This is a genomic window from Microbulbifer yueqingensis (assembly GCF_900100355.1).
In the GTDB taxonomy this organism is placed as follows: Bacteria; Pseudomonadota; Gammaproteobacteria; order Pseudomonadales; family Cellvibrionaceae; genus Microbulbifer; species Microbulbifer yueqingensis.
The window spans coordinates 1-55,771 of record NZ_FNFH01000003.1; the positions used below are offsets into that span (position 1 = coordinate 1).

The window sequence follows — 55,771 nt, forward strand, 5'->3', positions numbered from 1 at the left end:
GTTATGCATCTGAGATCGAAAGCTAAGCTGGAGTAAGCATGAGGCGTCTTACACCATTAATTCATTTTATTATTGGACTAGGGGTTATCTTAATCTGGTATTTCTGGCCGCCATTCATCGGCTACGCACAGAAATTGTCCAATCATCTTTCGAAAATTTTCGGCGGTGAATTTCTGACATTTGTAGGCCCGTTCCAAATCATGTTTTTAGTGATGGGGCTTATTACAGGGTATTTATTCGGAAAGGCAGCTTTTGGTCTTGCTTTATTGCAAGTTTTACCTTCGTTTGTATTGTTTGGGTTGCTGAACTTCTCAGATGCTCCTTTTTACTTAAAACTACTTTACGGAGCTTCGCTTGTAGTCGCTTCATTGTTGGGTGCATATTTGGGCGGGGCGGTTCGTCCTAGAGGTCCAAAAAATGCATAACAAACGCAAGCAGGATGCTACGGCCCTTCGGGCCTCCGCGGGACGCCCAACGCTATGCACGTTTTGTGCGGGTCGCTGCGCTCCCAGTTTCGCACAAAACGTGCATAGCATTGGTCGCCCCTGTTGCGGGCGTTAGGAATCCAAATATGGCTGCGTATTCGTTTTTAGTACTGCCCATATTGTTAGCTTTAGGGGCTAGTATCCTTTTGCATAAGCTAAGAAATAGATCTTTGCTAATCACTTCAATCGGGTTTTGGATTATGGTTATCGGTGCACTCATTGATCTTTTCCTTCGTATTCACCTCAATACTTATACTAATCCCGCTGGCGTGTACTCAATGCCAAAGTATTTCGATATTTACAATAACCTAAGAGTGCTATTCGTAAACCTAGGTATATATATCGGCTCAATAGCATTCCTTGTCTTTTCGATCGGCGTTAGCAAAAATGGTACTGCAGGGTCCTAACAAGGTTGTTAAAAACCGTTCCGCTGCGCTCCACTGGACGCGGCATTCGCCGCGCCTTTTACAACGGCGTTAAGCGAGTATAAAAATGAACCAAAAGAAAATCGCAGAAAAAATCGTAAGGTATTCGGTGCTTGGTGCATCGACGTGGGTCTGTCTTCAGATAATTCTTACATTTGGTGTAGAAAAAAATCATTTTTCCAAATGTTCGCCGATATCTTGGGTGGCGGAACCGTTGGTGCTCTCGCTGGCTTAGCATTTTTCGTGGTGTTTGGAGCTATAGGGTGGGTATCGGGAGCAATCTATGGAGCGCTTGGCCTATTTTCGCTCATGGTGGGAGGCGCGCTAGGCGGTTTAGGGCTTGGTTCAGTAGTGCATATTTTCAGAAACCCGGACCAATACAACTTCAATTGGTGGGTAATTGTTCCAGGGATTGTTATTTCCTGTTTTCTAGTCCGGTATGTAACTCATAAGGTTATGGATCTTTACCATCAATATGGTCCTTCGATAGTAAACCACTTCCTAAAAAAGGGTGAGGAGCCAGACCCCGCTTAACAAAGCAATGCAGCCGACGTCTTACTTTGTGCACTTTTTGCACGGTCGCTGCGCTCCCATTTTCGTGCAAAAAGCACACAAAGTAAGCCGCGTCTGATTGCGGCGTTATATGCCTCCGAGGATCTGAGCAGTGTTGAAAAATGTTGTGATATCAATATTTCTACTAATTTCTAGCACTGCGATTGCTTGTGATGATCTACATATCCCTACAAAAATCGAGATACTTGGGCAGAATAAAGTACCAACTAAAGAAAATCCGATCATCTTACGAGTGATCGTGCCTAAAGAATATCAAGGTTGGGAGCTTTCTGGTGGCGCGTACATAAAAGGTGAAAGTCAAATACCATTTGCTAGTTTTACAGATGAAGATCCAAAGGTGGAAATTTTCGAACTTTTTGGAACATCGGAAATATTTTCTGGCAGTAAGCTAGCTTTAACTTACACACCTAAGCCAAGAAAGAATGAAAATGGTGAAGTCTTATATAGTTTGTGTGGCCACATTGAAGAAGTGGAGTGGGGCATATAACCAGGCCAGGCAGTACGCTCCGGCGCTGCGCGCCTCCGCAGGACGGCCTATGCAATGCGCTTCGCGCAAAAAGCGCTACGGCCGCCTCTGCTGGCAACGTTATGTGGAAAATCATTGGATCATGAAAACCACGATATTTTTGTTGATAGCGGCCCTGGCAAGTATTGACGCCAATGCTCAACATAGTTTGGCGCGTGAAATTCATAGAGTAGATTCAGAAAATGATATTTTAAGTGGAACCTATTCTCTTGAAGAACGTGAAAAACTATTTAATGCCAATAGCATTAAAGAAATTAAAGAAATTTTGAAAAGCCATGGGGATTTGGAGTATTTCTCAATTGCGGAAGCTGGAGAAATATATTTTGTAAGAAATAGCAGCTTTTGGAGTGGTGCAACTGGATCCTCTTATACAGGATTCTTGTTCGATGGAAATGATTCACACCTCATTGTACCGCCAAGTGAATCTCTTGGTGATATTATAGTATCTGTTCGATTAGAAAATAAAAATATTGTAATAATGAGTAAGTCGTACAACTCTGCCTTGCATCAGGAGGAAACCTGGAGGTGGATTATTAACGGAAATGAAATTAACTCCGAAAAAGTGAAGGGGTAGGATCCACATAACAAGCGCATGTTGATAGCCCACTGCGTGGGCTGGGACCTTCGTTCCGGTGCGCTTCACTCCGGCCCCAAATGCGGGCGTTATGTGTTCAATCAGAGGAAAATATGAATAAATTTTTAGATCGACATCTTTGGAAAATATCTCTGCCTTTGCTTCTTTTCCCGCTCGTAATGTCATTGACCGTTAGTTCCTTTGAGTTCTCGCTTACGTCTGAATTCGCAGATAACATTTTCTTTCTTCTAGCGATTGTCTATGGCGTAGTCACGTTTTCAATAATATTTTATGCGTTAGCTGTTTATGCGCCGAATCATTACCGAAGTTCAAGGAAAAAGGGAACTAAAAAACAGGGGCCTCTTGGCATCATGTTTGTGTCATTTATGTTGTCCGCGTTTTGTGGTTTCTATTTTTATCAATCCCAAATAACTCTGGTTGGTGCAATTTATTCTGATTTTGTTGGCGTAAAAGAAGTGAAGTTCGCTGAGCTTAAGCTCGTCCATAGAGTTGGAAAGAAAAAAGCACGGCTAGATTGTGCGTATAGATATGAAGGACCCGACTATTTAAGTAGAGTGTCTTCGGAATTTCCAGGTGATTTTCGCGTATGTGCCGGTAATGATATGCCGCCACAAAGCACAGTAAAGTATAAATTCGAGGTTTTAACTACTAATATCGGTTATCGAATAATTTCGGCAGAGCCCTGTAATGTTAGCAGTCCGGATGACCTTACTTGCGTCTAAATACACATAACAAACGCAAGCAGGATGCTACGGCCCTTCGGTCCTCCGCGGGACGCCCAACACTATGCACATTTTGTGCGGGTCGCTTCGCTCCCATTTTCGCACAAAACGTGCATAGTATTGGTCGCCCCTGTTGCGGGCGTTATGCAATAAAAATATGAAGATATCTGACGTAAAAAATAGAGATGTTTTTGAGGGGCTAGAGATTACCAATGAGGTGATTAAGCCTGTAGCTGAGAAGTGGGAAGATGGTTTAATTCGTAAGACAGATAATCTTCAACTAACGATTAAATCGGTGAGCAATAGAAAAATAAAAGACGTCATGGCATATCTATATTACTACGATAGCCAGGGGCAAGAATTAGGGCACGAGTTTGATATTACTGAATCGGACCCAGTGCTTCCAGATAGCACTTCTCGTGTTAGTTTTATGCTCATTCCGCCGAGCGGATTTTCATATGCAGAAATATCGATCAAAGCTCGCTTCGCTGAAAGGTATCAATTAATTTATACTATCGTTTGGCTGGGGATCGCAGCAGGGGCAGCGTATCTACTGTCGCTCTGGCCAAATGCATAACAAACAGCGGCAGAGCGACAGCCAACGCTACGCACCTTTTGTGTTACTCGCTGGCGCTCAAACATTAACACAAAAGCTGCTCCGCGCTGGCTGCGCCTGCGCTGGGCGTTAAAAGGATGAGGCTTTTGTGAAATCGCTCCTAAATATAGCTATTGCAGTCGCCCTCGGAATTATCCTGTTCGCTGGGACAATTTACTTTGGGCAATTCGGTCGAGGAGCTGCTCTTCTATTCAACATGGTATCCTACGGCATCATCTGCGCTGTTATTGCACGAACCAAGAACAGAAAAGGCTTTGGTTGGTTTTTCGTAGGTTTTTTTCTCGCGCTAGTGGGCGTTGCCTGGGCCCTCATGAAGGCACCCTTTTCGGCCCCTGCCGAGGAGGCTGTCTAATGTGGGGAGAGCAAACCTGTTTTAACAATCACATCAAGTACGCTCACTTCGTCCGACGCTCGCACCTCGCGCGGCTTATGTGAAGCGTTAAATTATGAAGCCAAAATTCATACTTATAACTAGCATTTTTATGCTCTCTGGCTGTGTAGCGACAGTAACCTGGGATGGATTTACTCCCTCAAAGAGCTACCAAATTACTTTTAAAGATCAAGATGAAAACCCTGTTTCCGGCGTAAGTGCTAGTTGCAGCGGAAATGGAGTATGGCCAAGTGAGAAAATTGCTCAAGAAATAAATGAAGCGTACAAAGAATCCGACCCAACTGGATTGCTAAAGTTATCGCATAGTGGGTACGAGGTGGGCGGCACCTATAATGAATTCGGTCCGCTCACCTGGGGTGGCAATGAGCACTGGAAGGTGTATTGCAAATTCATACATCGTGGTTCAATTATCAAGTCCGGGGAGTTGACCGAGTTCAATCAGCCAGTAGAAATCACGGTGCCAAAACTAATTTAACAAAGCAATGCAGCCGACGTCTTACTTTGTGCGCGTTTTGCACGGTCGCTGCGCTTCCATTTTTGTGCAAAAAACACACAAAGTAAGCCGCGTCTGATTGCGGCGTTATGTGCAACATAAAAAGGAAATAGGATGAATAAAATATTTTTTTATGTGGTTGTAGTTCTGTTGTCAGCTACGTCGTCGGCAAAAGAATCAGAATTTGATGCCAAAAAATTTGCAAATGAATACTTTCAGGCTTTTGTAGCCACTCAAAGGCCAAATGCTAAGCCAGAAGATATTGAAAATTATCTATCCTTACTAAAGGATGATGTAGGGAGTCAACATATACCATTTGATACTGATGACTCTCGAATGCCAGACGGTAAAGCCAGGATACGTAAAGGCATGACGTACTATTTAGCCTCCCGTGATAAGTACAAAGCTGAGCTTATCGATATAGTCTCATTTGGCAAGAGCGGCGTGGCACTCCGCTACAAGCAGGAAGCAAGCGGTGTACATCCTGACAGCGGTAAATACAACAGTTACAGCAACCAAAGGCTAGAGGTTTTAGAGCTAGAGGACGGCAAAGTTGCTGTCATACGTATTTACAACGTTGAGTAGACGGCACATAACAAGCGCAAGCAGTTTGTTCCGGCCTTTCGGTCCTCCGCGGGACGGCCTACGCTACGCTTCGGCCGCCCCTGTTGCGAACGTTATGAGGTCAACACGAGTGAGCGATGAGGATATAAAAACGGCTGTGTGTAAGGAGGCTCTTTCGATTCTCCTTGATGGCCGTGGCGCACTCGCTCCGGAGCTATATGATTCAATAGAGGCCCAGTTGAAATATCTTATAGATTATTTCGAAGGTCGGTCTGTCGAGAGAAGAAGGCTATTTGATCTCACTATTGGGCATTATGTCGTGCGGGAGATCGATCCAAGAGAAGCGAAGCTAATTGATGCGCTCAATAAAGCTTTTTATGTGGCCGTCCAGACCAGAAAGGGCTTGAAAATTGACCGTAAGCTCCTGGGATAAAACTCATAACAAGGCCAAGCACGCGATAAGCGCGTGCTTGGCAACGTTAGGTGATCACCATGCTATTTCGAGTTCTACTCATCTTATTGTCTACGGTCTCGTGGGGGGGGTGCAAAGCGGCGGAAGTACACCACTTCGTCCATGAAGAGACGGAGTCCGACCGGAAAAACTTGCAATGGTCAAAATCCGACCCAAAACTAGGTTCGGAGCTCACGGTAAACGAGCTACCATATTTTGTAGTAGATTTCCATAGATTCTGGCCTGGATATTCAGCCACAGCATACTTGTATGTGATTCAAAGGGATAAAGACCCGCTCAGACTCGAATCGATTGAGGTCAAATCTGAAGAAACTGGTGAAGTGCGTGAGGTGGCGATAGACATAAATACTTCACCGAAGAAATTGGAGAATGGTCTACATCTATTCCGTTATCGTATTCTGGATGCCGGTTCCTCGGGACAGTTCTCTGAAGCGCGTAGCCTTCAGGTGCGGCTAAATTGGATTGACCGTGCCGAGGCAAAAAGATCGACCGAATTTGAACTAGAAAAAAAAGTAAAGAGCGAAGTCGCGTGGCCAACGTAATAGCGCCTAACAATCGCAGGCACAGCGATGGCTTTTCGGCTGCGGCTTCGCCTTCGCTGCAAAACCACGCGTGCTGCGGGCGTTAAAGGCTCAGGGGCGTTTTCAGTGAACAAGGAAGATCTTTCCCCAGAGGACCAGGCCTACTACAAGCGTTTTGAGGTCAAGCCGCTGCGGGTATTGCTGTATTTTTTGGCAGTGATTTACTTGGTGTTTGTTTACTCGGTTGGTGGCTCACAGTTCAGCGGAGGTTTTTTCAGCTGCGCGGTTGGGACCTTTATTCTGATTCAGGGTGTCGATCTCTCACAAAGAAGACTGATCGTCATTGGAGGGATCCTGACAGCTGTGAGCAGCTTACAGACGATATCCTCGGCGTTTTCGTGACTACCGAGAGCTGACTGAAAAACCTTTAACAAATAGTTGTAGTACGTTTCGGGCCTTTCGGCCCTGCACCGGACGCTCATTTCGCTGCACAGCACCAGCGCCGCTAAACAAGAGAGTTGTATTTCTTAAACCTCAATCAAGGAAGATCATGAGAGTATCGATATTCCCTCTAGTCATTCTCTGCCTGTTCATGGGCTTTACCTTCTGGGTAATGACGGGCGCCGAGCAGTCGCTTCTGGCCTTTGGAGCTCAGCTGATATCTAGTCCGGATACCGCCCAGGTTGTTATAGATCTCTACATTCTCGCCGTGTTGGCTTGTGTTTGGATGTACCAAGACGCAAGAAGTCGCGGGAAAGGAGTGGGCTATGTCATACCATTTTTCCTACTGACAGCTGTATTTGTATCTGCAGGCCCGCTGCTATATTTGGTGCTGCGTGGTGGACGCGAGCCTGAAGCCGAAGCCAGCAAAGTATAATCCACCGCATCAGTCGCGGCCGATGACCGCCGGACGCCGCTGTCGTGGCGCCGCTGTGCTCAGCGTTATGCATCAAGGAGGCATTGAGAGTGATTTCACATTTGACATTAGGTACCAATAATCTCGATGCTTCGGTCAAATATTATGATCAGATTTTAGGGCTTCTTGACGCTAAGCAAGTGGCAAAAACAAGTGATGTTGTGTTTTATAAATTTCCAAACTCAGACACAAAGCTGGCTATTGCTAATCCTTATAATGGCGATTATGCAACATATGGCAATGGTACAATGGTTGCGCTGAAGGTCGCGAGTGAGGAAGCCGTGCGAGATGTTTATCAATTAGCCATAAGACTAAATTCCAAATGTGAAGGTCCTCCGGGTCCTAGAGGCAATGGAGCTTATTTTGCGGCGTATTTTCGTGATTTAGATGGAAATAAGCTAGTTGTCTTTCATAGAAATGACGATGAAAATCCATTACGAGCGTATTAAGAGCGAACGCAAAATACGTGGCTTATTTTAATTTTTATGAAGAAACTAAGTGCTATACCTGTAATGTTGGCCGCTGTTCTCAGTGTAATTCCTTGGGAATACTGCGTTGCAGGACGTGCAATGGGATTTCCATATCCTTTAGTGTTCCCATCACATGACGAAACTGGACTACTCATCTTCGAAATCAGCAAGCAGTCGCATAACATCATCATTAGCCCTTTTTCATTTTTGGGCAACTTAGCGGTTTCGGTAATAATTTGCGGTTCATTCATGGCTCTTTATTCTGTTTGGCAGAAATTAAAATGTAACAAGAAAAGGCAGCCGCGCGAATAAATGCGCCTCGGCTTTAGGCGTTAGGTGTAAGACTTATCCACCAACGAACAGTAGATATTCCGTATAGTTGTGAAGATCAACGTAGGGGAATCTAGTATGGGAGATTGATCGATGACTTTGCCAATATGGATGCTGCTCGGCTTCGCCGCGTGGACCGTGTTCCTGCTGCTGTTTACAGTCGGGGTGTATCGCTGGAGTCGTATCCTTACGGGACGGGTGCCCATTCGGGAATTCCGGGCCGATCAGGTTGAGGGGGATGACTGGTACCGCCGCTCGATGCGGGCCCACGCGAACTGTGTGGAAAACCTTCCTGTATTTGGCGCGATTGTGTTTTCCCTGTATGTGAGTGGGGCCGGAGGCTTTCTCGTTGACTGGATTTCGATAATCATTCTGGCCGCGCGCATTCTCCAGTCACTCGTACATGTGGGGTTTACCCAGACCAATTCCGTGGTGGCGGTGCGTTTTGCGTTCTTTTTTCTCCAGATTGTCGGTTTCGTGGCACTGATGGTTATGGTTATCCGCCATGCGGCGTCGGTATCCTGATGTATGGCAGCTTTCTCTACCGGGGAGACCTAGCGCGGCCGTCCAGGCAGAGGCGCCATAGACGCGGATTGTTATCTAGACTCTCTGGGGTTTGAAACAGTTATGAGTTAAGAGGGTCCTAGGGCAGGCCGGGGATGGCAGGATAGCAATATGGACGAAAGTTCCTCTCCAAGGGAGGGTTCGCGCCTGGTTCTGGCCCTGGCATACATCGCCTTGGCGGCCTGCGTGCTGGTGGTTCTCTCTGACGTGATCGGCTGGCTGGTGGTGGACCGTCACAACCCAATTACCGAGACGATCAGCACCCTGGCCATCGGGAAATATGCCTGGATCCAGGACCTCGGCCTGGACATCTTCGGAGTTGGACTGATTGCCGCCGCGATCGCGCTGCTGCGCTGGGATTTCGGCGGTTGGCGTCGATGGGTCTCAGCTGCACTGTTACTGTTGATCGCCGGCGTTATTTTTGTGATCTCTGAATACAACCAGTATCGCGGTTATGACGATTTTGGCGGCAAGGTGCACCGGGCATGTTCCTTTAGCCTTTATGCCCTGGTCTTCCTGTTGGCTATTTTCCTGGCGTTCGAGCTGCGAGAAATCGGCCGCAGGTATTTCCTGTTCAGCCTTAGCTTCGCCGGCCTGTGGCTGGTCGGCGGGCCCCTGTTTATGTTTCTGGTGCCGACCACTGTGGATGGGGCGGTGGAGCGACTGCTGGGGCTTGCCTTTGTCTCCTGGGTGGCAATGCTCGCCTGGCTGTTGCTGCTTATCGGCCGCGGCGGAGACGGTAGGTAAAAGCCGAGCGCCTGCGTCCTCCGCTCTCGCAGCAATGTTCAGCCGTGCGATTCCGCACTCGCTCCCGCTCCCGCCCGGCGCCACTTCAGCACTATCACCGTCAACGCCGGCAACATGGTCAGTGTCACCAGCGTCGCCCCGATAATTCCCCCCATCACAATCACGCCCACCCCCCGGTAGAGCTCCGTGCCCGCACCGGGCAGGAACACCAGCGGCGCCAGCCCGCAGACAGTGGTGATACTGGAAATGGCGATGGGCCGCAGCCGCGAACTCACGGCTTCTTCCACGGCGGCTACCGCTTCCATGCCGTCCTCGCGCACATTGTCGATTGCCCGGTGCACGATCAGGATGGGGTTGTTGACGACGGTGCCCATCAGGATCAGGAAGCCCAGCATCGAGATCATGTCGAAGGGCTGGTGGAAGCCCTCCAAGCCCATCCCCCGCAGGGTGGCGCCCACCAGGTTGAGCAGTGCCAGCCCGGCAATGCCGCCGGCGATGCCCAGCGGGATGGTGGTCATGATCAGCAGTGGATAGCCCCAATGGGAGAAGATGGCGACCATCAGCAGGTAGACGATCAGCAGGGCCACTACGTAGTTGCTGCCCAGCGCGGCACGGGTGGCATCCAGCTGGTCGGCGGCGCCGGAGATGGTCAGGCTCACGCCGGCGGGCACCTGGCCGGTGTCGCGCAGGTGTTGCACCAGCTGTGTCTTGACCCGCTCGACCCCGGTTTCCAGGGCCACCGAGCGCGGCGGGATGATATTCAGGGTCACCGTGCGGCGGCCGTCCACGCGGCGGACTGTGGCGGTGTCCACGGTCTCCCGCACTTCGGCCAGTTCCGACAGCGGCAGTACCTGGCCTATCGGGGTGTAGACGAACAGCTGCTCCAGGGTATCTACCGTGGCTGCCGGTCCCTCGCGGTTGTAGAGGTACATGTCGATCTTGTCGTCGTCCAGGAAGAACTCATTGACGAAGGCACCGTCGGTAAGCGCGGCCACGGTAAAGCCGATATCCACCGCGCTCATGCCCACCTCGGCGGCGCGGTCCCAGCGGGGGCGCACCTGCAGCAGGGGCTGCGACAGTGAGAGGCTGGAAGGGCGGGTCTGGATGCTTGGGTCTTCGAAAATTTCCTCGGCGCGGTCGTAGGCGGCGCGGGCCACCTGGTAGAGGTCCGCCAGGTTGGGCCCGGAGATATCCAGGTTGACGCTGCGGGTGCCGCCGTCATTGCTGCTGATAATTGAGCCGCGCGCGGCGAAGGCGCGCATGCCGGGATAGCTCTCGTACTTGCGTACGATGGCTGCCATCAGCTCGTCGATATGCGCCGGGTCCTTGCTCTCGGAGATAATGCGCAGGCTCTGGGGCGAGACGCGCAGGTTGAGGTACTTCATCGCCGGCACCTCGGTTTCGCCGCGCTCGAAGGCCTCCGGTTGGTCCTCCACGAATGGCAGGAAGTACGCCTGGATCTCGTCCGCAATGCGCTCCATGGTCTCGAGGTTGTAGCCCGGCGGGGCATTCATGGTGGCGAAGGTCTTGGCCTCCTCGCCCTCGGGCAGGTATTCGGCGGGTGGTGTGAGAAGCAGGGCAATGGCCAGGCTCAGTGCCACGGTGATGCCGATGCAGTAGAGGCGTCGCGCCGGAGTCGAAATCAGCCAGCTGATACGGTCCAGTACGCCATTACGCAGCCGGCTGTGGGCGATGGCCCCGCTGGTGGATCCCTTGAATTTCAGTCGCGCGCTGGCGGTGGGAATCACGGTGATGGCCACCAGCATCGACATCAGGATAGAGGCGGAAACCGCGATGGCAATATCGGAGTAGAGCTGTCCAGCTTCCTCGACGATAAACACCACCGGCAGGAATACCATTACCGTGGTGAGGGTGGATGCGAGCACCGCCGGCCACACCCGCTGCACCCCCGCGACGGCGGCCTGCAGGCGGTTGAGTCCGCGGCGGCGCTCCAGCTCGATGCTCTCCAGCACGACGATACTATTGTCGAGCGTCATGCCGATGGCAAAGGCCACCCCGGCGAGGGAAATCACATTGATGGTGCGCCCGGCCACCAGCAGGCCGATGAAGGCGGCGATGGTACAGATGGGAATGCCCACGACTCCCAGGGCGGTAGCACGTACGGAGCGCAGGAACAGGTACATGATGGCGGTGGCCAGCAGGGCACCGATGGCCAGGTTCTTCCACACATTAAGTATTGATGCCTGCACATAGACCACGTCATCGGCGGTCAGCTCCAGCACCATACCGGCGGGTTCCAGGATTTCAGCGTTGATGCGCTCGACCTCCCGCATCATGGCCCGCTTGATGGCGATGACGTTGGAACCACTCTCACGCCTCACTGCCAGGGTGATTACCGGTCGGCCGTTTACATAGGAGTTGCTGCGGATCTTGAAGTGGTCGAGCTGCACCCCGGCCACATCGCCGAGACGCACGATGCCGTCGCCGTCGCGCCGCAGTATCAGGCCGCGCAGCTCTTCGAGGTCATCGAAACGGCCCAAGGTGCGCAGCAGGTAGCGGCGCTTGCCGCTCTCCACCTCGCCACCCGAAATGTCCCGGTTGCGCTCGGCGATGGCCGCGCGCACGTCGCCCAGGGTCAGGTTGCGCTGGGTCAGCCGCTCGGGAAACAGGCGAATCTGTATCTGCCGCTCGGCGCCGCCCCACACGTCCACCTGGGCCACGCCGGGCACGCCGGACATGCGCGGACGTACATTGTCCTCGATATAGTCCCGCATCATGTCCATATCCAGCTTGCGGGGATTGCCGGGCAGTGGCGAGACACGGAAGTACATGAAGGAATTGGATGAGAAGGAGGTGGCGTAAACCTGGGGCTCGTCCACATTCTCCGGGTAGGAGGGCACCTGGGTAAGCGCGTTGTTGACCCGGATCAGGGTCTCGGTGATATCCACCCCGAACGGGAATTCCAGTTCGATTTCCGCCGAGCCCAGGTTGGCGGTGGAGCGCAGCTCCTGCAGGTAGGGAATATTGCGCAGGTATTCCTCCTGCTCGATGAGGATCTCCTTTTCGATGTCCTGCGGTGTCGTGCCGGCCCAGCGCGTGACGATGGTGACGGTGCGCACTTCCAGGTCGGGGATCATCTGCACCGGCACCCGTAGCGCGGCGACGATGCCGAGGATGGTGACAATCAGCACGCTGACCGTAACCAGGATACCGTTGCGGATAATGCCCTCGAACACGGCTTAGCCATCCCCCGCTGTAGCCGCCTGGCGCACCAGCACGCGCTGTCCCTCCTGCAGGCTCTCGTTGCCCCGGGTGATCACTACCTGTCCGGGACTGAGCCCGGAGCGAATCTCCACCAGGCCGTCGAACCCCAGCCCCGTTGTCACCAGTTTCTCGGTGACGCTGGCGGGCTTGTCCCAGCCGCCGAAGTCCGTAGCTACCCACACGGTAATGCGTCCATCCGGGTAGCGGGTGAGGGCGTCCCGGGGAATGGCCACCGCCTGGCGCTCGGTGCCCAGGCGCAGTTGCGCCGATACCGACATGCCGGGGATCAGCGCCGGCTGGCCCTCGTCAACGATCTCGGTGCGCAGAACGAAGGTGCGGGCGCCGCTGCCGCTCAGGGGCACCTTGCGCAGCATGGTGGCTCGATAGGTGCGATCGTCACCGGTGTCGAATGCCAGCCGCAGCGGCGTTTGCTCGCCGATGCGCGCGTAGTAGCGCTGCGGTACCTGCAGGTCCGCGTACAGGTGTTCCGTCGAGACCACCTCGAACAGCTCCGTGCCCGGTTCCACCCACTCGCCCACCTCCGCCAGCTTGCGGCTGACAATGCCGGTGAAGGGGGCGTTGACCTGGTGGCGACGCAGCAGCGCCGTCTGTCGGCGGGCCTCGATTTCAGCCGCACGCAGTTCCGCCTGCGCCACCTGGGCCTGGGAGGTCAGCGTCTCCACGTCGCTTTCGGCAATGTAGTTATCCCCCAGCAGCGCCTGCGCCTCGCCGAGCCGGCGGCGCGCATCCGCGAGCAGCGTGCGGCGACGTTCAACATCCGCCAGGGCGGCGTCGCGGGCGATGCTATTCAGTTCCCGGTCCAGTTCCAGCAGCGGCTCGCCGGACCGGATGCGGTGGCCGAGATCCGCGTGGACTTTGCTGACGAGGCCGGCAACTTCGGTGGAAATTAGCGCCAGGCGCGGCGGTGTGAGGGTGCCGTTGACCGGGATGGATTCAACAATGGGGCGCGAGCGGGCGGCAATGGCCTCGACGGCGATCGGCCCCGCCTCCTGGGCCTGGGCCATCCACATCGTGGCGATTCCCGCCAGGGCTGACAACAGAAGGTGGAAACTCTTGGCCCGACGGTGGCGCATAAGGCGAAGCACTCCCCCTCTTAGCTGTTATCGGGTCGGCGGACGGACCCCTAAGGATAGTCCACCGACCCAGGGGGCGGCTCAGGGCTGCTCAGGGCGGCGAGTGGTCCCGGGGACTCGTATCGGCGGAGGGGGAGGGGAATACCTGGTCGAGGGTGAAGGTCTCGACGGCCGCGCCGGGGGATAGCGCCACCTCAAGCATTTTTGTCGCCACCTGCTCGCCGCGGATGGGACGGTAGCGACGCAGGCCCGGCAGCCGGCACAGGGCCGGCAGGACCGCGGCCGCCAGCTGTTCGCCTACCCGCAAATGGTCACGCTCGCCCAGCAGCAGTGACGGCCGGAAGATGCTGACCCGTGGGAAACCCAGCTGTAGCACGCATTGCTCCAGCTCCCCTTTCATCTGCAGGTAGCCGCTGCGGCTGTCAGGGTTGGCGCCGCTCGAGGATACCAGCAGGTAGTGGGCCACGCCGTTTTTCGCTGCCAGTGCGGCTGCCTGTAGCTGGTAATCGAGGTCCACCCGGCGTTGCGCCTCCAATGAGCCCGCTTTCCTGCGGGTGGTGCCCAGGCAGGAAAACAGCAGGTCGCCGGTAAAGAGGTTCGCATGATCCCCAAGCCGCCCGAAGTCCACCACCTGATTGCGGACCTTGCCAGATTCGTGAGGAGCAGGGCGGCGGGTGAGGGTGGTCACGGACTCGATGGATTCGCTGCCGGCGAGATCGTCGACCAGGGCACTGCCCACCAGGCCGGTGGCGCCGATGACGATGGCGGTGGTCATGGGATATTCACCTCAGGGAACTCACGCCTCAAGCGTATATAACGGTGATCTCGCCCGCATCAGCGAGTTCAAAAATGGTAATGACGGTGACCAGGGTAAGCCACAAGGAGGAAGAAGAGCCGGCAAGTAAAGAGATGTAACTGGACAAGATGGAACTGGACAAGTTGAGTGGCCTCCCGGGTTAACGCGATCCAGCGAAAGTCGGTCGAGAATAACGCGCTTTTATTTCCTTTTTCCACCATGGTGGAGTGGAAGGCGCTCGAGCGACCCCGCTGCCGATCACGAATTACGTTTCATTAACACTACGCCAATGCCGCCGAGGATTGCAGCCGATGCCACTACCATGCGCAGATCCAGCGCTTCACCGAGGAACAGCACTCCTCCGGCGGCGGTGATCACGGGAACGCTTAGTTGCACCGTGGCCGCGGTGCTTGCCTTCAGTGCGGGCAGGGCGGCGTACCAGACGGCGTAGCCGATTCCCGAGGCCACGGCGCCGGAGAGAATGGCGGAGGCCGCGCCGACTAGGTCGAGGGAAATATGCTCGCGCAGGATCGCGCTCAGGGCCAGGGCGAGGGGAGCGGCCAGCATGAAATTCTCTGCGGTGACCCGGGTGGGATCGGTCTGGCCTATGCCCCGCAGCGAGTAGATGCCCCACGCCACGCCTGCGCCGAGCATCAGGATCGCCGCTACCGGCGGGGGAGTGGTGGCCCCCGGCAACAGCAGTACGGCGAGCCCGGTAACGGCGATGGTGGTGCCTGCGAACTGCATTCGCGTGAACCGCTCGCCAGTCCAGAGGGCGTGGCCGATCATCGTTACCTGCACCGCAGCGAATAGCAGCAATGCGCCAGTGGCGGCGTTCATACTCAGGTAAGCGAAGGAAAAAGCTGCGGCATAGGCGAAAAGCGCCACGGCTGAGATCCAGTCGCGCCTGCGTTTGTCGCCCACGGTGCTGGTGTCGATTTCGGGTTTGCGCAGGGACAGCAGCCACAGCACCAGCGCCCCTGAAACCAGGCGCAGGGTGGTAAAGCTCGCTGCGTCGATGTGGGTTTCCTTCAGTGCCAGGCGGCACAGGAGTGAGTTGCCGGCGAAGGCGATCATCGCGAGGGCGGTCAGGGCAAGAATTCGCAGGGACGGCATGGCCTAGCTTCCATGGGATTTGCTTCACCGCTGGCCGGATTTCCACTGGTCCTGGCCATTCGGTAACGGCCGGCGAAACTGGCGGCAGGGGAAAGTCTACCAGCTGTCGCCACCTCCCGCCTGCACGCCAGGCGCACCGGTTCCCGTCCAAGAGGACATCCCCAAGCTCGAAGGTGACGGTAGAGAGCCGGCGGGGATCGATTGATTCCCCGCAGGCAGCTCAGGGGGCGGCCGGGCCCGGGTTCTTGCGCAGCCAGCGCCGGTAGCGCCAGGCGTGCAACTGGGTGGAGAGAAAGTCCCGCACCAGGTTGAGGACGACATTGAGCCCAGGATCGGGGCGTCGGTTGCGGGCGATGCGCCGGATATGGGTACGAGCCGATGCCATGACGCCGAGGCTGCTCATGGCCTGGGTGCGCAGTCTGCGGGTGGGGTAATGCACTTCGGTCAGTTCGCCGTTGAGCATTTTCCGGGGCAGCAGGGGCTCCAGGCAAAACGGCTTGGCCATACCGATCACATCCACGGCACCAAACTTGAGCGCCTCTTCCATACCCCGGCGGGTGCGAAAACCTCCCGTCACCATCAGCGGCATGGGCGCCACTGCGCGGGCCTTCTCGGCGAACTCCAGGAAAAATCCCTCGCGCTGCGCCGTATGCCTGCCGGAGGTTGCCCCTCGGCCGTCCATCATCGCCGGCGACTCGTAATTGCCGCCGGATATTTCCAGCAGGTCGACCCTGAATTCCGCCAGCCGAGCGATCACCTGCAGGGCATCTTCCTCGGCGAAACCGCCGGACTGGAAGTCGGCGGAATTCAGCTTGACCGACAGCGCCTTGCCCCTGGGCAGGACCGCGCGCACGGCCGCCAGCACCTCGAACAGGAAACGGGCGCGATTGTCCGGTGAGCCACCCCAGCGGTCCTCGCGGCGATTGGTGAGCGGGGACAGGAACTGGCTGATCAGGTAGCCATGAGCCGCGTGCACCTGCACCCCGTCGAAACCTGCCTCGACCGCCAGCGATGCGGTGCGCGCGAAGCGCCGGACCTGCTCGCGGATCTCTTCATCGGACATGGGCCGGGGCGTATTGAACAGGCCGCGGCCGCCCGGCACTTCGACGCCCACGGCGGAGGGTGCCAGCGGGCGCTCACACAGGTATTTCGGGATCTGCCGTCCGGGGTGGTTGATCTGCATCAGGAAAAGGTTGCCGCCCTGGCGGCCGGCGCTGGCCCAGGCGCGGAACTGCTGCAGGTTCGATTCATCCTCCAGGAAGACCGCGCCGGGGTCCGTCATCGCCCGCCGGTCCACCATCACGTTGCCGGTTACCAGCAGGCCAGGGTTGCCCGAGCTCCAGTTATGGTAAAGGTTGATGTGGGCATCGGTGGGGGCGCCCAGCCTGCCCAGTTCCTCCTCCATGGCGGACTTGGCAAAGCGGTTGGGCAGCAAAAGCCCATTGGGCAGGGTGACGGGAGTGGCCAGCATCAATACCTCCTGAGTAAACACCAGCGGCGGGATCTTAGGGATGGCACCCGTAGGGGTCAATCAATTCCAGCCGGTCGGCCTCTGTCCGCAGAGGCGTATGTATCCGGTTTATGGTCACGCTTTGTTACACGCTGTGTTGGTAGACCGCGGCGATCCCGAATATGTCCCGTGGGGATAAGAAGACAAGTGTCGACGCTGTGCTGGGGCGAATCCTCAACGCGGGTATGCAGGACAGGAATTTCGGTTGGAGGCCGATACCCTTGTGGCCGCAGGGCTGTCGCTGGCGGGGGTGGGCGGGCCGGCACTGCAGGGGAAGTTTGATATGTTGGGGATCCGGGTGTATCGCGTTCGTGAACGGGGGGTCACTGGGTTGCGCATGCAGGCCCTGCATGGCCAGGCCGGGTGCGCCGGTGAACCCGGTTATTGGAGGAGGGAAAGCGCGCCACAGGCTGCTAAGCTTACCGGTAGATCCCGCGCTGGAGCCTGAACTGGAGGTGAGTGGCATGAGGCAGTGGTTCCTGGCTGCGGCTTTCCTGGTGCAGCCGGCTTACGCTACGCAGATTACGATCGGCCCGGAGCAGGGGGCATCCGGCAGCCCCTACCTGAGCTTCTGCCAGGAGCGTTTCTATGAGGAAGATGACGGGCTCTTGCGGTGCAACTGGGCGGTGAACTTCAATTTCGCCTGTTTCGTGTCCTTCCCGTCAAACAAGGTCATCCAGGCCGGGGCGAAGATCAGCGAGCCCGAGGTCGTGGGTGAGTGTGACAACGGTGAGAAAATCATAAAGCTGATGCATTACTAGCGCGACCCACACAGCGACCCCTGCCGTGGGGTCCCAGGTCATCCAATACCGCCAGCCGGGCGTATAACAACCAACGACATCAAGCGCTACACGGATGGCGGCGTATACACGTCGCTCTGTGAGCCGGTATTTTTCAGTCAATTCTCCCGGTCGCGGGAACCGGTGGCAGTCCCACCGGCTCCCGCGCGGGCTAACTAACTTGCGTGGAATCTGGAAAAGGTAAGATGAGTACTTCCGATCAACAGCAGACCCTCGAGCGGCTCGGTGAGCAGTTCCGGCGACTCCGCCTGGCCCGGAATATCCCCCAGGAGTCCCTGGCGTCGTCGTCGGGACTGGGGCTGAGCACGGTCAAGAGGCTCGAGAACGGCCGGGGTTGCAACCTTTCCGCAATGGTGCAGTTGCTGGGGGCCCTGGGGTACGGTGAGCGCCTGCATGAATTCCTCGCGCAGCTCGCCGACGAGGCGGCAGGGGAGAGTGACGAAATTGTGAGCGAGCGCCGCCGGGCCTCGGCGCCGCGCAGGGTTTCCGAGGAGTCAGAGGCCGGGTAGGGGCCCGGTGTCCGTAGAACGCAGATTTCCGTCCCCCCGGCGTCCGGCAGTGGGGGCGGATACGCACTTCTGATAGCATTGGCGACCGTTACCAAGACCAATTCCATAACAACGGAAATAATCGCTATGCAGTTTCGCGTTTTATGCCGTGGCGGCCTCCTGTCGCTCCGCGGTATGGCGGCCACCGTATGTGCCGCACTCCTGCTGGCAGGCTGTGGCGGCGACGATGCCGCCGGAAAAAAAGACGGGCCAGACTTTGCCCGGCTTGATGCCTTCCCCTCCACTTATTCCATCGAACAGTCCCGGCCGGTGCTGATTTCCGGCGCCACGCTGTTGACCGGTACCGGCGAAAAGCTGGAGAACACCGACCTGCTGCTCAAAGACGGCAAGATTGCCCGTATCGATGACGGTATCAAGGCGCCGCGCGATGCGCTGGTGGTGGACGGCAAGGGCAAGTGGGTGACCCCCGGCATCGTGGATGTCCACTCCCACCTGGGCAACTATCCGGCCCCGGCCATCGAGTCATCCCAGGACGGCAACGAGATGACCGCGCCGAACACCGCCGAGGTGTGGACCGAGCATTCAGTCTGGACCCAGGACCCCCAGTTTCCCCTGGCCCTGGCCGGCGGCGTGACCACGCTGCAGATCCTGCCCGGCTCCGCCAACCTGTTCGGTGGCCGCTCGGTGACCCTGAAGAACGTACCCGGCCGGCGGGTGCAGGACATGAAGTTCCCCGGTGCCCCCTACGGCCTGAAGATGGCCTGTGGTGAAAACCCCAAGCGCGTTTACGGTGGCAAGGGGCAGGCGCCCTCCACCCGTATGGGCAACGTGGCCGGTTACCGCAAGGCCTGGATTGCCGCGCAGGACTACAAGGAGAAGTGGGAGAAGTATGCTGCCGAGGGCGGCGAGGAGCCTGAGCGCAACCTGGAGCTGGAGACCCTGGCCGGTGTGCTCAACGGCGATATCCTGGTACATAACCACTGTTACCGGGGTGAGGAGATGGCCGTCATGATGGATATCTCCAGGGAATTCGGTTTCCAGATCTCCACCTTCCACCACGCCGTGGAGGCCTACAAGGTCGCCGACCTGCTGGCCAAGAACAACGTCTGCGCAGCCATGTGGGCTGACTGGTGGGGCTTCAAGCACGAGGCCTTCGACATGACCGAGGCGAATATCGCCATCGTCGACCAGGCGGGTGCCTGCGCCATGATCCACTCCGATTCGGCGGTTGGCATCCAGCATCTCAACGAGGAGACGGCCAAGGCGATGGTCTCGGCGCAGCGTGCCGGCTTCGATATCGGCCCGGAACACGCTGTCACCTGGATGACGCTCAACCCGGCGAAAGCCCTGGGTATCGCTGACCGCACCGGCAGCCTGGAAAAGGGCAAGATGGCCGACGTGGTGGTCTGGTCCGGCAATCCCTTCAGCGTCTATTCTCAGGCCGAGAAGGTGTTCATCGACGGTGAACTGATGTACGACCGCGACAATCCCGCGCGACAGCCGCGCAGTGATTTCGAGCTGGGTATTATCGAAGCAGAGGGAGAGCGGCTGTGATGAAAAGGTTCCTGATTCAACTGCTGTGCCTTGGTCTTTTCGCCGGGGCGGCACATGCAGAGACGCTGCTGATCAAGGGCGGCAAGGTATACACCCTGTCCGGCCAGGGCACCCTGGCCCAGGGCGACGTACTGGTGCGCGACGGCAAGGTAGAGGCCATCGCGCCGTCCATCAGCGAGCGTGCCGATCGCATTATCGACGCCCGCGGCAAGGTGGTGACGCCCGGGATGATCGCGCCCCTGTCTGAGCTCGGTCTCACTGAGGTCAGTGCCGCCAGCGCGACCAACGACTACGCCGTCAGTGGCGAGAGCATCGGCAGCGCCTTCGACCCGCGCCCGGCGTACAATCCCAAGTCCACGCTCATCCCCTACAACCGTGCCCACGGCGTGACGCGGGCGGTGGTATTCCCGTCCATCAGTACCTGGGGCGAGGGCGCAGGTGAGCTGCACCGTGTATTTGCCGGGCAGGGATTCGCCATTGCCCTGAACGGTAACTTCGACAGTGTGGTGGCAGAGCAGCTGGGACAGAAGGCCTACCTTGGCGAGCTGGGTAGCCAGCTGGCCGGCGGCAGCCGTGCCAACGCCTTTGCCCGAATCGAGACCGCGCTCGCTGAGGCCAGGGAGTACCTCAATAACCGCGACGCGATCCGGCGCGGCAACTGGCGGGAGCTGGGCCACTCGCTGGCCGACCTCGAGGCCCTGCAGCCGGTGATCCAGGGCCAGCAGCCGCTGGTAGTCACCGCGAATCGTGCCAGCGATATCCTCCAGGCACTGAAGCTGGCGGAGGAGTACAAGCTGCAGCTGATCATCCAGGGCGCGGCCGAAGGCTGGATGGTGGCTGACCAGCTGGCGGCAGCGAAGGTGCCCGTGGTGATCGACGCGGTGAACAACCTGCCGATCAGCTTCGAGAGCCTCGGTGCCCGCTTCGACAATGCTGCGCGTATGCACAAGGCCGGGGTGACCGTGGCGATCAGCGGCCCGGGTTACGGTTCCACGCACCTGGTTCACCTGGCGCGCCAGTCTGCCGGCAATGCGGTAGTTCACGGGCTGCCCTACGAGGAGGCACTGAAGGCGATTACCACCAATGTGGCGCGGATCTTCGGTATCGAGGGTGGGGTGCTCAGCCCCGGTGGCGTAGCGGATGTGGTTGTCTGGAGCGGTGACCCGCTGGAAGTCACCAGCTACCCGGAGCAGGTACTGATCGGCGGCGAGCCCCAGTCACTGGTGAATCGCTCCACGCGCCTGCGGGACCGGTACCTCAAGCCCGAGCAGGGCCATGAGATGGGTTACAAATTCTGAGCCGGCAGCGGCCGGCGTTCCCCGGCCGCTCGCCTTCCTGATTCCATATGGGTCGCTGGTATGCGGCCCGCACTTTTTAACCTGGAGTAATCGACCATGATGGTTCCCCTGACAGGGCTTTATGCCAGTATCTGTGCGCTGTTGATCCTGGCGCTGGCGTTTCGGGTGGTCCGCTTCCGCCGCGGAGAAAAGGTGGGGGTGGGCAGTGGCGGCAAGCACTATGCCGAGGTCCTGATCCGCGCGCACGCCAACGCGGTCGAGTATGTGCCGCTGGCGCTGGTGCTGATGCTGGTGGCAGAAATCAACGGTCTCTCGGCCTTCTGGCTGCACCTGCTGGGCGGGACGCTGGTGCTGGCACGCTTCCTCCACGCCTGGGGGCTGACGGCGGGCAGGGGAGGCTATCACTTCGGCCGTTTCTGGGGCACGACCCTGACGTGGACGGTGATCATTGCCTTTGCGTCGATCAATATTGTCGGGGCTTTCTGACCCCAAGACATTCCTCGAATCGGTCTGCAGGAGCGGTCCCTGGCCGTGATCCGCATGCCCCTTTAGTGATCGCGGCCATGGGCCGCTCCTACACAGGGGGCAAAGGCTGGGCGATGTGGATGCTCAGCTTTCGGGTTGGATCGCAATCAGTGCAAAAAAAAGCCCGGCAGATACCGGGCACAGTACAGGGATGGTTTGCGTGAATCCCCGGGGCGGGGATCCAGGCGGGGAACTTATTGATTGGCGGCCAGCTGGGTGACGCGATCGTCGGACTCGCCTTGTTCTCCGGAGCTCCCCTGGGCGCCCTCTTGGGTGCTCTCGTGAGCCTTCTCTTCCTCTGCTTCCAGCAGCATTTCCGGCTTGCCCTTGCAGGCTTTCGCCAGCACTTCGCGGCGCTTGGCCAGCAGCAGGCCAATTTCCTCGCTGGCCGCTTCGGAAATGCCATCAATATTCCGCTCGATCAGCGAGGTGATATTGGCGGCCAGCTCCAGCATCTTGTCGTGTTCTTCGGCATCTTTCTTGTTGTCGAACATTGCTCCGTCTCTATCGCATTTCCAAACAGCAACTACAGCCATGAGTGCCTCCGGTTATTGTTAAGTATTGATACTGTTTGCATGTACAGTAGCTGTATGAGTTTCCAGTGTCAACTGTAAAGTCGCCAGTTTGTTCCGGTCCTGGAAACCCGGTGGTGGCTAAGCGGTGACAATTGCGGTGAATTGATGACGGGCTGCGGTGTGCGGCAGTGCCGCTACCGGTGGCGGCTGCCATAATGGAATTGTTGTCGGGCGCCTTTCTCCCCCCCTTGAACAGGGCGCCCGTGAGTAAACCCGCAGTGTGAGATTGAGGCCCGCCACCAGGCGGGCTTTTTTTATGCGTGGTCCTGGCTAGATGGAAATCACCAGGCGCGCCGCCAGTGCCATCAGCAGGATGCCGAACACTTGTTGCAGGCGATGGGCCAGGTTGCCGCCCCTCCAGTTGCGGCGCCGCCCGGCGCAGACGACCAGGGTCACCACTGAATACCATACGGCATCGATGACGGCGGGGAGGGCAGCCATACCGAGCTTGGTGACGACCGCCTGCTGCTCGGCCACGAACTGGCTGAACAACGCGGTGAAGAACACAGCAACTTTCGGGTTGAAGAAAGCCACGCCGAAGCCCTGCAGGGCCGCGCGGCGGGTGCTGATTGGCTCAGTGGGCGTGGCCTTCCCGCCAGTGCCGGGCGCCTCGGCGCTCAGGGCTTTCCAGCCCAGGTAGAGAAGCATGGCGGCACCGCCCCATTGCAGCAGCCCGAACAGGAAGGGCGACTGGGTGATCAGCACCGCCAGGCCCAGGGCTGTCAGGCCGGCGTAGATGCCCACGCCGGCGCCGTGGGCCAGCGCCGCGGCCAACCCGGGGCGCACTCCTGAGGCGGCGGCCCGCAGGATGATCAGCAGGCTGGGCCCGGGCGACATGGCGCCGAGTGCGCAGATACCGGCGAGGGAAAGCCAGGCGAGCGTATCCATCAGAAGCCGCCTCCTTTTTCCAGCCAGGCCTGTTCGGCCGGCGTCGAGGCCCGCCCCAGGGCGGCGTTGCGGTGCGGGTAGCGGCCGAACTCCTCAATGACCTCGCGGTGGGCCAGGGCATACTGGTAGAAGTTCTCCGCCTGCGCGGCGCCCTCGGCTCCGTCCAGGTGGCTCTTGCGCAGCCGGTCGAAGAACTCCACTGAGCGCTGTTGCATCTCCAGGCTCTCATCATGTTCCAGGGGCATGCCCAGGAAGGCGCGCTGGTAAAGCCCCAGTTGCTCGTCGTCGCCACGCTCTATGACTTCCAGCGCCACCTTGCGGGCCAGGGCGTCGCCGGCGAAGGCCCGGCGGGTATCCCGGTAAATGTTGCGGGTGAACTGGTCACACAGCAGCACCAGCGCCAGCTCACCGGCGAGGCTGGTGCGCCAGCCTTCCAGCTCGCCGCCCAGCGCCGCCTCGACGAGGTGACCGAAGTTCTCCTCGATTTGCTGGTCCAGCTCCTCCTGGGCGCTGAACCACAGCTGGCGGTGGGCGTCGTCCACCGGGGCATTCAGGCGGTCGCTGCCAAACCAGAATCGCAATATGTCGGCGGGCTGGGTCATAGGGGGTTCCTGAATTTTTTTCTGCGCCGGTGCATCCAGACGGCCTCCGGGCGGCATCCTATGGCTGAATACGGAAATTATACGGAGGCTGACATGGTAACCCGTGAGACAGGAAGTGTGAAAAAGGTTAAATTCTACGTCGTGCTGGTGGCATTTCTTGGTGCCGCGCCAGCCATGGCGGCGGAAATCGACCTCCCTATCGCCAAGGTGCAGCAGGAGTTGAGCGAGAAAGCCGAACAGGCCGTTGCGCAGAAGCTCCGTGAGTGCAAGCAGGAGGTGCGCGAGGACGGGGACGTGCCCCGTTACCCGGTGCGGATCGCCGAGATGCACCACAGCATCGGCGGCCCGATCGTGGCAGGGATGAGTGCTGCCGCGCCCTGAGAGGCTACGTCGGCGCCCCCGGGCGCGACATCGACAGCTAGCGCAGAACACTAGAGAGAGAGCAATAAATGAGAGCGAGAAACCTGATATCCACGGCGGCCCTGGGCCTGGTGGCGGCGCTGGCCGCCGGCAGCGCCTGGGCCCAGGAAACCCCGGCAGAGGCCCCCGAGGCCCGCACTGAGCAGCCCCCGGCGCCCCCCGAACCGCCCACGCGGGAGTGGGAAGAGGAGGTCGAGGAAAAGGTCGAGAAACAGGTGCGCATCATCCGTGGAGAGGATGGCAAGCTGCGGATCAAGACCCGTGACGAGAACGGCCAGCGGTCCGAGGTCGAGGTGGACCTGGGCGAGGAATTCGGCGGGGCCCTGTCGCGCCGGATCTACGAGAAGCTGGAGAAGAAGGGCATCCTGGACGAATCGGGGCTGGTGGTCGAGGAGGCCATGGAGGGCGTGCCCGAAAACATCCGCATCGGCATTTCCCGGGAGGTTTCGCGGGATATTGCCAGGGACATGGGCACCCGTGACAGGCACCGCCATGCCCACCATGACGACGATGACGGTGACAACTTTGTCATTGCCGTGATTGCAATACTCTCGGTCTTCGGCACGCCGCTGCTGATCGTGTGGCTGGTGACCCGCAACAGCTACCGCAAGAAACAGCTGGTGATGGACAACATCAACCGCATGGTGGCCGAGGGACGCGATATTCCGCCAGAGTTGCTCGATGCCATGCAGGGCGAATCGCCCAGCAATGTGAAGGACAGGGGTTTCACCCTGATCGCGGTAGGCCTGGCGCTGTTCATCTGGCTCACGATTGCCAGTGGCGTCGGCGTGGGAAGCCTGGGCCTGATCCCGCTGTTTATCGGCATCGCCCGGTTTATCAACTGGAAGATGGAACACCAGGAAGGCAACCGGGCAGGCTAGGGACAGCGGTCTATGGACCTCAATGACAAGGATCTAATCCGGCGTGTCGTCGACGACGGGGACCAGCGGGCGTATGCCCAGCTGGTCCGGCGCTATCAGTCACAGCTGCGTTTCTCGCTCCGCCAGCTGTGCGATGGTGACCAGGCCCTGGCCGACGACATGGCGCAGGAGGCCTTTATCAAGGCCTACAAGGCGCTGCCGGCGTTCCGCGGGGATGCGCGATTCAGCACCTGGCTGTACCGCATCGCCTACAATCTCGTCATGAGTTACCGACGCAAGAACGCGCCGGAGGTTGACCAGGAGGCCGTGGACCGGGCCCAGGCCCAGGAGACGGTGGAAGAGGCCCAGCAGCTGGGAATGGCCCGGGACCTGGAGTCCGCCATGCAGGAACTCAGCGAGCCGCAGCGACAGGCCATTCACCTGTGCATGCACCGCGGCTTTTCACACGAGGAGGCGGCGAGTATCATGAAGCTGCCACTTGGTACGGTAAAGTCCCACGTTAACCGCGCGCGGGCCAAATTGCAGACGCTGCTACAGGCGTGGCGCGAGGAGGTGGTCAGTGGATAAGTTTGAACATAGTGCCCGCGAGGGCGTACAGGGGTTTGGAACCTTGAGTGAAGCCCAGTTACGCAACAGTGACCCGGATTTCGATGCCTGGCTGGGTCAGCAGCTGCAGTTCAGCGAGCCCTACCTGGACGACGACGGTTTCTGTGACCAGGTCATGGAGCGGCTGCCGGCCCCCACTGCGCGGTCAGAGCGCCGCGTGACCCGCACCCAGTACGCCGCGGTTGCAATGGCATCGACCATCGTGGCCTGGCAGTTTCCTTTCGGCGAAGTCCTGGCCGAGGCAGCGCGCCAGTCGATCAGCCTCTACAGCCTGGTGGGGATCGGTTTATTGTCTTCCCTGGCGGCCATGTTCGGCGGTATCGTCGCGGCGCGCCGCTAGTCCCAGCTTTCCCCGGGGCCTGTCCGGGCCCCGGCTTGCTCCCTCCTGCCTACTGGGTTGCGACCTGCGGCAGCGCCCGCTGGCGCAGTTGCCAGCGCCGTATTCCCACGATGATTCCCCCGGAGACATACATCACCAGCGAATAGACTGCCGCCGGCACGGCCATGGCTGGGGCCTGCAGCAGGGTGGTGGCCACCAGTATGGCCATGGTGGAGTTCTGGATGCCGATTTCAATGGTGATGGAGGTGGCCTGGTCGGCGTTCAGGTGCGCGAGACGGGCGGTGAGGTAGCCCGCCACCACCATAGAGCCGTTCAGCAGCAGGGTGGCCGGGCCGCTGCTGCGTAACTGGCCGATAAAGCCCTCGCCCTGCTGGGCGATGATCACCACAATCAGGAATACCAGGAACAGGGCACCGAATAGGTTGATCTTGGGCTCCAGCCACCGGGCCAGGCGCAGCGCATGCGCCCGCAGTAGCATGCCCAGGCCCACCGGCAGCAGGGTGATCAGCATCAGGATCTTGATCATGCGCTCCGCGGGTATCGCCACTGCTGACTGGGTATCGGTGAAGGCTGCCAGTGCCAGGGCGGCAATCAGCGGTATGGTGAAGATCGTCAGTACGCTGCTGATGGCCGTGAGGCTGATGGACAGCGCGAGGTCGGCCCGGGCGAGGTAGGCGACCAGGTTGGAGGTGGTTCCTCCGGGGCAGGCCGCCAGCAGCACCAGGCCCACGGCCAGCGCCGGCGTTGGCATCAACAGGAAGGCGATGGCAAAGCCCGCCAGGGGCAGCATCACCATCTGGCCGAAGGTGCCGAGGAAAGCGGCCCTGGGATAGCGCGCCACACGGGTGAAGTCGCCGGGTGTCAGTGCCAGCCCCATGCCAAACATGATGACAAACAGGCAGATGGGGAGGACAAGCTGGGAAAAGACGCTGCTGACCATGGGGGCAGGCTCCTGAGCCGGGCTGGTTCAGTTGAGCCTAGTCGATTCCGGGCCGCGCGAGCGACCGCTGCCCGGGAGCGCTGCCGCCGGATACCTCCGGCTTGATCCTGGCGGCAGGCAGGGGAAGCAATGCCCCCCCGTCGCTGCGCCTCAGCGGGCCAGCCGGATCTCGCCGCTCTTGCGCACCCGGATGGAGGGCGGGAAGGTGCGTTGCAGGCCGAGTTTGGCCTCCAGGGTGTAGGGCACTGTGTCACCGCGCATCGACATCAGTTCAGCGGCGGCCATGAAGGAACCCATCAGGTTGGCGGAGGCGTCTACCACGATATCGTCACCTCCATAGGCGGGAATCCGCGGCAGGTCGCTGGCGGTGCCCGTCACTACCTTGTGGCCCGCCAGTTCCAGCGTGTAGTAGAGCCCCGCCAGTGACAGGGGTACCGAATTGGGGTTGTCCACGCGCAGGCGGATGCGGAAACGCAGGTCGCCGCCCCGGCTACTGGGCAGGGGCTCCAGGCCAGTGACCTGGACCGAGGGCTCCTCGAAGTCCGGGGTGAGCACGGTGCAGCCCTGGAACAGGGCCGCCATCATCAGTAACACAAGAATCCGGTTGAAGTTCTGCAGGATCTGCACGCAAATTTCCTCTGTTGGTGTCCGCGGGGGACGGTGTTGCCATCGCCGGTCCGTGGAATAATCCGCGGATGCGAATAATAAGCTTGTGAGGCGACGAGTCCCATGAAGAAGTTTCTCATCCTGTTGACCCCCCTGGCGCTGCTTTTGTTCACAGGCTGGAACTGGCTGCTGTTACCGGCAGTGGAAAAGCATATGAACACCCGCACCGGGCAGCCCCTGCCACCGGTTTCTGCGCAGGCGCGCGAACTGCACGGTTCCCTGGTAGTGGGGGACCTGCATGCCGACAGCTTCCTGTGGGCGCGAAACCTGTCCGAGCACGCCGGCTATGGCCACGTGGACCTGCCGCGCGGGCGGGAAGGTAACCTGGCAATCCAGGTGTTTACCGCTGTTACCAAGGCACCGCGGGGCCTGAACTACACCAGCAATGCCAGCGATGCGCCGGACAATATCACCCTGCTGGCAGTCGCACAGGCCTGGCCACCGCGAACCTGGGGAAGCCTGTTCGAGCGTGCGCTGTATCACGCCGACAGGGTCCACGACCTGCAGGCTGAGGTGCCCGACCAGGTGCAGGTGGTGCGCAGCGCCGCCGATCTTCGCCGGGTCCTGAGGGGCAGGGAAGAGGGCAGTCGCCAGCTGGCGGCCATTCTCGGCATTGAGGGGGCACACCCGCTCGAGGGCAGGTTGCAGAATATCGCCCGCCTTTACGATGCAGGTTACCGCGTGATGGGCCTGCAACATTTCTTCGACAACGCGCTCGGCGGCTCCTTGCACGGTCACAGTGCGGCGGGCCTGACCGACTTTGGCCGGGCGGCGGTACGGGAAATGGCGGCCCGCTCGATAGTGATCGATGTGGCACATTCGTCCGAGGCGGTGGTGCGCGAGGTGCTGGCGCTGGTGGACCGGCCGTTGATCGTTTCCCACACCGGGCTCAAGGGGATGTGTGATTCACCCCGTAATATCAGCGATAGCCTGATGAAAGCGATTGCTGCCGGTGGGGGGCTGGTCGGTATCGGCTACTGGGACGGAGCCGTCTGCGATCCCAGCCCGGAAAATATTGTGCGTACCATTCGCTACGCGATCGAACTGCTGGGGGTGGCGCATGTCGCGCTGGGCTCCGATTACGACGGAACCGTAGAGGTCGCGTTTGATACCGGGGAGCTGGCGGTGCTCACGGCGGAAATGCTGCGCCAGGGCTTCAGTGAGTTCGAGATCCGCCGGGTGATGGGCGAAAACCTGCGGGACTTTTTCCTGGCGCAGCTCCCGGCGTCCTGAGCCCGGTAACGTGTCAGGGTGGAAAGGGTCGATACTGGCGCCTTTGCCTCGTTTCGCACCCCTGATGCGGCAGGAAACTCCCGGCCTTCAGCTATAAACAAGGGTGGTCGACGCAACTGGAGCTGCCTCCCCCGTGCTATCTGTCCTGTCCCAATTTCTACCGGCAGCGCCGTGGCGCCTCCCCTCCCTGGTACAGGACCAGGAAGGGAAGGGCAAGGAGGAGCCGGCGCTGGGCGAAAACCTGGAAGAAATAACCCCGGAAACCGTCTCGGAAGCAGCGGTGACGGTGGCTGATTCCCTGGACAAGGTCTGGGGCGATTTCCTCGATCACACGCCCTATCTGATCGCCAGTTTCATGGTCCTGTTCGTCACCTGGATTATTGTGCTGTGCGTGCGCCACTTTGGCGGGCGGATCTTCCGTCGCTTTGCCTCGCGCAAATCGCTCCAGGACCTGATGGTGCGCCTGCTCTCTATTGCCATCTGGTTAGTGGGACTGCTGTTCGCGGCCATGGTCCTGTTCCCCGGGTTGACTCCTGCCCGGGCGCTAGGCGCGGTGGGTTTACTGTCGGTGGCGATAGGCCTGGCCTTCAAGGATATCTTCGAGAATTTCTTTGCCGGCATCCTGATCCTGTGGCGCTTTCCGTTCGAGGAGGGAGATGTAATCGAATGCGAGGGCGTCTGTGGCCGGGTGGAAGCGGTGGAGGTGCGTAATACCGCCATCCGGCGCGTCACCGGCGAACTGGTTGTGGTGCCAAACCTGTTCCTGTTCCAGAACCCATGCGAGATTCTGACAGACCGCATCAAAAGGCGCGTAACCATTACCGCCAGCATTGCTTACGGCGAGGATATCAGCAGCGCTGTGGAGGTAATGGAAGAGGCAATGACCTCCTGCAAGACGGTGCGGCAGGACGATCCCATCCAGGTGTTTCCCGCCGGATTCGGCGAGAGCAGTATCGATATCGAGGTGACCTGGTGGACCGGCTCCACGCCTTTCGCCATCCGCCAGTCGACAGGGGAGGTGGTTACCGCAATCAAGAAGGCGCTGGACGAGGCCGGTATCGAGATTCCGTTCCCCTACCGGACGCTTACATTCAAGGAGCCTCTGCGCCTGCGGGAGGAAGTCGACTGACCCAGGTTGCCGGTTTCCCAGCGAGGCTCCCAGCTCTGGAGACGTTTACACGCGGTTATGCGAAAACTGATCAAGACCATTGTCGAGGACTACGGCTGGGTCCACCTGTCGCTCGGGCTATTGGGCAATGTGGGGTTCTTCGTGGGCAGCATTCTTTTCCTGCCACAACTGGAGCCCTACAAAGTTATCGGGGTCTGGTTGTTTATCGTCGGCTCCTTCCTGATGCTGATCGGTTCCCTGGGGCGGGCCCTGGTGGAGCTACTGGAAGACGACCAGTGAGAGGGCCCGCCGCCCGGGATTCGCAGCGGGCCCCAGGGGTCAGAGGGTGCTGTCCGGCTGGTTCTCCGGCCGCGCATCGATGAAAGCGGGAATCTCGTTGCAGGCCTGCATGATCCGGTGGATTGCCGGGTAGTCGGATATATCCATGCCGAAGCGGTCAGCGCTGTATATCTGCGGCATCAGGCAGCACTCGAACAGGCCGGGCTGCTCACCGGCGGCAAATGGGGCCGGCTCGAGTTGTTGCTCAAGCGCGCTGAAGCCCTCGTGTATCCAGTGCCGGATCCAGTCGGTTTTCTGCTCGTCCGAAAGCCCGTACTCCCCCTGCAGATAGCGCAACACACGGAGGTTCTGCAGCGGCTGGATATCGCTGGCAACGCTGTAGGCGAGCGCGCGGACGCGGGCACGCTGTAGTGGATCCGATGGCAGCAGCGCCGGCTCCGGGTGGGTTTCGTCCAGCCACTCCAGGATTGCCAGGGACTGTGTCAGCACCTGGTCGCCATCCACCAGTGCGGGCACCAGTCCCTGCGGGTTGAGTTTGCGGTAATGGTCCTCGCGCTGCTCACTCTTGAGCAGGTTTACCGCGTGATAGTCGTACTGCAGGCCTTTGAGGTTCAACCCGATACGCACGCGGTAGCTGGCTGAGGAGCGAAAATAACCGTGTAATTCCATAGACTGGGGTCCTTCGTCCGGCCCCGGAGCGATCGCTTCCGGGATATATTCTGAGTCGTTTGCCTGAGGCTATTTCAACATCTGTCACCTGCCCGTGCCAGTCGGCCTCCCGTTGGCGGCTGTCCCGCACCAGAGCATGGCCGTATAATGCCCGGCAGTTTTCCGGGGCGGGCGCCGTGGCCGCGGGGCATCATGGCCCGCATGGACAGGGAGTTGACGGCCGTTCCGGAGCCGCTACTTTATTCTGGCAGTAGCGGTTACAATTGAAACCAATATTGGTTACATTTGTAACCGCTATGAATATAACGAGTGGATCAGTTGTATGACAACCGAGAAGAGAGGGCCGGACGAAGCGGTGCGGGACGACCTGCAACTGGAGAGGTTCCTGCCTTACCGCCTTTCGGTGCTCTCAAACCGCGTGAGCAATGCCATCGCCCAGGCTTATGGCAGTCGCTTTGACCTGACGATTCCGGCCTGGCGGGTAATGGCCATACTGGGACGCTTCCCCGACCTGTCCGCAGCGGAGCTGGTGGAACAGACCGCGATGGACAAGGTGGCTATCAGTCGCGCCGTCTCGGTTTTGCAGCGCAACGACTACATCACGCGCAGCGAGGACCCGGCGGACCGTCGGCGCCAGGTCCTGAATCTCTCGCCGCTCGGGCGGGAAGTCTACGAACGCATCGTGCCGCTCGCCCAGCAGTACGAAAACGACCTGATGAGCTCGCTCACCCCGGAGGAGCGGGCCCAGCTCGACAGCATTATCGAAAAACTGATGGACCGCGCGCAGGACTGGGCCGAGCGTGGCCTGATCGACTGAGTCCACCCGTCTACCAAATTACACAGTTACACAGATAAGTACCCGAGGAGTACCCGCATGTTTGAACACCTGAGCAGCCTGCCGCCGGATCCGATCCTGGGATTACTGGCGAGTTACCGTGCCGACGAAAACCCCAACAAGATCGACCTGGGGGTGGGTGTCTACAAGGATGAGTCCGGGCACACCGCGGTACTCCAGGCTGTGAAGGAGGCCGAGACCCGCCTTTTGCAGAGTGAGGAAACCAAGGCGTATATCGGGCCGGCGGGCACCCCGGGCTTCAATGCCGCCATGCAGGAACTGGTGCTGGGTGCCGATCATCCCGCGCTGGTGGCGAACCGTGTCCGCTCTGCCCAGACGCCGGGCGGGTGTGGCGCGCTGCGGGTGCTGGCTGAATTGGTCAACCGTGCCAAGCCCGGTGCTACCGTGTGGGTGAGTGATCCCACCTGGGCCAACCATGTACCGCTGCTCGGCAACGCTGGCCTGCAGATCAAGAGCTATCCCTATTACGACCGGGCCACCAGCAGCCTGCAGTTCGATGCCATGGTGGAGACCCTGAAGAATGTGGGCGAGGGTGAAGTAGTCCTCCTGCACGCCTGCTGTCACAACCCGTGCGGTGCAGACCTGACGCGTGAACAGTGGCAGGTGATCGTGGAAATGGCGCAGACCCAGGGTTTCACACCGTTTATCGATATGGCCTACCAGGGATTCGGCGACAGCCTCGATGATGACGCCTGGGGACTGCGCCTGATGGCGGAATCGGTACCGGAAATGCTGGTGGCCGCTTCCTGTTCCAAGAATTTTGGCCTTTATCGTGAGCGCGTCGGCCTGGCCATGGTGATCTACAACGATTCCGTCGCCGCAGACAAGGCCCATACCCAGATGCTGAGTGCGATCCGCGGCAACTACTCCATGCCGCCGTCCCACGGCGCCGCGATCGTGGAGTCCATCCTGATGGACGCGGGTCTGCGCGCCAACTGGGAAGCCGAGCTGACCGAAATGCGCGAGCGTATCAACGGCCTGCGCGCGGGTGTGGTGGAAAGCCTTGCGGCGGCCGGCGCACCCGGTGATTTCAGTTTCATCCGTGAGCAGAAGGGCATGTTCTCCTTCCTCGGCATCACTCCCGAGCAGGTACAGCGCTTGCAGGACGAATATTCCATCTACATGGTGGACTCCAGCCGGATCAGTATCGCCGGCCTGAGCCAGGGCAATATGGAATACTTCTGCAAAGCCGTCGCCAGCGTGTTGTAATATCGGTGTCCGGGTGGCGCGGTGGGCGCCAGCCGGTTCACGATAGCGCGGCGCTTCCGGCGCCGCGGGAAAAGCCGTTTTGGAGAGAGGTTGGCAATGGAAGTGGAGGTAGGGTCGCAAGTGTCCCGGTCGGCAGATACAGCGTGGAGTCCGAATAGCTGGCGCAATTTTACCGCCCACCAGCAGCCCACCTACGAATCCGCGGAGGAGCTCGGCCTGGTGACCGGCCAGCTAGCCGGTTACCCGCCCCTGGTGTTCGCGGAAGAGGCGCGCGAACTGCGCCGCCAGCTGGCCCAGGTGGCCGAGGGCAGGGCATTCCTGCTGCAGGGCGGTGACTGTGCCGAATCCTTTGCCGACTTCAACGCCAACCGCATCCGCGACACCTTCAAGGTGCTGCTGCAGATGGCGGTGGTGCTTACCTTCGCCGGCAACCTGCCGGTGGTGAAAGTGGCACGCATGGCTGGCCAGTACGCCAAGCCGCGCTCCTCTGATACGGAGGTGATTGGGGGTGTCGAGTTGCCAAGCTATCGCGGCGACATCATCAACGGTATCGGGTTTTCTGCCGAGGCCCGGCGTCCGGATCCCCAGCGCATGCTTACCGCCTACAACCAGTCGGCGGCCACCCTCAACCTGTTGCGCGCCTTTGCCCAGGGTGGTCTCGCCGACCTGCACCAGGTGCACGGCTGGAACCTGAGCTTCCTGGAGAACAACCCGCAGCGTGAGAACTACGCGCAGCTCGCGGGGCGCCTGCAGGATGCGCTCGAGTTCATGGCTGTCTGCGGGGTGACCTCGGAGAACACGCCCGCGATCCGCGAAACGGTACTCTATACCTCCCACGAGGCGCTGTTGCTTGATTACGAGCAGGCGCTGACCCGCACGGACAGCCTGACCGGCAAGTGGTACGACTGTTCGGCCCACATGCTGTGGATTGGCGAGAGAACCCGCCAGCTGGACGGTGCGCACGTGGAGTTCCTGTCGGGAATCTGCAATCCCATCGGTGTCAAGGTTGGGCCGGGCATGCAGCCCGACGAGTTGCTGCGACTCATAGACCGCCTGAATCCGCTTAACGAGGCCGGTCGCCTCACCCTGATTACCCGCATGGGCGCCGATACCCTCGGCGACAAGCTGCCGGCACTGGTGCAGGCAGTGCAGAGGGAGGGGCGCAAGGTGGTGTGGAGCACCGACCCGATGCACGGGAACACCGTCAAGGCCAGCAGTGGCTACAAGACCCGGGACTTCGACAAGATCCTGCGCGAGATCCGCGACTTCTTCGCCGTTCACCGCGCGGAGGGCAGCCATCCGGGGGGGATCCACCTGGAGATGACCGGCCAGCACGTGACCGAATGCACTGGCGGCGCCTGGAAAATTTCCGAGGATGACCTGGCCACCTGCTACGAGACCCAGTGTGACCCGCGCCTGAACGCCGACCAGGTGCTGGAGCTGGCTTTCCGGATCTCGGACTGGCTGCGCACCGGCTAAGGCAAAGCACTTCCAGCCAGGTCAGGAGCAGAAGCCTTGTACCAACTCTTTATCGGCAACAAGAACTATTCCTCCTGGTCCCTGCGGCCGTGGCTGTTGTTGCGCCAGTTGCAAATCCCGTTCGAGGAGCAGCTGGTTCCGTTCGAAGCGGGCGGAAACTGGGACAGGTTCCGCCGGTTCTCCACGAGCGGCCGTGTCCCCTGCCTGGTGGACCGGGATGTCCGGGTCTGGGATTCGCTGGCTATCATCGAGTACCTCGCGGAAACCCATGGCCGGGTATGGCCGGCGTCGGCCGCCAGCAGGGCCTGGGCGCGGAGCGTTACCGCTGAAATGCACTCTGGCTTTGCCGCCTTGCGCGCTGAGTGTCCGATGAACTGTGGCGTGCAGCTTGAGATGCGACATGTATCCCCAGCCCTGGCGTGTGACCTGGCGCGCATCGATGAAATCTGGGGCGAGGGGCTTGATCGCTTCGGAGGCCCTTTCCTTGCAGGCCGGGAATTTACTGCGGTCGATGCATTTTTCGCCCCGGTGGCGGTGCGTGCGGCCGGTTACCGCCTGCCCCTGGACTCAGCCGCTCTGGTATACGCGGAGCACCTCCTGGCCCTGCCGGCAATGAAGGACTGGGTTGCGGAGGCATTGCGCGAACCCTGGCGCGATGAGGGCGAGGAGCGCCAGATGCTGGCGTCTGCTTTCGTTATCGAGGACCGACGGGCCCCACTGACCTGACCTTACCTGGCCTGGCCTGTATCCTTACTGGCTGCTTGCCTGGCAGTTCTATTTGCGAAGCCCCCCCTCACACCTCCCTGAAATTTCCCCCTGAGTACTCCCTGCCAATAAACGGTTACCGGCCCCTGGCACCCGGATCAGTGCGCTTGCCGGGATAATTATAGTACTTGTTAAGTCGTTATCATTAAGCCTGGCGCAAGCCGGGATTAACCCTTCGGGAAAACTGTCACCAGTGCCGGAGGACATCCTGAAGGTTGGCCCGCACGGGGGAGGGCGGGGCAACAGTTGACCGGTAGGTGGCATTTCGCGAAGAAATCCGGTTAAATCACCTGCCGGATAGCGTTTTTTTCCACCGTAAAGGGACCACGGTTCATGCGCGTACTCCACATTGCATACCAGCAGCTGCGCCGGTACGGCAAGACGAGGATCAGTTGGGCTCAAAAACTTACCGATGGCCTGATAAAGAACGATCATTTCGTCCAGACCTTCAGCGACCGGGATGTCGCCGCCTTTGAGGCACCGCTGGGTATTCGCGACCTGGGTAAGGCCAGGGCAAACCGTCGACTTCTCGAGATGGTGGAGGCCGTTGACCCGGATCTCGTTATCGCCGGTCACTGCGATATCATTACCAACGACACCCTCGCCGAGATTCGCAGGCGAAAGCCGTCCGTCACGATTGCCCATTGCAATAACGACCCCCTCTTTGTGCCGAGTAACGTGGAGCGTATCCGGCATCGTGCCCGGGTGGCGGATGCGGTGTTCGTCTCCACCGGGCGCCCGGAACTCCGCCAGTTTGAGGGGCTCGGGGCAAGGGTCTACCACATGCCCAATCCTGTGGACCCGGCAAAAGAGAGCATGAACAATGCCGCCCGGACCGACCTGGAAATCGACCTGCTCTTTTGCAGTAACAGCACGAACCTCACCCGGCGCCTGGAGCTGGTAGGAGGCTTGAAGGACTCGCTGCAGGGCGAGCTCAATTTCAAGACCTATGGCAGCTTCGGGGAGCCGCCGGTCTGGGGCCGCGACTACGACCGGGCGCTGGCCAGCACCCGGATGGGGCTCAACCTCAATCGCCAGGAGGGCTACTACTGGTATTCGTCTGCCCGCATGGCCCAGTTGGCGGGTAACGGCATCCTGCAGTTCACCCACAGCAGTCCGCGTTTCGACGAGCTGCTTCCTCCGGAGTCCATAGTGTACTTTGAAGACCAGGAAGACCTGGTGGGAAAAGTACGCGAATTCCATCACGATGATGCAAAGCGTCGTTCCTGGGCCGGACGGGCACGCGAGTTCTTCCATACGGAGATGAACTCCCGCCTATACGCCCAGTACATAGTCGAGGCCTCTCTGTTGACACCTTTCTCCCATGATTATGTCTGGGCCCGGGACATCGAGCTGGACGGAACATGTAAATGACCATCTCGCTGGCCTCTGAAAAGCCCTTCGCGCGCGGTGGCAACCGACTTTGCTATGTCCACCCTGACGACAGCTCACTGTGCATCAAAGTACGCCGTCCCGATTTCACCCTGGCAGATTGTCGCCGCAAGAAGGGTTTCCCCAAGAACCTGAAGCCCCTCTCCTCCTTCGATGACAATCTCGAGGAGTCGAGGGTAATGGCCGCTCTGGAGGCTCGATACGGTGAGCTTGTATTCCGCCATGTGAGCCGCTGCTTCGGTTTTGTCGACACGGACATGGGACGCGGACTGGTTTCAGAGCTGATCCGGGATGACAATGGAGCGATATCACAGACCCTGAAGAAGGTTATCTGGGATGAGGCACTAACAGACGACTGCCGGCAGGCGGTGGCGGCGCTCGGACGGTTTTGGCAGGCGAACCTGATCCCGTCAAGGCATCTGCTACTCCACAATATTGTCGTCCAGCGAAACAGGCAAAACCGGATCTACCGGCTGGTTGTTATTGACGGCCTCGGCAGCCCCGGACTGATACCCATGCACTTTTTCCCGGCTGCAGTGCAGCGGAAGAAAGTGGAAAAGAAAGTTGCCACCATGCACGGACGCATCGAGATGTTACTGGGCCAGCGGCATGAGGCCGAATTCCCCGGTTATCACGGGCTGCTGTTGCACGATGGCTCGTCTTCCCAATGATAAGGAAATCTCCATGGCAGTTAATAGGGAGCCGCTGCGCATCGCCCAGGCCCTGGCGGGCGCGTCTGAAGGCGGTGCCGAGAAATTTTTTACCCGGCTGGCAACCGGCCTCCAGCGGACCGGCGCCATTGCGCAGAAGGCGTTTATCCGTGGTCACCATCACCGGCTGGAATCCCTGAAGAATGGCGGTGTAACAGCAGAAGGCTTCCGTTTTGGTGGCCCGCTGCACCAGATAGATCACTTCCGCTTCCGTCGCGCCTTACGTGCCTTTCACCCGGACATAGTACTCACGTGGATGAGCCGTGCCAGCATACTGACGCCGCCTGGTGATTACACCCTGGTGAGCCGCCTGGGGCACTACTACAACCTGAAATACTATCGACATGCCGACTACTGGATCGGTATTTCAAAAGGGATTTGCGATCACCTGGTGCGAGGGGGGATGCCCGCGGAGCGGATATTCCACATCCCGAACTTTGCCGATGAGGCTGAGGTGTCGCCCCTTCCGCGGGACAGCTTCGATACACCCACTGATTGCCCCTTGCTGCTCGCTGCCGGACGCCTGCACAGGAATAAGGGCTTCGATACGCTATTGCGCGCCTTCAGCAGGGTTCCGGAGGGCATACTCTGGCTGGCCGGGTCCGGTCCGGAAGAAAAGGCCCTGAAGAGCTTGTGTGAAGAACTCGGGTTAACGGAGCGGGTGCGCTTTCTCGGATGGCGCGATGATGTGACTGCACTGATGAGTACCGTTGATATTTTCATCTGCCCCTCCCGACATGAGGGGCTGGGATCCGTTGTCGTGGAGGCCTGGGCTCATGGCTGCCCGATTATTGCGACGGCCTCGCAGGGACCGGCTGAGTTAATCGATTCGGGAGTGACCGGTATCGTGACCCCCATCGATGAGCCGGGGGCGTTGGCTGATGCAATCAACAAGCTGGTTATCGACGAGGCCGCAAGGTATCAGCTGGCAGAAGAGGCCCGGTCACACTATTGGAAGAAATTCAGCCGGGAAGTGATCGTCGAGCAGTACCTGCAGTTGTTCAGGCAGGTGGGGCGCGCAGCCTGAGCAGTCGGCGGCCTGAGGATATACAGGACAGGGCCTCCCGGGCGGGGCGCAGTCGCTGTACGAGCGGCCCTGAAGTCTCGCCGGTACCCGCCGTAACGGCGGACTGGGCCCGGTGCCACCGGTGTGCCCAGTGGTGAAGGTGGCAATTCTTGCGCTGGCGGGCGGCCGGTAGCCGGCGCAGTGGGTTTCCTGCAGTGGTAGATAAGGCACTTGTTAAGTCGTTATCATAAGGCAGGAATGAAACCAAAATCAGGCTTTCGCGCAATTGTTAACCAGTTGGAGGGGAGCTGTCCTGAAAAACTGTCGTTTTAGCGTGGGGTGCGGGGGATCGGGTGCTGGGGCGTGGCGGTGGGCGCCGGGATGCGGTTAAACTCGGGCGTTTGACGAAAGTATTCCAACAAAAGAGAGGAAACAGCCGATGCGTCAATCACTGATCGCGCTTTCCGTTGCCGCGGCGATTGCGGCCGCTGCAGGGTGCAGCAAGGAGGCCACCGAGGCCCCGACCGCTGAGCAGAATGCACAGGCCCAGGCCACTGCAGGTGCCGATGCCAAAAGTTCAATCGTAGCCAGCAATCCGCTGCTGGCGGAGTGGACTGGTCCCTACGGTGGTGTCCCGGCATTCGACAAGATGAAGGTCGAGGACCTGAAGCCTGCGATCGAATTCGCGATGGCCGAGAACCTGCGCGAAATCGACGCTATTGCTGCCAATCCCGAGCCGGCCACCTTTGAAAATACCATTGCAGAACTTGAGCGCAGTGGCGAAGAGCTGGATCGCGTATTTGCCTACTACGGGATCTGGGCGTCCAACATGTCCACTCCGGAGTTCCGCAAGGTTCAGGGTGAGCTTGCCCCGAAACTGGCTGATTTCCAGTCCAAGATTATCCAGAACGATGCCCTGTTCCAGCGTGTGAAAGCGGTCTACGATGCCCGTGAAAAATCCGACCTGGACGGTGAGCAAAAGCGGGTGGTGGAGCTGGTCTACAACCAGTTCGCCAACAATGGCGCCACCCTCGAAGGGAAAGCCAAGGAGCGCTACGCAGAGATCAACAAGCGCCTGGCCGAGCTGCATACGAAATTTGCCAACAACGTGCTGGCGGACGAGGAGGATTACACCCTGTTCCTCCGCAGCGACCAGCTCGCAGGCCTGCCTGAGTCCTTCGTGAAGGCCGCAGCGGCGCTGGCAGAAGAGAAGGGCGAGAAAGGCAATTACGCCATCACCAATACCCGCTCTTCCATGGATCCGTTCCTCACTTATTCCGAGAACCGCGAGCTTCGTGAGAAGGTCTGGCGTAACTATTACAACCGCGGCGACAACGGTGGCGAGCACGACAACAATGCCATCATCGCCGAGATCCTGAAACTGCGCGACGAACGCGTAGAGTTGCTCGGGTTCGAGAATTACGCCCAGTGGCGCCTGCAGGACCGTATGGCCAAGAACCCCGAGCGTGCCATGGAGCTGATGGAAGCGGTATGGCCGGCAGCGGTGGCCCGCGTAGAGGAAGAAGTCGCCGACATGCAGGCGCTGGCGGACGAGGAAGGTGCGGATATCACCATCAAGCCGTGGGACTATCGTTACTACGCCGAGAAGGTGCGCAAGGCGAAATACGACCTGAATTCCGACGAGGTCAAGCAGTACCTGCAGCTGGACAAGCTGCGCGAGGCAATGTTCTACGTCGCTGGTGAACTTTTCAATTTTGAGTTCAGCCCGGTGGAAGAGGGCAGCGTGCCGGTATTCCACGAGGACGTGAAAGTCTGGGAAGTTACCGACAAGACTTCCGGCGAGCACATTGGCCTGTGGTACCTGGATCCCTTCGCGCGGGCCGGCAAGCGCTCCGGGGCCTGGGCGACCATGTATCGCGACCACACCACCTTTGACGGCAAGACGAATGTCCTGTCTTCCAACAATTCCAACTTCATCAAGGGTGCCCCGGGTGAGCCGGTGCTGGTGAGCTGGGACGATGCGTCGACTTTCTTCCACGAGTTCGGTCACGCGCTGCATTTCCTTGCGTCCAACGTCACTTACCCGACACTGAACGGCGGCGTGCGCGACTATACCGAGTTCCAGTCGCAGCTGCTGGAGCGCTGGCTGTCCACCGACGCGGTGATCGACAATTACCTGGTCCATCACAAGACCGGCGAGCCGATCCCCGCCGAGCTGGTGGCCAAGATCAAGAAAGCCTCCAAGTTCAACCAGGGCTTTGCCACCACCGAGTACCTGGCGTCCGCACTGGTGGACATGAAGCTCCACACTGCGGACCCGGAGGGCATCGACCCCGACAAGTTCGAGCGTGAGACCCTGGAGAAGCTGGGCATGCCTGACGAGCTGGTGATGCGTCACCGCACTCCGCATTTCGGGCACATCTTCTCCGGTGAGGGCTATTCCGCAGGCTATTACGGCTATATGTGGGCTGACGTGCTGACTTCAGATGCCGCCGAAGCCTTCGCCGAGGCCGAGGGTGGCTTCTATGATCCGGTAGTGGCCGATAAGCTGGTCAAGCACCTGTTCGCACCGCGCAACGCCGTGGACCCGGCGGAGGCCTACCGCGCTTTCCGCGGCCGCGATGCGGAGATCGGTGCGTTGATGCGTGATCGCGGTTTCCCGGTGCCGGGTGAAAAAACCGAAAAGGAAAATACCACTATTGCAGTGAAAGACTGACGAGGTATTTATCCTGAGAAAAAGCCGTGGCGCGAGAGCGCCGCGGCTTTTTTATTTGGGGGGCTGTTTATTTGGTAGGAGCGGCCGCTGGCCGCGATTGGCTATGCCGGCACCTGGTGCATTGGTATCGCGGCCAGCGGCCGCTCCTACCTGTGAGGTAATCCTATCGTGCGCGGCGATACACCCGCTCGCCTTCCACCCAGGTTTCCTCCACCTTCACCTGCCAGATCTCCTGCGGGTCGATAGAGAAAATATCCCGCTCCAGCAGCACGAAGTCGGCATACTTGCCCGGTTCCAGGCTGCCGATGAACTGTTCCTGGTGGCTGGCGTAGGCTGCGTGCAGGGTGAAGGAGCGCAACGCCTCCTCCAGGCTCATGGCCTCTTCGCTTCTCCAGCCGCTGGCCGGATGTCCCTGTCGATCGCGACGAGTGACTGCGGCGTGGATGCCATATAGCGGGTTGACGGGCTCCACCGGGAAATCGGAGCCGGCGGCGATGCGGGTTCCCTGGTCGAGGAACTTCTGCCAGGCGTAAGCCCCTTCGAGCCTTTTTTCGCCGAGGCGGTCGCCGGCCATGTTTTTGTCACTGGTTGCGTGGATGGGTTGCATGGAAGCGACCAGGTTCAGCCTGGGAAAGCGTTTTATATCATCTACTGTCAGCACCTGGGCGTGCTCGACCCGGTGGCGGAAGGGGGTCTGGTCACGCTCTTTGTCCAGCGTTTCCAGGTGATCCAGGACGATGTGATTGGCGCGGTCGCCGATGGCATGCACGTTTACCTGGAAGCCATTGCCGGTGGCGAGCCTTAACAGTGCGAGAATCTCGCTTTCCGGGTACAGCAGCAGCCCGCTCTCGCCGGGGCGATCGTGATAGGGCTCGAGCAGGGCCGCGCCGCGGCTGCCCAGCGCCCCATCGGCCGACAGCTTGATGCTGCGCACGTAGAGCCTGTCCCGGGGTTCACCGATATGGCCGGCCTTGAGTAGCTTGTCCAGTTTGTCACTCTCGACGGAGATCATCGGGTACACGCGCAGCGGGATGCGGTTCTCGGCCGCCAGCTGGCGATAAGCCTCCAGTGTCTCGCGATCGATTCCGGCGTCGTGGATGCCGGTCAGCCCCAGTGAGAGCGAAAGCTCAAATGCCTTCGCCAGCGCTTCTTTTTTGTCCTGCAGGGATGGTGCCGGAATCGCCTTCTGCACCAGGGACATGGCGTTGTCTACCAGTACCCCGCTGGGCTCGCCGTTATCCAGCCGGTGGATCTCCCCTCCTGCAGGCGTCCTGGTATTGCGGTTAATACCCGCGAGCTCGAGTGCCGCGCTGTTTGCCCAGCCGGCGTGGCCATCGATGCGGCTGAGCCAGATGGGGTTGTCAATCTCCAGGGCGTCCAGTTGGGCGCGCGTGGGGAAGTCCTTGCCCGGCCACAATACCTGGTTCCAGCCGCGCCCGATCAGCCACTCGCCCGGTTCCAGTTGTGCCGAGAACTCCTCGATGGCGGCGAGGGTTTCCTCCAGCCCCAGGTCCCGTAGTTCCAGTCGTTGCTGCAGCAGGCCGAGTTCCTGCACATGCCCGTGAGCGTCGATCAGTCCGGGAACCAGTGTCCGGCCCCGGCCGTCGATTCTGTCAGCATCGGGGTACCGCTTTGCCAGTTCCCTGAAGTCGCCGGTAGCCAGGACCTTGCCCTCGTCGAACGCAAGTGCGCTGAAGCGTTGCAACTCTGTGGCGGTGGCCTGGTAACCACTGACATTGTGCACCAGGGTGGTGGCGCTGGCAGTGGAGGGACAAACCGCCAGGGCGAGGATGGCGGCAAGCGGCTTGAGCGGGGTGGGTAGGTGCATGATTGTTAGCCTTGTTTTTGACCTGCGGAAAGGGTTGTCCGATAGTAGCAATGGTCTGATTTGGCTGGCAATCGGGAGGAATCATGGCGCGCTGGTTCATTATTGCGGGGTGTGTCCTGCTGGCGCTCGGCGTGCTGATGCACTTTGTGCCCGGCCTGTTCAACTGGTTTGGCCGTCTGCCCGGTGATATCCGCATGGAGTCTGGACGCAGCAGGATCTACATTCCCATTACCTCCATGATCATTCTCAGTGTGGTACTGAGCCTCCTGGTTAACATTTTCCGGCGCTAAGAGGATCGCACCTCCTTGCCGCGGCGCGTCGCGTAACCCGGGCCAGGTGCTGATCGGGAAGTTGGCAGGACAGGAGAGTATGGGAGGGTGGACAGGTGGCAGTGAGGGTAGGCAAGCCGCCGGCGCCCCGGGGCGCGCCGGCATAGCAGTCGTTATTCGTTCTCCAGCAGTTGCTCCAGCGGCAGCTCGGTGCGGTAGCGTACCTGCTTCAGGGAGAAGCTGCTCTTGATATGGTCGATGCCGGGCAGCTCGGTCAGCTTCTTGTCCAGGAACTCCTGGTAGGCTTGCAGGTTGGGCACTACCACTCGCAGCAGGTAGTCGAAGTCGCCGGTCATCAGGTAGCACTCCATGACCTCCGGCCAGTTGCCGATAACGGACTCGAAATCCTGCAGCTCTTTCTTTACCTGGTGGTTGAGTGTGACCTGGATGAACACGCTCACCGGCAGGCCCACTTTCTGCGGCTCCAGCAGGGTTACAGCGCGCTTGATAAAGCCCTGTTCGTGCAGGTTCTTGACCCGGCGCGAGCAGGGGGAGGGGGACAGGCACACCTTTTCCGCCAGCTCGATGTTGGGGATGGTGGCGTCTTCCTGCAGTATTTCCAGGATCTTCTTGTCGATGGCATCCAGGGCGTAGGCCATAGTTTCGCAGTGTCTCTTTCCAGGCGGCGCCGGCCGTTGCCCCTGCTGTCGCAAGTGTCGGCAGGGCGCCTTAATTTGATGATTTGTTGCTGATACTCGGCAGTCTTTGGTGACTTGTGGCTGTATTATGCCGTAATCCTGCTCAATTTGGTATGACCTGCTTGCGCGCGCGGTGGTAATTTTGTGCGCAGAGCAATAATCATAAGCAGGTGTACCCATGGCAATGGTAGAGAGCGACCAGGAGCTGGGCTTCGATCGCGAGTATTCGCTCAGGGCGGCGTTTACGCGCGAGCAGGGCCGCGTATTTCTCACCGGCATCGACGCACTGGTGCGGTTGCCCCTCATGCAGAAGAAGCTGGACGAGCTCGCCGGGCACAATACGGCCGGTTTTATCTCCGGCTACCGCGGTTCGCCCCTGGGCGGCTACGACCAGGCGCTTTGGCGCCACAAGGCGCTGCTGGCAGAGCGCGACATCCACTTCGAGCCCGGCATCAATGAGGATCTCGGTGCTACCAACATCTGGGGCACCCAGCTACTGGACCATTACCGCGACCAGGCCACTCGCGACGGTGTCTTCTCTATCTGGTACGGCAAGGGCCACGGCGTGGATCGCAGTGCCGATGTGTTCCGCCAGGCCAACGTCCAGGGCACCTCCCGCCTGGGTGGCGTGCTGGCCCTGTGTGGCGACGACCACACAGCGGAATCCTCTATGTTCTCCCACAACACCGACCAGATATTCGAGTCGGTGATGATGCCCCTGCTGTTTCCGGCAACCATAGACGAATACCTGACCCTGGGCCTCGCGGGCATCGCGCTGTCCCGTTTTTCCGGGCTGTGGGTAGGCTTCAAGACCATTACCGAGACCGTTGAGAGCGGCGCCTCTATCCAGGTGCCGGACCTCCCCCGGTTTGTATTGCCCGAAGACTTTACCGTGCCGCCCCACGGCCTCAACTATGACCCGCACCTCAACTGGCCGGCCGAGCGCCTCGAATACGAGCGCCGCATGGTGGAGGAACGCCTGCCGGCGGCCCAGGCCTTTGCTTATGCCAACCGCCTGGACCGGACCGTCGTTGAGGCGCCGCGCAAGCGCTTTGGCATCGTTACTGTGGGCAAGGCCCACGGTGACCTGCTGGAGGCCTTGCGCCTCCTCAACCTGACAGAGGAAGACCTGCAGCGCGCGGGCATTTCCATCTACAAGGTGGCCATGAGCTGGCCGCTGGAGCCACGCGGCATGCGGGAATTCGCCACCGGCATGGAGCGGCTGCTGGTGGTGGAAGAGAAGCGCCCCCTGGTCGAGGACCAGCTGAAGAACCTGATGTACGGCTGGCCGGACGGCGAGCGCCCCCGGGTAGTGGGCAAGAAGGACCTGGCCGGCAACGACCTGCTGCCGGCGATATGGGGCTTCGGGCCGGACCAGGTGGCGAAGGCCATCGCCCGCTGGCTGGGGGATACCGAGCTGGCGGCGAAGCTGCTGCCAGCGGCGCAGAAGCTGGGCGCGGATACTCCGGCGAAAGCCACCGGCCTGCTGGCGCGCGAGCCGATTTTCTGTGCCGGCTGCCCCCACAACACCTCCACGAAGCTGCCCGAGGGCAGCCTGGGCAGTGCCGGTATCGGCTGCCATATCATGGCGCTCGGCAAGGGGCTGCGCACCGATACCTATTCCCACATGGGCGGCGAGGGGGCCCAGTGGGTAGGGTTGCACCGCTTCTCCAGCGCCGGCCATATATTCCAGAACATGGGCGACGGTACCTACAACCATTCGGGCCTGCTGGCGATCCGCCAGGCGGTGGCCAGCAAGGTCAATATCACCTACAAGATCCTGCTCAATGACGCGGTCGCCATGACCGGTGGCCAGCCAGCCGATGGGGAGGTCACTGCACCCACCCTGGCGGCACAGCTGCTGGCGGAGGGTGTCGGCGAGGTGGTGCTGGTGACGGAGAATATGGACTACTGGGGCGTGCACGGCGGTGAGCTGCCGCCCGGCCTGGAGGTGGTTCCGCGCGCCGAACTCGATGAAGTGCAGCGCCGCCTGCGCGAGGTGCAGGGCGTCACTGCGATCATCTACGAACAGGTCTGCGCCGCAGAGAAGCGTCGCCGGCGCAAGAAGAAGCAGATGCCGGATCCCAATACCCGCCTGCTGATCAACCACCGGGTCTGCGAGGGGTGCGGCGACTGCAGCGAGCAGTCGAGCTGTATTGCCGTGGAGCCGCTGGAGACCGCCTACGGCCGCAAGCGCCAGGTCAACCAGTCCAGTTGTAACAAGGACATGCGCTGCGCTGACGGTTTCTGCCCCAGCTTTGTCAGCGTCGAGGGTGGTGAGCTGAAGAAACCGCCAGTGCAGTCGCTGGCGGAGGCGCTGGATGCGGAGATTGCGCGCCTGCCGCAGGCGCCGCAGCCGCAACTGGAGCAGCCTCTCAGCATCCTGGTCGCGGGTATCGGCGGCAGCGGCGTGCTGACCGTGGCGGCGCTGCTCGGCATGGCCGCACACCTGGAGGAGAAGGGCAGTACCACACTGTACTTCACCGGCCTGTCCCAGAAGAACGGCGCGGTGGTGGCGCACGTCAAAGTGGCGGCGCAGCCGGAGGATATCACCACCGCGCGCATCCGCGACGGGGCTGCGGAACTGGTACTGGGCTGTGACATGGTTACCGCCGCGGGCCAGCGTACCAAGATGGCCCCGGGCAGGGTGCGGGCACTGGTAAACACCGCCGAGGTGCCGGTGGCGGCTTTCGTGCGCGATAACGAGCTGGCGTTCCCCGCAGACGCTACGCAGGAGAGTATCGAGTCGCTGTGTGCCGAATATTTCGCCTTCGACGCCAATCGGTATGCCCAGGCCCTGTTCGGGGACACCGTCTCCAGTAACCTGATGCTGATGGGCTACGCCTGCCAGAGAGGGCTGCTGCCCATTACCGACGCAGCGCTCGAGCGGGCGATCGAGCTGAATGGCGTGGCGGTGGAGAACAACCTGCGCGCCTTTCGCGCCGGGCGGTTGCTGGCGGCTGATGCTGCGGCCATCGACCGCCTGCTGATGCCGGTGCAGGTGGTGAAAATACAGGAGCCGGAAGAGAGCACCGAGCAACTGGTGGCGCGCCTGAAGGCGGAACTCACCGACTACCAGAGTGCTGCCTATGCCGGTTTCTTCGGCCGGGCTATTGAGCGCCTGCACCGGGCTGAGCAGTGCATGCCGAATTGCGACGGTCGCCTGACCCGGGCGGCTGCACTGAGCCTTTTCAAGGCCATGGCTTACAAGGACGAGTACGAGGTTGCGCGGCTATACAGCGGTGAGGATTTCCAGCGCCAGCTGCGCGAGACCTTTACCGGCGACTACCGCCTGCGCTTCCATATGGCCCCGCCGGTACTGGCCCGGCCCGATAGCGCGGGCAGGGTGCGCAAGATGGTCTTCGGTCCGTGGGTGGGCAAGCTGATGCCGCTACTGGCGAAGGGCAAGGTACTGCGGGGTACCGTATTCGATATCTTCGGCTACACCCGCGAACGCCGCCAGGAACGCCTGTGGGCGCGCCAGGTGGAACGGGCGGTGGTTACGGTAGCGCGGGAACTGCGGCCGGACAATTTTTCTGCGGCGCTGGAGCTACTGGGGCTGCCCCAGCAGGTGCGCGGTTACGGACATGTTCGCGAGCGCAAGTATGCCGCTGTCCGGGATCGCTGGGACCGTTTGCTGCAGGGATTCACGACGGGCGATCACGAGGCTCGTGGCGGTGCCACGGTCATGAGCCGTTCGCCTGCTGAGCAGGAAAAGGCCCCCTAGGCGACGCGTGCGCCGGTAATGGGCAGCGGTACGTAACCTTAAAAAAGCGGCAACCCGTTAACCGGGTTGCCGCTTTTCCGTTTCAGGGCCCGAAATCCTGGCGTCAGGCGGGCCGGAACGAGAGCAGTGGATTGACCAGCCAGCCCAGCGGGCCGGTGACCGATACCGGAGCCTCCACCACCGACAGGCACAGGCATTCCTGGTCCTGGGTGGCGATGGGACGGTGTACCTCGCCCGGCTCGCGCAACAGGAAGTCTCCCGGGGAATAAACCCCGTCCGCGTCGGAGAAGCTGCCGTACAGCACCAGGGTCACCTCGCGGCCGCGATGGTCGTGCTCGGCCACCTTGCCCCCACGGGAGATGCGGTGGAAGGCCACTTCGTACTGGTCCTGGCCGGTGTGCAGGCGCGACATCTTCAGTGCCGGGGATACGCGCCGCCACTTCAGCGGCCGGTTGCCACCGAGCAGCTTGCGGATCACCTGTGGCAGCCGCGCAAGGGCCGGGTCGCGGTCGTCGCGGGTGTTGCGCCTGCTCACCGGGGCGCCCTCACCAGCCGGAGAATCCGCGTGCTGTGGCTCCCCTTGCTGTGGCTCCTGGTCGATACGCTCCATCAGCTGCGCCAGGGCAGCGCCGGAAGTAGCCTGCGGAGCACTGTCTTCCAGCAGGCCGCCGCCGATCTCGTTCAGCTGTTCGCTGGCCCTGCGGCAGTGCGGGCACAGCTGCAGGTGGGCGGACACGGCCAGGCTCATTGCCCACGGCAGGCTGCCGGAGGCGTATTCAAGCAGCATATTGCTGTCGGGATGGTGTCTGATCATGGTGCACCCCGCTTGCTCAAAATGGTCTCAAGTTTCTTCAGTGCCAGGCGTACGCGGGACTTCACAGTACCCAGCGGTAGGCCCAGCTCTTCGGCAATTTCACTGTGTGACTTGCCTTCCATGTAGGCCTTTTCCAGTACATGGCTCTGTTCCGGGGGCAGACCGCGCAGCCCCTCGGCGATATCCCTCTGGCTGCGCTTGTGCTGCAGGACCACCAGCGGTTGGCTCTCGGGGGATTCGTCCCAGATGTCGTCCACTTCCACATCACAGCCATCGGCATCCTGGCGGCGACTGTTTCGTCGCAACATGTCTATGCGGCAATTGCGCATGATGGTGTAGATCCAGGTATTGGCGGACGCCCTGGCAGGATCAAAGCTGGTGGCCTTGCGCCAGACCCGGAACATTACCTCCTGGACCAGCTCGTCAGCCGCCTCGGCGGAAAACGCCTGGACGCTGCGGCTGTAGTGGAAGCCCTTGATCAGGGGCGCGTAATGATGAAACAGGCGCTCGAAGGCTGCCCGGTCGCGGTGGGTGCCCACCTGCACCAGCAGCCTGCTCCAGTCATCGTCGCGGGTCTGGGTCTGTTGCACAGCTTTCCCGTTGAAGTCTGTCCGTGTTACCTGGGCCATCATATCTGTCTTTCGATGATTGTCGATCCCCGGTTACGCATGCCGGCGACAGGCGGATCACCATTTATATGGGAATTTGTGTGTTTATGGGCTATCAGTCCGGTGATGATCCGATAATTCGTACCCGGCGTAACATTTCGCAAACCAGGAGGGGGGCAAAGTATGGGCGGTGTCATTGGCGAGCTGCAGTTGTTTTACCAGGACTTCCTGACCGTAGACGCGGGAAAGCTGGGGCAGATCTATGACCAATCGGTCGTTTTCTCTGACCCGATCCACCGCGTGGAAGGCCTGGATGCGTTGCAAGCTTATTTTGAGGCGGTGAGCCAGGGCCTGGCCAGCTGCCGCTTCGAGTTTGAAAACGCCGTCGAGGGGGCCGGCAGTGCCTGCCTTCCCTGGGTGATGCACTACGCCCACCGCGCACTGAACGGCGGGCAGCCGATGACGCTGCGAGGCTGCAGCCTGCTGCGTTTCGGGGAAAAGATTCACTACCACGAGGACTTCTACGATATGGGAGCGATGGTCTATGAACATGTTCCGCTGCTGGGAGCCGTGGTGCGCAGGATCAAGTCACGCATGGCCCCGGGAGCAGGCTAGTCACCGGTGAGACAGGAGATGCGCTCGTGAGTGTGATCGAAGGCAAGACCATTTGGGTTACCGGAGCCAGTTCCGGCATCGGCCAGGCGCTCGCACAGCGTCTGGCGGACCACAACAATTTCGTCATCATCAGCAGTCGCAGTCGCGAGTCACTGCTCGACGTACAGAAGGCATCACCCAAGCGAATCCGTGTACTGCCCTGCGATGTAAGTGACGACGGAGCCATGGACCAGGCGGGCCGGGAGCTCGCGGAACTCACCGACCAGCTGGACCTGGTGGTCGCCTGTGCGGGTACCTGCGAGTACGACAACGGGCTGCAGCTCGACAGCGCCAGTTACCGCCGTGTGTTCGACGCCAACTTCTTCGGTGTGGTCAATACACTGCGGCAGGCGCTGCCTTTGCTCGCCCGTAGCAAGGCCCCGGTATTTGCCGCCGTGGGCAGCCTGTCCTCGGTGGTGGGGTTCCCGCGCGCGGAGGCGTACGGGGCGTCGAAGGCCGCCCTGGGTTACTTTCTCGATGCGGTGCGTGCGGACCTGTCCCGTACCTGCCTCAAGGTCGTGCACATCCGGCCCGGTTTTATCGATACGCCGCTTACCGAGCGCAACGATTTTGACATGCCGTTCCTGATGACCCCGGAGGCGGCCGCCGAGCGCATTGAAAGGGGGTTGGCTCGCGGTCACTCCACAATCGATTTCCCGAAACGCCTGAGTTGGTCGTTGCGGTTTTTCGGCTTTTTCCGCTCGCTCTGGTTCCGGATCTCGGCACCGCGGATGACCAGGATACGGTCACTGGCATCACGACAGTGACATGGGAAGCCGGCCAAGGCAGCAGCCCATCCAGCGGCAGGATGTGGGGAGGCACTGACCGGCCCGGATATCTGCGAACTGTTTTATAAGCACTGCCCGGGTACTGGGCGTTAAAAGAATAAGGAATCCTTGATGCAAATTGCGATTGTCGGTAGCGGTATTTCCGGCCTGACCGCCGCCTATCTCCTGAACAGGAAGCACGAGATTACCCTGTTTGAGGCGAGCGACCGGCTGGGCGGCCACACGGCCACTATCGATGTCGAAGACGGGGAACGCGAGTTGCCGATCGATACCGGTTTCATCGTCTTCAATGACTGGACCTATCCGAACTTTATCAAGCTCATGGACCAGCTGGGAGTAGAGTCCCAGCCAACAGACATGGGTTTCAGTGTCTGCTCCGACCGTGAATCTTTCGAGTACGCCGGCAATAACCTGGACAGCCTCTTTGCCCAGCGCCGCAATATTTTCAGTCCGGGTCACTGGCGTATGCTGCGGGACATCGTGCGCTTCAACCGCGCCGCGGTTCGGGACTGGCGGGCGGGCAGGCTGGACGACGGCACGACACTGGGGGAATACCTGGACCGTAACGGCTATTCCCGCGAGTTTTCCGAGCGTTACCTGGTACCAATGGGATCGGCGATCTGGTCGGCAAGCATGTCGCAGATGCTCGACTTTTCCGTCAGTTTCTTTATCCGTTTCTTTTTCAATCACGGGCTGCTGAACATCTTCAACCGGCCCCAGTGGCGTGTCATCAAGGGCGGGTCGCGGGAATACATTGGTCCGATGGTGAAGGACTTTACCGGCCGCGTCCGGTTGTCCACGCCGGTGGAGAGGGTGGTACGGGGAGCGAACGGCGTCACCCTCGAGACTGCGGGGGGGGAAACACACCATTTCGACGCGCTAGTCTTCGCATGCCACTCGGACCAGGCGCTGGCATGCCTGGATGATCCATCGACGGCCGAGCGCGAACTGCTCGGTGCTATCCCTTATGCCGCCAATTCGGTGGTACTGCATACCGACACGCGCCTGCTGCCGGAGCGCCACCGCAGCTGGGCCAGCTGGAACTACCGCCTGCAGGACGATTCCACCCGGTTGCCGGTCCTCACCTACAATATGAACATCCTGCAGCGCCTGGATAGCGAGCGGACTTATTGTGTCACCCTGAATGCAGACGATAAGATCGATCCGGAGAAAGTCATCCGCCGCTTCGAGTACGCCCACCCGCAGTTCTCTGTAGCAGGCATGCAGGCCCAGCAACAGTGGGAGCAGATTAATGGTCACAACCACACCTGGTACTGCGGTGCATACTGGCACAACGGTTTTCACGAGGACGGCGTAAACAGTGCGCTGCGCGTGGCGGAAGCGTTCGGGGTGACGCTCTGATGGAGAGCGCTATATACAGTGGCTGGGTCCAGCATCGGCGCCGCGCTCCCCGTGAGCACCGCTTCCGTTACCAGGTATTCATGATCTACCTGGACCTGGCGGAGCTGGAACAGGTGCTGTCCATAAGTCCCCTATGGTCGCGGCATCCCTGGGCGCCTGCGCGTTTCCGGCGGGAGGACTTTTTTGGGGACCCTGCACTGGGCATCGATGAGGCTGTGCGCCGGCGTGTGGCGCAAGAGTGTGGGGAGAGACCCGATGGCCCGGTGCGCCTGTTAGCCAACTGGCGCTACTTTGGCTATAACATGAACCCCATAAGTACCTATTACTGTTTTGATCGCACTGGCAGCGAAGTGCGCTGGGTTTTGCTGGACGTGCACAACACCCCCTGGAACGAGCGGCACAGTTACGTGCTGGATTGCCGCGACGGCCCGGCAACGGTGCAAAAGGGCGAATTCCAGAAATCCTTTCACGTCTCCCCGTTCATGCCGATGGATCAGGGTTATCGCTGGCGCAGCGTTACCCCCGCCGATCGCCTGTCTGTTTCCCTGCAGAACCTGCAGGGCGGGGAGGTGGTCTTCGACGCGATCCTGAGCCTCCGGCGCGAGGAGATTTCTTCGCGCGCCCTGAACCGAATCCTGATCCGATATCCGCTGATGACCGTAAAAGTCATAACTGCTATCTATTGGCAGGCTTTCAGGTTGTGGCTCAAGCGCGTACCGATATTTACCCATCCGAATCGCAGCGTTCGGGCCGATGCAGGAGAAAAACGCCAATGAAATCTGTAGGAGCAGGCGCAGCCGGCCGCGTCGAGGTACAGGATCAGTCCGCATGGTTTACCCAGCTCGCGAGGCGACTGGTACTGGGCAAGCTGAAGAGCCTGGAGCGGGGCCACCTGGTGGTCGAGGACGGTGACGAAGTTTTCGAATTTGGCCAGCCGGAACGGGATGCCGATGTCTGTGCCCGTATCTGTGTCCATGACGACAGTACCTACACGCAGGTACTCTTCAACGGCACTATCGGTTCCGGCGAGGCCTATATGCAGGGCGCCTGGAGTTCCCCTAACCTGGTTGACGTGATCCGGCTGATGGTCAACAACATGGCGATGCTGGAGAACATGGATTCCCGCTGGAGTTTCCTGCAGAAAATGGCACTTCGCGTACTACATCGCCTGAATGCCAATACCCGCAGCGGTTCACGCAAGAATATCGCGGCCCACTACGACCTGGGCAATGACTTTTTCAAGTTGTTCCTTGACTCCACGATGCTCTATTCCTCGGCGATTTTCCCCGCCAGAGATGCCTCACTGGAGGCTGCGTCGCTGAACAAGCTGGAGACGATCTGCCGCAAGCTGCAGCTGAGCGAGACCGATCACCTGCTGGAGATCGGTACCGGTTGGGGTGGCATGGCCGTTTATGCAGCAAAGAATTATGGTTGCCGGGTGACGACCACCACCATTTCCCGGGAGCAGTATGAGCATGCCCGGGAATGGGTGGAGCGAGAGGGCCTGGAAGATAAGGTCACCCTGTTGCTGAAAGATTACCGCGACCTGGAAGGACAGTTCGACAAGCTGGTCTCGATCGAGATGATCGAGGCCGTGGGGCATGAGTACTATCGCGATTTCTTTTCCCGGTGCAGCCGGCTACTGAAGGAAGACGGGTTGATGGTGATGCAGGCCATCACCATCCAGGACCAGCGTTATGACCGCTACCGGAAAGAGGTGGACTTTATCCAGCGGTATATTTTCCCCGGTGGATGCCTGCCTTCCAACCGTGTGGTGGCGGATCATATTGCTGACAGTACCGATATGCAGATAGTCGGCCTGGAAGATATTACCTTCCACTATGCTCGCACCCTGAATGCCTGGCGCCAGGCATTCTTCGCGCGGCTCGACGAGGTGAAGCGCCAGGGATTTGACAGCCGTTTCATCCGTATGTGGGACTTCTACCTGTGTTATTGCGAGGGCGGTTTCCTCGAGCGAGTGATCAGCACGGCGCAGTTCATTTTCGCCAAGCCGCGCTGCAAGGCGCTGCCGGCCTAGCTTCTGGCGGGGCGGAGGGGATATGTGGCGCATCATCGTCAACGCCCTCCTTTTCGATATCGCCTGGCCGCTCTGTGTACTGGTAGACAGCGTAGCCGTAATTGTCGCGTTCACGCTGGCCAACCTGTTTATCCATCTGCGCATTGTAGCTGACAAGCCCAACGAGTGGCTCTGGGTGGGGACCATCTGGCTCTGCGGTGCGTCCATGGACACGCTCGTATTTTCCAGCGGCGTGCTCGTCAATGACGACGGCTCGCCATTTCCACCTGCGTGGCTCCTGCTGCTATGGGCCAACTTTGCCATGGCCCTGCGCTACAGCATGTTCTTCCTGCAGAAAAGCGCCTGGCTGGCGGTGGTGCTGGGGGGAGCCTTCGGCCCCTTCAGTTACTGGACCGGCGCCTGGCTGAACGGCACGGTGGAATTCAGCGAGCCGGTGATCCTGTCTGTCTCTGTCCTCGTAATACTATGGGCCCTGTTCCTGCCGTTCACGACCTGGCTGTCGCGCCGGCGTATTTTCAGCGAGGTTCAAGATGCTTAACCTGATCGGGGCACTGGCCCTGAATACCGCTGTCCACTGTGGATATGAGGGAGAGGTCCGCGCGATCGGACTGGCCCGGCAACCCGGCAGCGGCGAACTCGTCTACTGTGAGTATCACCTGCCTGCCAGGGGTCAGCGTAGCCGCGTGCTCTACTACAGCCCGGCGGGCCATCGCATAGCGGAAAAGAAACTGGAATCCCGGGGCGGAGGTTCCCCACACAATACTCCGCGGCCGCAGGTTCGGCAGCAGGACTACCGCCATGGCGAGGAGCGCCAGGTGCTGTGGAAGGGGAGTGTATGGCAGTTGCGCTACCGGCAGGCCGGTGGTGCCAGCTGGGAGAGTGCACGGCTTGAGGCCCACCAAGCCGACGTGGTCGACGCGGGCTTCGACGCTTTCGTGCGCCAGAACTGGAGCCGCCTGGCGGCCGGGGAGCCGGTGGAATTCAGCTTTGCCTCACCCTTACACGGTCGGGCGGTAACACTGCGCGCCCGCAAGGTTACATGTAAGAAGGGAGGGCAGGGTACTCTCTGCCTGCAGGTTGACCTGGCGCAACCGCTGCTGCGGCTGTTTGCCGGCAACCTGTACCTGGTCTACGGGGTTGGCAATCGACAGCTCCGGACCTTCGACGGCATTGTCAACCTGTTGGATAGCGAGGGTGAGAGCCAGCGGCTGCGGATAGATTACCACTACCCGTGAGCGAACTTCTGCGGTGATTGCCCGTGCTTCCCGGCGGTGTCGCCAGTGCCCGGTTCTTGCGAGCTCTACCTTTCTCCATTCTCACCATTTTCACCAGTAATCCTGCGACTTCCCGGTCGGCGAATTTTCTTGCGCCAACTGGCGCACCCTTCAACTTGCAGCTAAACCTAAAGGGAAAGAGGCGACACGTTTGGGCTGGCCGCGCCGTACGGTGACTGTACGCACGGCGGCGAGGGTCAACTCTTGAACCGAGGTAACGAGATGAAGTCTGCAATTCTTTCCGCTGTAGGAATCTACGCCGTTATGACGACCGGGTGTGTTACCCAGGAACAGGTACCGGGCGCGGGCGGCATCGTGATCGATACCTACGGCGTCAACATGCGCCAGTACCAGCTCGACCTGGCGGACTGCCGCGCTACGGCCAGCTACGCCAGGGCTGACGCCGGGCGCCGCGGGGTAACCCGGGCCGCGGGCGGTGCCCTGCTGGGCGGCGCGCTGGGGGCCATCGTGGGCGATTCCAGCAGCGCCGCGGCAGCCGGCGCCGGTGCCGGTGCGCTGCTTGGTGGCGTGTCGGGTGTGGGCAGTTCCTAC

General features: G+C 60.0%; 59 protein-coding genes (1 of these 59 cut by a window edge). 44 read left to right on the plus strand and 15 right to left on the minus strand.

Going from position 1 to position 55,771, the window contains the following annotated elements:
- The first annotated feature begins 38 nt into the window (after positions 1-38).
- From BLT26_RS16225 to BLT26_RS07255, 14 genes are all read left to right on the plus strand, one after another.
- Entirely contained in the window at positions 39-425 is a 387-nt protein-coding gene (locus BLT26_RS16225; protein WP_139169430.1) for a hypothetical protein, read from the plus strand.
- 1,149 nt (positions 426-1,574) lie between these two features.
- Complete coding sequence (locus BLT26_RS16230) at positions 1,575-1,970, plus strand: hypothetical protein (RefSeq protein WP_139169432.1); 396 nt, start codon at positions 1,575-1,577, stop codon at positions 1,968-1,970.
- Positions 1,971-2,091: 121 nt separating this feature from the next.
- Positions 2,092-2,583, plus strand: coding sequence for a hypothetical protein (locus tag BLT26_RS16235; RefSeq protein WP_139169434.1), 492 nt, complete (start codon positions 2,092-2,094; stop codon positions 2,581-2,583).
- Positions 2,584-2,696: 113 nt separating this feature from the next.
- Entirely contained in the window at positions 2,697-3,326 is a 630-nt protein-coding gene (locus BLT26_RS16240) for a hypothetical protein (RefSeq protein ID WP_139169437.1), read from the plus strand.
- A gap of 157 nt (positions 3,327-3,483) precedes the next feature.
- Positions 3,484-3,903: a hypothetical protein gene (locus tag BLT26_RS07215; RefSeq protein ID WP_091511196.1), complete on the plus strand. Its 420-nt coding sequence runs from the start codon at positions 3,484-3,486 to the stop codon at positions 3,901-3,903.
- Between the two features lie 485 nt (positions 3,904-4,388).
- On the plus strand, positions 4,389-4,808 hold the full coding sequence (locus tag BLT26_RS16245) for a hypothetical protein (protein WP_139169438.1): 420 nt from the start codon (positions 4,389-4,391) through the stop codon (positions 4,806-4,808).
- Between the two features lie 132 nt (positions 4,809-4,940).
- Positions 4,941-5,411, plus strand: a complete 471-nt coding sequence (locus tag BLT26_RS07225) for a nuclear transport factor 2 family protein (RefSeq protein ID WP_091511202.1) — start codon at positions 4,941-4,943, stop codon at positions 5,409-5,411.
- Between the two features lie 109 nt (positions 5,412-5,520).
- Positions 5,521-5,823, plus strand: a complete 303-nt coding sequence (locus tag BLT26_RS07230) for an immunity protein Tsi6 family protein (RefSeq protein ID WP_091511208.1) — start codon at positions 5,521-5,523, stop codon at positions 5,821-5,823.
- A 59-nt stretch (positions 5,824-5,882) separates the two neighbouring features.
- On the plus strand, positions 5,883-6,404 hold the full coding sequence (locus BLT26_RS16250; RefSeq protein ID WP_139169439.1) for a hypothetical protein: 522 nt from the start codon (positions 5,883-5,885) through the stop codon (positions 6,402-6,404).
- A gap of 105 nt (positions 6,405-6,509) precedes the next feature.
- On the plus strand, positions 6,510-6,785 hold the full coding sequence (locus BLT26_RS07235) for a hypothetical protein (protein WP_139169441.1): 276 nt from the start codon (positions 6,510-6,512) through the stop codon (positions 6,783-6,785).
- A gap of 148 nt (positions 6,786-6,933) precedes the next feature.
- Complete coding sequence (locus tag BLT26_RS07240; RefSeq protein WP_091511214.1) at positions 6,934-7,260, plus strand: DUF2834 domain-containing protein; 327 nt, start codon at positions 6,934-6,936, stop codon at positions 7,258-7,260.
- An 89-nt stretch (positions 7,261-7,349) separates the two neighbouring features.
- Positions 7,350-7,748, plus strand: a complete 399-nt coding sequence (locus tag BLT26_RS07245) for a VOC family protein (RefSeq protein WP_091511217.1) — start codon at positions 7,350-7,352, stop codon at positions 7,746-7,748.
- Between the two features lie 444 nt (positions 7,749-8,192).
- Positions 8,193-8,624 carry an MAPEG family protein gene (locus BLT26_RS07250; RefSeq protein ID WP_091511220.1) on the plus strand — a complete coding sequence of 144 codons (432 nt, stop codon included), beginning with the start codon at positions 8,193-8,195 and terminating at the stop codon, positions 8,622-8,624.
- 150 nt (positions 8,625-8,774) lie between these two features.
- Entirely contained in the window at positions 8,775-9,410 is a 636-nt protein-coding gene (locus BLT26_RS07255; protein WP_091511222.1) for a DUF998 domain-containing protein, read from the plus strand.
- Positions 9,411-9,448: 38 nt separating this feature from the next.
- Here the strand turns inward: BLT26_RS07255 and BLT26_RS07260 are convergent, their stop codons facing one another.
- The 5 genes from BLT26_RS07260 to BLT26_RS07280 all read right to left on the minus strand — a co-directional run bounded on the left by BLT26_RS07260 (position 9,449) and on the right by BLT26_RS07280 (position 17,112).
- Entirely contained in the window at positions 9,449-12,607 is a 3,159-nt protein-coding gene (locus BLT26_RS07260; protein WP_091511225.1) for an efflux RND transporter permease subunit, read from the minus strand.
- Between the two features lie 3 nt (positions 12,608-12,610).
- The gene (locus BLT26_RS07265; RefSeq protein ID WP_091511229.1) at positions 12,611-13,729 is read right to left on the minus strand and encodes an efflux RND transporter periplasmic adaptor subunit; all 1,119 of its coding nucleotides are present in this window, start codon (positions 13,727-13,729) and stop codon (positions 12,611-12,613) included.
- 91 nt (positions 13,730-13,820) lie between these two features.
- Positions 13,821-14,504: an NAD-dependent epimerase/dehydratase family protein gene (locus BLT26_RS07270; RefSeq protein ID WP_091511232.1), complete on the minus strand. Its 684-nt coding sequence runs from the start codon at positions 14,502-14,504 to the stop codon at positions 13,821-13,823.
- A 279-nt stretch (positions 14,505-14,783) separates the two neighbouring features.
- A complete protein-coding gene (locus BLT26_RS07275) occupies positions 14,784-15,641 on the minus strand; it encodes a DMT family transporter (RefSeq protein ID WP_091511236.1) in 858 nt (285 codons plus the stop codon).
- Between the two features lie 220 nt (positions 15,642-15,861).
- Positions 15,862-17,112 carry an NADH:flavin oxidoreductase/NADH oxidase family protein gene (locus BLT26_RS07280; RefSeq protein ID WP_091511239.1) on the minus strand — a complete coding sequence of 417 codons (1,251 nt, stop codon included), beginning with the start codon at positions 17,110-17,112 and terminating at the stop codon, positions 15,862-15,864.
- A 503-nt stretch (positions 17,113-17,615) separates the two neighbouring features.
- On the opposite strand from BLT26_RS07280, the gene BLT26_RS07290 reads away from it, so the two are divergent.
- The 5 genes from BLT26_RS07290 to BLT26_RS07310 all read left to right on the plus strand — a co-directional run bounded on the left by BLT26_RS07290 (position 17,616) and on the right by BLT26_RS07310 (position 21,798).
- Complete coding sequence (locus tag BLT26_RS07290; protein WP_091511248.1) at positions 17,616-17,912, plus strand: hypothetical protein; 297 nt, start codon at positions 17,616-17,618, stop codon at positions 17,910-17,912.
- Positions 17,913-18,136: 224 nt separating this feature from the next.
- On the plus strand, positions 18,137-18,460 hold the full coding sequence (locus BLT26_RS07295) for a helix-turn-helix domain-containing protein (RefSeq protein WP_091511251.1): 324 nt from the start codon (positions 18,137-18,139) through the stop codon (positions 18,458-18,460).
- A gap of 126 nt (positions 18,461-18,586) precedes the next feature.
- Complete coding sequence (locus BLT26_RS07300) at positions 18,587-20,014, plus strand: amidohydrolase (RefSeq protein ID WP_091511253.1); 1,428 nt, start codon at positions 18,587-18,589, stop codon at positions 20,012-20,014.
- Positions 20,014-21,312 carry an amidohydrolase family protein gene (locus BLT26_RS07305; protein WP_091511256.1) on the plus strand — a complete coding sequence of 433 codons (1,299 nt, stop codon included), beginning with the start codon at positions 20,014-20,016 and terminating at the stop codon, positions 21,310-21,312. Before BLT26_RS07300 ends, BLT26_RS07305 begins: the two co-directional genes overlap by 1 nt.
- A 96-nt stretch (positions 21,313-21,408) precedes the next feature.
- Positions 21,409-21,798 (plus strand): MAPEG family protein, encoded by a 390-nt coding sequence (locus BLT26_RS07310; protein ID WP_091511259.1) that lies wholly within the window; start codon positions 21,409-21,411, stop codon positions 21,796-21,798.
- Positions 21,799-22,031: 233 nt separating this feature from the next.
- Here the strand turns inward: BLT26_RS07310 and BLT26_RS07315 are convergent, their stop codons facing one another.
- The 3 genes from BLT26_RS07315 to BLT26_RS07325 form a co-directional block, all read right to left on the minus strand.
- Positions 22,032-22,373: a YebG family protein gene (locus BLT26_RS07315; RefSeq protein WP_091511263.1), complete on the minus strand. Its 342-nt coding sequence runs from the start codon at positions 22,371-22,373 to the stop codon at positions 22,032-22,034.
- 309 nt (positions 22,374-22,682) lie between these two features.
- A complete protein-coding gene (locus tag BLT26_RS07320; RefSeq protein ID WP_091511267.1) occupies positions 22,683-23,300 on the minus strand; it encodes a LysE family translocator in 618 nt (205 codons plus the stop codon).
- Positions 23,300-23,902, minus strand: coding sequence for a DUF924 family protein (locus tag BLT26_RS07325; protein ID WP_091511270.1), 603 nt, complete (start codon positions 23,900-23,902; stop codon positions 23,300-23,302). Before BLT26_RS07325 ends, BLT26_RS07320 begins: the two co-directional genes overlap by 1 nt.
- A 117-nt stretch (positions 23,903-24,019) precedes the next feature.
- On the opposite strand from BLT26_RS07325, the gene BLT26_RS07330 reads away from it, so the two are divergent.
- From BLT26_RS07330 to BLT26_RS07345, 4 genes are all read left to right on the plus strand, one after another.
- Positions 24,020-24,283: a hypothetical protein gene (locus BLT26_RS07330; protein ID WP_091511273.1), complete on the plus strand. Its 264-nt coding sequence runs from the start codon at positions 24,020-24,022 to the stop codon at positions 24,281-24,283.
- Between the two features lie 68 nt (positions 24,284-24,351).
- A complete protein-coding gene (locus tag BLT26_RS07335) occupies positions 24,352-25,203 on the plus strand; it encodes a DUF6249 domain-containing protein (protein WP_091511277.1) in 852 nt (283 codons plus the stop codon).
- A gap of 12 nt (positions 25,204-25,215) precedes the next feature.
- Positions 25,216-25,770: a sigma-70 family RNA polymerase sigma factor gene (locus BLT26_RS07340; RefSeq protein ID WP_091511280.1), complete on the plus strand. Its 555-nt coding sequence runs from the start codon at positions 25,216-25,218 to the stop codon at positions 25,768-25,770.
- Complete coding sequence (locus BLT26_RS07345) at positions 25,763-26,149, plus strand: hypothetical protein (protein WP_091511286.1); 387 nt, start codon at positions 25,763-25,765, stop codon at positions 26,147-26,149. The genes BLT26_RS07340 and BLT26_RS07345 overlap by 8 nt, the downstream gene beginning before the upstream one ends.
- A 49-nt stretch (positions 26,150-26,198) precedes the next feature.
- Here BLT26_RS07345 and BLT26_RS07350 read toward each other — a convergent pair whose 3' ends face one another.
- Both BLT26_RS07350 and BLT26_RS07355 read right to left on the minus strand, forming a co-directional pair.
- A complete protein-coding gene (locus BLT26_RS07350) occupies positions 26,199-27,089 on the minus strand; it encodes a bile acid:sodium symporter family protein (RefSeq protein ID WP_091511291.1) in 891 nt (296 codons plus the stop codon).
- Between the two features lie 150 nt (positions 27,090-27,239).
- Positions 27,240-27,716: an LEA/WHy family protein gene (locus BLT26_RS07355; RefSeq protein ID WP_091511294.1), complete on the minus strand. Its 477-nt coding sequence runs from the start codon at positions 27,714-27,716 to the stop codon at positions 27,240-27,242.
- A 102-nt stretch (positions 27,717-27,818) separates the two neighbouring features.
- Between BLT26_RS07355 and BLT26_RS07360 the strand changes: the two genes are divergently transcribed.
- The 3 genes from BLT26_RS07360 (at position 27,819) to BLT26_RS07370 (ending at position 30,396) form a co-directional block, all read left to right on the plus strand.
- Positions 27,819-28,988: a dipeptidase gene (locus BLT26_RS07360; protein ID WP_175453057.1), complete on the plus strand. Its 1,170-nt coding sequence runs from the start codon at positions 27,819-27,821 to the stop codon at positions 28,986-28,988.
- Between the two features lie 133 nt (positions 28,989-29,121).
- Positions 29,122-30,117 (plus strand): mechanosensitive ion channel family protein, encoded by a 996-nt coding sequence (locus BLT26_RS07365; RefSeq protein WP_217631400.1) that lies wholly within the window; start codon positions 29,122-29,124, stop codon positions 30,115-30,117.
- A gap of 57 nt (positions 30,118-30,174) precedes the next feature.
- Positions 30,175-30,396 (plus strand): YrhK family protein, encoded by a 222-nt coding sequence (locus BLT26_RS07370; RefSeq protein ID WP_091511297.1) that lies wholly within the window; start codon positions 30,175-30,177, stop codon positions 30,394-30,396.
- A 39-nt stretch (positions 30,397-30,435) separates the two neighbouring features.
- Here BLT26_RS07370 and maiA read toward each other — a convergent pair whose 3' ends face one another.
- Positions 30,436-31,065 (minus strand): maleylacetoacetate isomerase, encoded by a 630-nt coding sequence (maiA, locus tag BLT26_RS07375; RefSeq protein ID WP_091511299.1) that lies wholly within the window; start codon positions 31,063-31,065, stop codon positions 30,436-30,438.
- 322 nt (positions 31,066-31,387) lie between these two features.
- On the opposite strand from maiA, the gene BLT26_RS07380 reads away from it, so the two are divergent.
- The 8 genes from BLT26_RS07380 to BLT26_RS07415 all read left to right on the plus strand — a co-directional run bounded on the left by BLT26_RS07380 (position 31,388) and on the right by BLT26_RS07415 (position 41,159).
- Positions 31,388-31,882: a MarR family winged helix-turn-helix transcriptional regulator gene (locus tag BLT26_RS07380; RefSeq protein WP_091511302.1), complete on the plus strand. Its 495-nt coding sequence runs from the start codon at positions 31,388-31,390 to the stop codon at positions 31,880-31,882.
- 57 nt (positions 31,883-31,939) lie between these two features.
- Entirely contained in the window at positions 31,940-33,130 is a 1,191-nt protein-coding gene (locus BLT26_RS07385) for an amino acid aminotransferase (RefSeq protein WP_091511305.1), read from the plus strand.
- 96 nt (positions 33,131-33,226) lie between these two features.
- Positions 33,227-34,609, plus strand: coding sequence for a class II 3-deoxy-7-phosphoheptulonate synthase (locus tag BLT26_RS07390; protein WP_091511308.1), 1,383 nt, complete (start codon positions 33,227-33,229; stop codon positions 34,607-34,609).
- A 36-nt stretch (positions 34,610-34,645) separates the two neighbouring features.
- Complete coding sequence (locus BLT26_RS07395; RefSeq protein ID WP_091511311.1) at positions 34,646-35,335, plus strand: glutathione S-transferase family protein; 690 nt, start codon at positions 34,646-34,648, stop codon at positions 35,333-35,335.
- A gap of 372 nt (positions 35,336-35,707) precedes the next feature.
- The gene (locus tag BLT26_RS07400) at positions 35,708-36,748 is read left to right on the plus strand and encodes a glycosyltransferase family protein (RefSeq protein ID WP_091511314.1); all 1,041 of its coding nucleotides are present in this window, start codon (positions 35,708-35,710) and stop codon (positions 36,746-36,748) included.
- Positions 36,745-37,437, plus strand: coding sequence for a YrbL family protein (locus BLT26_RS07405; protein WP_091511317.1), 693 nt, complete (start codon positions 36,745-36,747; stop codon positions 37,435-37,437). Before BLT26_RS07400 ends, BLT26_RS07405 begins: the two co-directional genes overlap by 4 nt.
- A gap of 13 nt (positions 37,438-37,450) precedes the next feature.
- Positions 37,451-38,503 carry a glycosyltransferase gene (locus tag BLT26_RS07410; RefSeq protein ID WP_091511322.1) on the plus strand — a complete coding sequence of 351 codons (1,053 nt, stop codon included), beginning with the start codon at positions 37,451-37,453 and terminating at the stop codon, positions 38,501-38,503.
- Positions 38,504-38,921: 418 nt separating this feature from the next.
- A complete protein-coding gene (locus BLT26_RS07415; protein WP_091511326.1) occupies positions 38,922-41,159 on the plus strand; it encodes a M3 family metallopeptidase in 2,238 nt (745 codons plus the stop codon).
- A gap of 163 nt (positions 41,160-41,322) precedes the next feature.
- Here BLT26_RS07415 and BLT26_RS07420 read toward each other — a convergent pair whose 3' ends face one another.
- Positions 41,323-42,987, minus strand: coding sequence for an amidohydrolase (locus BLT26_RS07420; RefSeq protein WP_091511330.1), 1,665 nt, complete (start codon positions 42,985-42,987; stop codon positions 41,323-41,325).
- Between the two features lie 83 nt (positions 42,988-43,070).
- Between BLT26_RS07420 and BLT26_RS07425 the strand changes: the two genes are divergently transcribed.
- Positions 43,071-43,277 carry a DUF2905 domain-containing protein gene (locus tag BLT26_RS07425; protein WP_091511333.1) on the plus strand — a complete coding sequence of 69 codons (207 nt, stop codon included), beginning with the start codon at positions 43,071-43,073 and terminating at the stop codon, positions 43,275-43,277.
- A gap of 152 nt (positions 43,278-43,429) precedes the next feature.
- Here the strand turns inward: BLT26_RS07425 and BLT26_RS07430 are convergent, their stop codons facing one another.
- Positions 43,430-43,915, minus strand: a complete 486-nt coding sequence (locus BLT26_RS07430; protein WP_091511335.1) for an Lrp/AsnC family transcriptional regulator — start codon at positions 43,913-43,915, stop codon at positions 43,430-43,432.
- Positions 43,916-44,132: 217 nt separating this feature from the next.
- Between BLT26_RS07430 and BLT26_RS07435 the strand changes: the two genes are divergently transcribed.
- Positions 44,133-47,681 (plus strand): indolepyruvate ferredoxin oxidoreductase family protein, encoded by a 3,549-nt coding sequence (locus BLT26_RS07435; RefSeq protein WP_091511338.1) that lies wholly within the window; start codon positions 44,133-44,135, stop codon positions 47,679-47,681.
- 103 nt (positions 47,682-47,784) lie between these two features.
- Here BLT26_RS07435 and BLT26_RS07440 read toward each other — a convergent pair whose 3' ends face one another.
- Both BLT26_RS07440 and BLT26_RS07445 read right to left on the minus strand, forming a co-directional pair.
- Positions 47,785-48,495: a ChrR family anti-sigma-E factor gene (locus tag BLT26_RS07440; protein WP_091511342.1), complete on the minus strand. Its 711-nt coding sequence runs from the start codon at positions 48,493-48,495 to the stop codon at positions 47,785-47,787.
- Positions 48,492-49,085 carry a sigma-70 family RNA polymerase sigma factor gene (locus BLT26_RS07445; RefSeq protein WP_245720637.1) on the minus strand — a complete coding sequence of 198 codons (594 nt, stop codon included), beginning with the start codon at positions 49,083-49,085 and terminating at the stop codon, positions 48,492-48,494. Before BLT26_RS07445 ends, BLT26_RS07440 begins: the two co-directional genes overlap by 4 nt.
- Positions 49,086-49,286: 201 nt before the next feature.
- Here BLT26_RS07445 and BLT26_RS07450 point away from each other — a divergent pair, with 201 nt between their 5' ends.
- The 8 genes from BLT26_RS07450 to BLT26_RS07485 all read left to right on the plus strand — a co-directional run.
- Entirely contained in the window at positions 49,287-49,718 is a 432-nt protein-coding gene (locus BLT26_RS07450; RefSeq protein ID WP_091511345.1) for a nuclear transport factor 2 family protein, read from the plus strand.
- Positions 49,719-49,744: 26 nt separating this feature from the next.
- A complete protein-coding gene (locus tag BLT26_RS07455) occupies positions 49,745-50,524 on the plus strand; it encodes an SDR family NAD(P)-dependent oxidoreductase (RefSeq protein WP_091511348.1) in 780 nt (259 codons plus the stop codon).
- Positions 50,525-50,656: 132 nt separating this feature from the next.
- Positions 50,657-51,907, plus strand: coding sequence for an NAD(P)/FAD-dependent oxidoreductase (locus tag BLT26_RS07460; RefSeq protein WP_091511351.1), 1,251 nt, complete (start codon positions 50,657-50,659; stop codon positions 51,905-51,907).
- Positions 51,907-52,683 carry a DUF1365 domain-containing protein gene (locus BLT26_RS07465; protein ID WP_091511355.1) on the plus strand — a complete coding sequence of 259 codons (777 nt, stop codon included), beginning with the start codon at positions 51,907-51,909 and terminating at the stop codon, positions 52,681-52,683. The genes BLT26_RS07460 and BLT26_RS07465 overlap by 1 nt, the downstream gene beginning before the upstream one ends.
- Complete coding sequence (locus tag BLT26_RS07470; protein ID WP_091511358.1) at positions 52,680-53,945, plus strand: SAM-dependent methyltransferase; 1,266 nt, start codon at positions 52,680-52,682, stop codon at positions 53,943-53,945. The genes BLT26_RS07465 and BLT26_RS07470 overlap by 4 nt, the downstream gene beginning before the upstream one ends.
- A 22-nt stretch (positions 53,946-53,967) precedes the next feature.
- Positions 53,968-54,483 carry a DUF2878 domain-containing protein gene (locus tag BLT26_RS07475; RefSeq protein WP_091511361.1) on the plus strand — a complete coding sequence of 172 codons (516 nt, stop codon included), beginning with the start codon at positions 53,968-53,970 and terminating at the stop codon, positions 54,481-54,483.
- Positions 54,476-55,180 carry a hypothetical protein gene (locus BLT26_RS07480; protein WP_091511364.1) on the plus strand — a complete coding sequence of 235 codons (705 nt, stop codon included), beginning with the start codon at positions 54,476-54,478 and terminating at the stop codon, positions 55,178-55,180. Before BLT26_RS07475 ends, BLT26_RS07480 begins: the two co-directional genes overlap by 8 nt.
- Before the next feature lie 303 nt (positions 55,181-55,483).
- Positions 55,484-55,771, plus strand: partial view of a glycine zipper family protein gene (locus BLT26_RS07485; RefSeq protein WP_245720638.1) — the 5' portion only. 63 nt of this gene lie beyond the right edge of the window; only the first 288 of its 351 coding nucleotides appear in the window; the start codon lies at positions 55,484-55,486; its stop codon lies off the right edge, out of view.

Coding starts and splice junctions, on each gene's coding strand:
- BLT26_RS07300 (WP_091511253.1), top strand. CDS start 18,587: ATGCAGTTTCGCGTTTTATGCCGTGGCGGCCTCCTGTCGCTCCGCGGT.
- BLT26_RS07420 (WP_091511330.1), bottom strand. CDS start 42,987: ATGCACCTACCCACCCCGCTCAAGCCGCTTGCCGCCATCCTCGCCCTG.
- BLT26_RS07265 (WP_091511229.1), bottom strand. CDS start 13,729: ATGCGCCACCGTCGGGCCAAGAGTTTCCACCTTCTGTTGTCAGCCCTG.
- BLT26_RS07480 (WP_091511364.1), top strand. CDS start 54,476: ATGCTTAACCTGATCGGGGCACTGGCCCTGAATACCGCTGTCCACTGT.
- BLT26_RS07430 (WP_091511335.1), bottom strand. CDS start 43,915: ATGGCCTACGCCCTGGATGCCATCGACAAGAAGATCCTGGAAATACTG.
- BLT26_RS07385 (WP_091511305.1), top strand. CDS start 31,940: ATGTTTGAACACCTGAGCAGCCTGCCGCCGGATCCGATCCTGGGATTA.
- BLT26_RS07370 (WP_091511297.1), top strand. CDS start 30,175: ATGCGAAAACTGATCAAGACCATTGTCGAGGACTACGGCTGGGTCCAC.
- BLT26_RS07215 (WP_091511196.1), top strand. CDS start 3,484: ATGAAGATATCTGACGTAAAAAATAGAGATGTTTTTGAGGGGCTAGAG.
- BLT26_RS07290 (WP_091511248.1), top strand. CDS start 17,616: ATGAGGCAGTGGTTCCTGGCTGCGGCTTTCCTGGTGCAGCCGGCTTAC.
- BLT26_RS07325 (WP_091511270.1), bottom strand. CDS start 23,902: ATGACCCAGCCCGCCGACATATTGCGATTCTGGTTTGGCAGCGACCGC.
- BLT26_RS07440 (WP_091511342.1), bottom strand. CDS start 48,495: ATGATCAGACACCATCCCGACAGCAATATGCTGCTTGAATACGCCTCC.
- BLT26_RS07270 (WP_091511232.1), bottom strand. CDS start 14,504: ATGACCACCGCCATCGTCATCGGCGCCACCGGCCTGGTGGGCAGTGCC.
- BLT26_RS07405 (WP_091511317.1), top strand. CDS start 36,745: ATGACCATCTCGCTGGCCTCTGAAAAGCCCTTCGCGCGCGGTGGCAAC.
- BLT26_RS07310 (WP_091511259.1), top strand. CDS start 21,409: ATGATGGTTCCCCTGACAGGGCTTTATGCCAGTATCTGTGCGCTGTTG.
- BLT26_RS07390 (WP_091511308.1), top strand. CDS start 33,227: ATGGAAGTGGAGGTAGGGTCGCAAGTGTCCCGGTCGGCAGATACAGCG.
- BLT26_RS07350 (WP_091511291.1), bottom strand. CDS start 27,089: ATGGTCAGCAGCGTCTTTTCCCAGCTTGTCCTCCCCATCTGCCTGTTT.
- BLT26_RS07295 (WP_091511251.1), top strand. CDS start 18,137: ATGAGTACTTCCGATCAACAGCAGACCCTCGAGCGGCTCGGTGAGCAG.
- maiA (WP_091511299.1), bottom strand. CDS start 31,065: ATGGAATTACACGGTTATTTTCGCTCCTCAGCCAGCTACCGCGTGCGT.
- BLT26_RS07255 (WP_091511222.1), top strand. CDS start 8,775: ATGGACGAAAGTTCCTCTCCAAGGGAGGGTTCGCGCCTGGTTCTGGCC.
- BLT26_RS07305 (WP_091511256.1), top strand. CDS start 20,014: ATGAAAAGGTTCCTGATTCAACTGCTGTGCCTTGGTCTTTTCGCCGGG.
- BLT26_RS07240 (WP_091511214.1), top strand. CDS start 6,934: ATGAGAGTATCGATATTCCCTCTAGTCATTCTCTGCCTGTTCATGGGC.
- BLT26_RS07380 (WP_091511302.1), top strand. CDS start 31,388: ATGACAACCGAGAAGAGAGGGCCGGACGAAGCGGTGCGGGACGACCTG.
- BLT26_RS07360 (WP_175453057.1), top strand. CDS start 27,819: ATGAAGAAGTTTCTCATCCTGTTGACCCCCCTGGCGCTGCTTTTGTTC.
- BLT26_RS16235 (WP_139169434.1), top strand. CDS start 2,092: ATGAAAACCACGATATTTTTGTTGATAGCGGCCCTGGCAAGTATTGAC.
- BLT26_RS07315 (WP_091511263.1), bottom strand. CDS start 22,373: ATGGCTGTAGTTGCTGTTTGGAAATGCGATAGAGACGGAGCAATGTTC.
- BLT26_RS07275 (WP_091511236.1), bottom strand. CDS start 15,641: ATGCCGTCCCTGCGAATTCTTGCCCTGACCGCCCTCGCGATGATCGCC.
- BLT26_RS07465 (WP_091511355.1), top strand. CDS start 51,907: ATGGAGAGCGCTATATACAGTGGCTGGGTCCAGCATCGGCGCCGCGCT.
- BLT26_RS07470 (WP_091511358.1), top strand. CDS start 52,680: ATGAAATCTGTAGGAGCAGGCGCAGCCGGCCGCGTCGAGGTACAGGAT.
- BLT26_RS07280 (WP_091511239.1), bottom strand. CDS start 17,112: ATGCTGGCCACTCCCGTCACCCTGCCCAATGGGCTTTTGCTGCCCAAC.
- BLT26_RS07400 (WP_091511314.1), top strand. CDS start 35,708: ATGCGCGTACTCCACATTGCATACCAGCAGCTGCGCCGGTACGGCAAG.
- BLT26_RS07340 (WP_091511280.1), top strand. CDS start 25,216: ATGGACCTCAATGACAAGGATCTAATCCGGCGTGTCGTCGACGACGGG.
- BLT26_RS07475 (WP_091511361.1), top strand. CDS start 53,968: ATGTGGCGCATCATCGTCAACGCCCTCCTTTTCGATATCGCCTGGCCG.
- BLT26_RS07435 (WP_091511338.1), top strand. CDS start 44,133: ATGGCAATGGTAGAGAGCGACCAGGAGCTGGGCTTCGATCGCGAGTAT.
- BLT26_RS07460 (WP_091511351.1), top strand. CDS start 50,657: ATGCAAATTGCGATTGTCGGTAGCGGTATTTCCGGCCTGACCGCCGCC.
- BLT26_RS16245 (WP_139169438.1), top strand. CDS start 4,389: ATGAAGCCAAAATTCATACTTATAACTAGCATTTTTATGCTCTCTGGC.
- BLT26_RS16225 (WP_139169430.1), top strand. CDS start 39: ATGAGGCGTCTTACACCATTAATTCATTTTATTATTGGACTAGGGGTT.
- BLT26_RS07320 (WP_091511267.1), bottom strand. CDS start 23,300: ATGGATACGCTCGCCTGGCTTTCCCTCGCCGGTATCTGCGCACTCGGC.
- BLT26_RS07335 (WP_091511277.1), top strand. CDS start 24,352: ATGAGAGCGAGAAACCTGATATCCACGGCGGCCCTGGGCCTGGTGGCG.
- BLT26_RS16250 (WP_139169439.1), top strand. CDS start 5,883: ATGCTATTTCGAGTTCTACTCATCTTATTGTCTACGGTCTCGTGGGGG.
- BLT26_RS07250 (WP_091511220.1), top strand. CDS start 8,193: ATGACTTTGCCAATATGGATGCTGCTCGGCTTCGCCGCGTGGACCGTG.
- BLT26_RS07450 (WP_091511345.1), top strand. CDS start 49,287: ATGGGCGGTGTCATTGGCGAGCTGCAGTTGTTTTACCAGGACTTCCTG.
- BLT26_RS16240 (WP_139169437.1), top strand. CDS start 2,697: ATGAATAAATTTTTAGATCGACATCTTTGGAAAATATCTCTGCCTTTG.
- BLT26_RS07410 (WP_091511322.1), top strand. CDS start 37,451: ATGGCAGTTAATAGGGAGCCGCTGCGCATCGCCCAGGCCCTGGCGGGC.
- BLT26_RS07415 (WP_091511326.1), top strand. CDS start 38,922: ATGCGTCAATCACTGATCGCGCTTTCCGTTGCCGCGGCGATTGCGGCC.
- BLT26_RS07225 (WP_091511202.1), top strand. CDS start 4,941: ATGAATAAAATATTTTTTTATGTGGTTGTAGTTCTGTTGTCAGCTACG.
- BLT26_RS07425 (WP_091511333.1), top strand. CDS start 43,071: ATGGCGCGCTGGTTCATTATTGCGGGGTGTGTCCTGCTGGCGCTCGGC.